Source organism: Erwinia sp. BNK-24-b, assembly GCF_047456155.1.
Classification (GTDB): Bacteria; Pseudomonadota; Gammaproteobacteria; order Enterobacterales; family Enterobacteriaceae; genus Erwinia; species Erwinia phyllosphaerae.
In genome coordinates, this window is the sequence record NZ_CP179901.1 from 2924709 (window position 1) to 2979876 (window position 55168).

Below are 55168 nucleotides of genomic sequence, written 5' to 3' on the forward strand. Positions count from 1 at the left end.
CGTATCAACAGCGCTAAAGACGACGCCGCGGGCGAAGCGATTGCTAACCGCATGAGCTCACAGATCAAAGGTCTGACTCAGGCATCACGTAACGCCAACGACGGTATTTCTCTGACCCAGACCGCTGAAGGTTCACTGGACGAGGTCAACACCAACTTACAGCGTATTCGTGAACTGACCGTGCAGGCGAAAAACGGCACCAACAGCGCCGACGACATCGACTCAATCCAGAAAGAAGTTGACGCACGCCTGTCTGAAATCAACCGTATCGGCGCAGCAAGCACCTTTAACGGCACGGCAATCTTCAACTCTACCGGCAGCGTAAACATTCAGGTTGGTGCTAACGACTCTACCGACGCTAACGTTATCAGCATCGACCTGTCCGGCGCTGGCTTCCAGACTTCTGGCCTGGGCGCAACCTTCGACGTAACCGGCGGCGACCTGTCAGACCTGGATGCGCGCATCAAGGACGTTGACACCGCACGTAGCGGCCTGGGTGCGATTCAGAACCGTTTCGAATCCACCATCAACAACCTGAACACCTCTGTGACCAACCTGACCGCGTCTCAGTCACGTATTCAGGATGCTGATTACGCAACAGAAGTTTCAAACATGTCGAAGGCGCAGATCCTTCAGCAGGCTGGTACCTCCGTGCTGTCAAAAGCCAACCAGGTTCCACAGGGCGTTCTGTCTCTGCTGCAGTAAGTTCTGTCGCTTCAGCAAACCCGGCTCCGGCCGGGTTTTTTATTGCCAGTTTTGTGGTCAGCATGTAAAGGCAAGGCAATTTTTTGCCCGGCATCCTGTCTGGCCCCCATAAAACTTTCCCGTGATAATTCCTGTCCCCGCAATATGTTTTTTTAATCCCACCGCCATTTTTCTTTAGAAGAGAGAAAAATTTCGTTAAGGCTCAAGCCAAAAAAATAATTCGCTAAATACCTGTGAAGTATTTTGAATACCTTGCTTACCAGCAGGGCCGGTGAGAATATTCACATTCAATCTGAACAATAAACAACACTTACTCTATGGAAGACTTTGTCCAGTTTATCGAAAAATATGACTCCTTTTTCAAGTTACTTCTGGCCCTGCTAATTATTATTACCATCTGGCTCTATTTTTATAAAAAAACGGGTTCAAGCTACAGTATGACGGACAAGCTCTGGTCAATATTTGTTGGTCAGAAAGATTTTTACAACAAAAAACTGGATACGTTTCATAAAGAGAGACACGATGTCGATAAATTCAATTCTGTCTACAATTTAAACGCCGCTAATGTTGCCGAACTGGAGAAATTTACCGAGTGGGTCAAGGAAAATGGCCATGATATTCGGAAGATTTCTGGTATAAAGGGCTGGTTTAGTATTGCTAAGCTTAACGTTAGTAAACCTGCCAGGAGTATGACTTTTTTATTGCTGTTAACTTTCTTTTGCCTGGTTCTGTCTGGTCTGTTTGTATCCCTGTGCGGACTAACCCCAAACGCAATTGTCAAACTTAGCAAGCAGGATCCCTGGTTTATTATTAATCATCAAAGAGCAAAACCCCTGTTCAATGAGGCTGCCATTACCGCTGATAACTGTGCAGACACAAGCTATAACAAGGGCGATTATTCAAGGCGCTCCGGTATCACTCTGGGATCGGTTAACGGCATCTGTCAGGCGTTTCAGGATAAAAAAGAATCCATGGCTATCGACAAAATCATTAAAAACCAGAAAATTTTATTTTATGTAGGCCTTTATATTATAGCCTTTGGCGGCCTGGCGTTAAAATATACCTTTCGCAGGATTAACGCGTTAGATTTTATCCATTCTTCTTTGCAGAAACGCCGTAATTAACGATGAGAGAGGATAATGACTGGCGCGAAGCCAGTCGCCTTGTGTAAAACCCGTCAGCAGCCAGGGTATTCTTTGCCACATTACCGATGCTAACCTGACTAACATACTGATAGTTAATCATAAATTATCATTAGTTTTTTTTCCCATTCGGGTTTACCCCAGCCAATCTTCGACTATCCTTCATAAAAACCTGCAACTTTTGTTTTTTGTTATGGAGAAACCCGATGAGCATGTATGCAACGCTGGAAGAGGCTATTGACGCCGCACGCGAAGAGTTCCTGGCCGCCAACCCGGAAATGGAAGAGGACGAAGCGTCAGTCAGCCAGTTTAACCTGCAAAAGTATGTGATGCAGGATGGCGATATTATGTGGCAGGCGGAATTTTTAGCCGATGACGTAGACGAAGGCGAAATCCTGGCTCTGCGCAGCGGTGAAGCGGCACAGGCGATTTTCGACGGCGACTTTGACGAAATCGAGCTGCGTCAGGAGTGGCTGCCGGAAAACACGCTGCACGAATGGGATGAAGGCGAGTTTCAGCTGGAGCCGCCGGGCGATACCGAAGAAGGGAAAGCCGCTGCGGACGAATGGGAAGACGATAACAGCGACTCCGAACGTGCGGATCGCTGGGAGTAAGGCTTAATCGTAAGGGCCGTGGTGCGCGTCCACCGGCAGCAGCAGCGTATCGACCACCAGCGACAGCGGCAGGTCGATAATCGTCAGAAAGCGCCAGGGCGTGTCACGAACGTCCCACTGTACGCCCGGGTAATACTGGTTACCATGCCCCTGTCCGGGCATGGTCCGGCTGATGATACTGCCGCAGCCGGTCAGCAACAGTAGGGAAAGTCCCAGCAGTAAAGTACGAATCAACGTGATCATCTTCTTAGTCTTGAATAAAAAACGCGCCATTGTACAGCAATAGATCAGCTTAATAAGCGTATTGAACGCAAAAAATCTGTAAAACCCCGCCGTACTGGCCCGCTCCTGCCTTATTGCCGCTATCTCATCTGTCCCCTTCTTTTCGGGCCGTGACTTTTACTCGCTGTCCATACAATGCTGTTCCTGTTCTATGCTTTGTGGGCAACTTCCCGTTATCGCAAGAGGTTTCCCCTTTTGCTCATTTACGAACTGGAGCCAGAATATGAAAGCCCTCACCTACCACGGCCCGCACCGGGTCAGCGTCGACAACATGCCCGACCCTACCATTGAAGCGCCTGACGATATTATTCTGCGCGTAACGGCTACGGCTATTTGTGGTTCCGATCTGCATCTGTATCGCGGCAAAATTCCGGGGACAAACCATGGCGATATTTTTGGCCATGAGTTTATGGGCGAAGTGGTGGAAACGGGCAATGCCGTGACAAAAGTCGCCAGAGGCGACCGGGTCGTGATCCCTTTTGTTATCGCCTGCGGCGACTGTTTCTTCTGTCAGCTTCACCAGTATGCGGCCTGCGAAACCACCAACAGCGGCCGTGGCGCTATTCTCAATCGTAAAGGCATTACGCCACCTGCCGCGCTGTTTGGCTATAGCAATCTCTACGGCGGCATCCCGGGCGGACAGGCGGAATATGTTCGCGTACCTAAAGCCAACACCGGCCCGTTTAAAGTGCCGGATACGCTTTCCGATGAAAAGGTGCTGTTCTTATCCGATATTTTGCCCACGGCCTGGCAAGCGGTGCAGAATGCCGGTCTGAAACAGGGTTCCAGCGTGGCGATTTTTGGTGCTGGCCCGGTTGGTCTCCTGAGCGCGGCCTGCGCCAGGCTGGCGGGTGCCGAACAGATCTTTATGATCGATCATCATCCCTACCGGCTGGAATTTGCTCGCGAACGTTACGGGGTGATCCCCATTAATTTCGATGAGAACGATGACCCGGCAGCCTGGATTATAGAAAACACCAAAGGCCATCGCGGCGTGGATGCGGTCATTGACGCCATTGGGTTCGAAGCCAAAGGTAGCCTGACGGAAACCGTGCTGAGCAACCTGAAGCTGGAAGGCAGTAGCGGCAAAGCGCTTCGCCAGTGTATTGCTGCCGTACGCCGTGGCGGCGTGGTCAGCGTGCCGGGCGTTTATGCAGGCTTTATTCACGCCTTTATGTTTGGCGACGCCTTTGATAAAGGCTTGACGTTTAAAATGGGGCAAACCCACGTCCATGCTTTCCTGCCTGACCTGCTGAAGCTGATTGAGCAAGGTCACCTCAAGCCCGAAGAGATTGTTACCCACCACATGCCGCTGGAAGATGCAAAGCGCGCCTACGAAATTTTTGAAAAGCGCCAGGAAGACTGCCGCAAGATTATTCTGGTGCCGGGAATGGCAAGTACTCAGGCCACGCTTTGACCTTAACGCCGTCCGCCGTTGCCTGTAACGGCGGACGCTTTCCACTATTCATCGCGGTTCCCTTTTCCTGAAAGTATCCCATTAGCGGTAAACACAGCATCTCATTTTATGTTGATGCTTTTGACCGCTGCGCCACATTGTAAAGTTAATCAATTATTATAAAGATAATTCCTCTGCCTGTGACGTCGTTCTCGGAATAATCCTTGAATTGGAAATTTCTGGATTTTAGCCGTCACAAACGGTGAGTTCAGACTAACCTTAATGCTGTTGTACGACGACTCGTTGATAAAAATGATTTTTTTCCCGCTTATAAAACGGAGTGAACTATGACCATCAAGACGCTGGAAGACTTATTCATTCATGATTTATCAGACGTTTATAGCGCAGAAAAGCAAATCACCCGCGCCCTACCGAAAATGGCCCGTGCCGCTACTGATGAAAAGCTGGTAGCCGCTTTTAAACAGCACCTTGAAGAGACGCACGGCCAGATAGAGCGCCTGGATCAGCTGGTGGAAAGTACCGATGGCGTACGCATTAAGCGCATGAAGTGCCACGCGCTGGAAGGTCTGGTGGAAGAAGCCCAGGAGATTATCGACTCCGTTGAGGCAGGCCCGGTGCGCGATGCTGGTTTGATCGGCGCGGCGCAGAAAGTCGAACATTACGAAATTGCCACCTACGGTACGCTGCGCGCGCTGGCCTTAAAGCTGGGCTACAAAGAAGCCGCCCGTCTGCTGGGAGAAACGCTTGAAGAAGAGAAAGCTACCGACGACAAGCTGACCGTTATCGCAGAACAACAATAATTTTCTACTGGCCACTCAGAGAAGCCGGACTACAAACTTACGAGGTACACCATGACGCATGAAGAGAACTATCTGGCCTGGGTAAAAGACGCGCATGCAATGGAAAAGCAGGCGGAAAGCATGCTGGAAAAACAGGCTGCGCGCCTGGAACACTATCCGGATCTGAAAGCCCGTATTGAACAGCATATTGATGAAACGCGCCAGCAGCAGGCAATGGTACAGTCGGTTATCGATCGCTATGACACATCGCATTCCGTATTAAAAGATACGGTTGGCAAGCTAACGGCTTTTGGCCAGGCGATGGGCGGCATGCTGGCGGATGATGAAGTAGTTAAAGGCGCGATTAGCAGCTATGCCTTTGAGAATTTTGAAATCGCCAACTACACGGCGCTGATTGCGGCCGCTGAACTGATAGGCGATACCGAAGGCGCAAGAGTGTTTACCGAAATTCGCGAACAGGAAGTGGCAATGGCCGACTGGGCGCTGAACCATTTGCCGGACGTAACCGAACAGTTCCTGACCCGTTCTGCTGCACCGGGTGTTGAAGCGAAGAAATAGCTGTCGCTTCAGGTAAAAAAAACCGGGAACTTTCGTTCCCGGTTTTTTATTGGTCGTAACCTTAGATTTTCGTTGGCTGGATAGCCAGCGGGTTTATCTTCAGCGACTTATAGTAGTCAAACCAGTCATGGTACTTGTCGGCATTCTGCCACAGGCGATAGTGCATGCGCGAAAGCGTAACCGGATCGCTGATTAGCGCAAGGCGACGGTCGCGGTCCAGCTTCGCCGGAGATTCGCTTAACGCCTGCTCGACGCGGCGGTCACGGGCGAACTCCAGGATTTCACTTTGCAGATGGCGCGAGGTTGCCATAGCGCTGGCCAGAGCGTTAAACGACGGATGGAACAGCGCGTGCATAAAGCCATCTTTCAGCGCGCGTTCACGATTCAGTTCGTTATAGCGATCGGTATCAATCAGCTCTCTTGGCGGCTCAAACTCTTCCGGGATCAGGAACAGCTTCGCGCGTTTTGATGCCATACCCGTTGTCGAGCGGCTTGAAAAGACCGAGACAAAAGGCGACAGGATCAGAGAGAAGACGATAGGTGCCAGCCACCACAGGAAGTTCAGGTCGAGCCAGCCCATGCCTGCCGCCCAGACAATGCCCAGCGCCATTTGCGAGCCGTGACGCTTAAAGGCCTCGCTCCACGGCGTCGCGTCATCATCACGCTGCGGTGAATTCCACACCACTTCCCAGCCCAGGAACGCGCTGACCACAAACACCGTGTGGAACAGCATGCGCACCGGTGCCAGCAGCACGGAGAACAGCACTTCCAGGAACAGTGAAACGGTTACGCGCAGTACGCCGCCGTAAGGCTTCGCTCCTTTAAACCAGATCAGAATGATACTGAGCAGTTTTGGCAGGAACAACAGCACCATCGTGGTCGAAAACAGCGCTATCGCCAGCTCCGGACGCCACTGCGGCCAGACCGGGAAGAGCTGCCTTGGCTGCAGGAAGTACTGCGGTTCCATTAGCGTATGCACCACCTGGAGCGCCGTCGAAAGCGCCAGGAACATAAACCATAGCGGGGCCGACAGATAGGACATTACGCCAGTCAGGAACACGGCACGGTGCACAGGGTGCATGCCTTTTACCAGGAACAGGCGGAAGTTCATTAGGTTGCCGTGACACCAGCGGCGGTCGCGTTTCAGTTCGTCCAGCAGGTTTGGCGGCAGCTCCTCATAGGAACCCGGCAGATCGTAAGCAATCCACACGCCCCAGCCTGCACGGCGCATCAGCGCGGCTTCCACAAAGTCATGCGACAAAATAGAACCGGCGAAAGAGCCTTCACCAGGCAACGGCGCAAGGGCGCAGTGCTCAATAAAAGGCTTAACGCGAATGATGGCGTTATGGCCCCAGTAGTGTGATTCGCCCAGCTGCCAGAAGTGCAGGCCGGCCGTAAACAGCGGGCCGTAAACACGGGTGGCAAACTGCTGGCAACGTGCATAGAGCGTATCCATACCGGAAGCTTTTGGCGAAGACTGGATAATCCCGGCGTTCGGGTTAGCCTCCATCATACGCACCAGGCCGGTCAGACATTCGCCGCTCATTACGCTGTCCGCATCCAGCACGACCATGTAGCTGTACTGGCTGCCCCAGCGACGGCAGAAATCATCGATGTTACCGCTTTTACGCTTCACGCGACGACGGCGACGACGATAGAAAATGCGCCCTTCCCCGCCGACGTCACGCACCAGCTCCATCCAGGCCTTTTGCTCGGCCATGGCGATATCCGGGTTGTAGCTGTCGCTCAGGATATAGACGTCAAAGTGCTGCTGCTCGCCCGTTCTGACCACGGACTCCCAGGTGGCGCGCAGGCCGGCAAAAACGCGTTCCACGTCTTCGTTACAGATCGGCATAATCAGCGCGGTACGATGTTCCGGGTTGATCGGATCGTTGTCGTTGCTGTTATAGGAAATACTGTATTTGTCTTTACCGATCAGCAACTGCAGAAAACCCATCAGCGCCGTCCAGAAGCCCGCCGAAACCCAACAGAAGAGAACGGCGAACAGGAACAGAATCCCCGTTTGCAGCACGTAAGGCAGGATTTGCAGCACCGACTGCTGCCAGTTCTGGTTGATCATCTCCATGGGATCGATCAGCGCCCAGCCCTGGTAAGGCAGAATGGTTTTCATATACCAGGTAGCAATCACCGTCTGCGCAATGGTTAGCAGCAGCAGGATGTAGCGGCGAATCGAGCCAACGTGACGCCACTTCTCCTCCGCCCGCTGCTCTTCGGCATTGGCATAACGCGGTTTGGATTTATGACCACGCAGGGAATCCCACGCGCGCGAAACCGGGTTGGTTCGCCATGCTTCCGGGTACATTGAAGAGCGAGTGTGGCGCGGCATCGCTTTCAGCGTGGTGCGATGCAGCGCATCTTCACCAAACTGTTCGCCTTTGCCCACGGAGTCCGGCCACGTCATTTCAATGCGCGATTTGACCGACGCCAGCGGCGCGTCGTCGACGCGATCCGGCACGGGTGCCTCGCTCAGGGTTTGATGAAGCTGGCTCAGCCCTTCAGCAGACGAGCCAAGCAGCGCCTCCTTCCGCTGGGCGGAAAGAGGCAGCGCATCAATGTAATCAGCTTGAGTAGATTTATTCATTGGCAGGCAACTGATAGCTCCAGGTTTCTGTCAGCGTTTTGTCGCCGTTAACCAGCGCAGCACGCATCTCTGTTGGCTGTTTGGTGTCCTTAACGCGTAAGCGGATCACCAGACGCCAGCCTTTGGTCACTGGATTGTAGCGCACGCTGTTTTCTACCAGCTCGCCGTTGTTTCCAATGCTGACCTGTGGCGCAACCGGCGTATCGGCCGGGAGCTTGCTCATATCCTGACCGGCGAAGTCGACGATAAAGGCGACGGTGCCGTCAGGCTGGCGTACCAGGTTAGACTGCTTCACGTCGCCCGTTGAACGCAGCGTATCCTTCACAAAAGCCATATCCGGCGAATGCAGCTGGTTCTCATCGCGGGTGAAGTGCAAACGATACTTAAAGCTCATCTCTTTGCCTGGTTCCGGCAGAGTTTGCGGCGTCCAGAACGCAACGATGTTGTCGTTGGTTTCGTCAGCGGTAGGAATTTCCACCAGCTCTACGCGGCCCTTGCCCCAGTCGCCCTGAGGCTCAATCCAGCCGCTTGGGCGCAGATCGTAACGGTCATCGAGATCCTGGTACTGCGAGAAGTCACGGCCGCGCTGCAGCAGGCCAAAGCCTTTTGGACTCTCAACGGTAAAGGTACTGACCGCCAGATGTTTTGGATTGTTCAGCGGACGCCAGATCCACTCGCCGTTACCGGCATGGATCGACAGGCCGTCGGAATCATGCAGCGATGGACGATAGTTAGTCTGTGGCGAAGGCTGGTTAGCGCCGAACAGGAACATGCTGGTCAGCGGCGCGACGCCCAGTTTGCCCACCTTATCACGCAGGTAAACTTTCGACTCTACGTCAACCGTAGACTCTTTGCCTGGCGTGATCAGGAAGCGATAAGCGCCGGTTGCGCGCGGTGAATCAAGCAGCGCATAAATCACCAGATGCTTGTCGGCAGGTTTTGGACGCTCGACCCAAAACTCTTTAAAGCGAGGGAATTCTTCGCCGGAAGGCAGCGCGGTATCAATCGCCAGCCCGCGAGATGAGAGACCATATACCTGACCCGCCCCGATGACGCGGAAATAGCTGGCACCCAGGAAGCTGGTAATCTCGTCGTCTTTTTTGTTTTTGCTGTTAAGCGGATAAAGAACCTTAAAACCGGCAAAGCCCAGGTTTTTAACGGTTTCAGGATCGTGCTTAACGTTACCGAAATTAAAAAAGTCCGGCGAATATTTAATCTCATGCACGGTTGAAGCCGTAACTTCATTAATTTTAACCGGCGTGTCAAAGTACATACCCTGATGGTAGAACTCCAGCTTGAACGGGGTTTTCAGCTTGCTCCACCAGGCTTTATCGCGATTGAACTGGATCTGCTGATAGTCAGCATACTTCATGTCGCGCAGTTGGGAAGGTAAATTGCTTTTGGGCGCTTCATACCCTTTCCCGGCCAAATCTTTCGCCTGTTTTGCTACATCATCAATGCCAAAAGCCCAGACTGAACTGGCGTACATTGACAGCAAAACCGTTGCGCCAAGCAGACGCAAATTCATCAGTTTTGGCTTATTCTTCATTTTAATCAGCACATCTCCCCCTTTCGTGTGCCTAAAACAATCCCATCCATCTTAATGGATAATTCACATTTCCGACAGCTCAACAACATCTTTGTTCCTCGTGTTTGTTGCTTTTAGCGCCCTGTTCTCAACTGCTTAGCGGATACGGATTCCCCTGATAGTATACCTGCCTTTTCTCAACTAGAGTAAGCGGTAAGCTTTAGCGTGGCTCAGGGTGAGCAAACGCTGTAAAACGTTGAATATGGGATGAATATGATTAAAAAATCCGGACAGCGAGAATATTTTTTTGATTCAATCAGAGCGTATCTGATGCTTTTAGGCGTACCTTTTCACGTCTCCCTGATTTATTCCAGCCAGAGTTGGTCAGTAAATAGTCTGCATTCTTCCGACTGGCTGACTTTACTGAATGATTTTATTCACGCGTTCCGTATGCAGGTTTTCTTTGTTATTTCCGGCTATTTTTCCTATATGCTTTTTTTACGCTATGAGCAAAAGCGCTGGCTGAAAGTTCGTCTGGAACGCGTTGGCATTCCTATGCTGGCGGCGATACCGCTGCTGACCGTTCCGCAGTTCTTTATGCTGAAAGCCTGGACCACTAAAATTGGCGACTGGAGCCAGCTGAGTTTTTACCAAAAGTTTAATGCGCTCAGCTGGGATCTGATATCACACCTCTGGTTTTTACTGGTGCTGGTGGCGCTGACCGTGCTTGGCGTCTGGCTATTTAAGCGGCTGCGCGATGGCAAACAAACAGACTATTCTGAGCTTAACTGGACGCGGCTTAGCCTGGCTATTCTGCTTTGCAGCGTCGTTTGGGGCGCGGTTCGTCGCTTGCTGTTTATTTTTGCACCGGACCTGTTAAGCAATGGCCTGTTTAACTATGCCGTGATGCAGACGCTGTTTTTCCTGCCCTTCTTTATGCTGGGTGCGATGGCGTGGAAATACCCGCAAATTAAGGCACTGCTGATTAAACCCGTACCCTGGACCTTTATCGGCTCCGCGCTGGCTTTTGTCGCCTATGTGGCTAACCAGACCTGGAGCAAAGGTGAAGGCTGGCTGTATGAGATTGATGCGGTGGTTTCCATGATGATGGGGCTGTGGATGGTCAACGTGGTGTTTTCACTGGGTCATCGCCTGCTGAATTCGCACTCGCCACGCGTCACCTATCTGGTTAACGCTTCGCTGTTTATTTACCTGGTTCACCATCCGCTGACCATTCTTTACGGCATCTTCCTCGTGCCGCATATCGGTAATAATACGCTGGGCTTTTTTGTCGGTCTGCTGTTCGTGTTCGGCATCGCTTTTATGCTTTATGAACTGCATCTTCGCGTTCCGTTTCTGCGCTTTCTGTTTTCCGGTAAACCGCAAACGAAATAAAGCTTATGGCCCGGTGATGCCGGGCCATAAGCTTAACTTAAAGGAAGCGGCTACAGCAGCCACTCGATAGGCAGCCGCCAGACCAGCCGAACCAGTAAACGCTGCATAAACCGGGTGCGCGGCTCGCGGCGATGCACGATCTCTCGCTCTTCTCCCGGATATTCTATCCAGTTTACTCTTCCCCACTTGTCCAGCTTCAGCGTCCAGGCGCGATCGCGTATCTGCCTGATAAAACGCTGGTGAATGCTGGTCGCCAGCTGTTCGCTTTCCACTACAAAGCCCATTTCCGTATTCAACATTGCCGAGCGCGGGTCAAAATTAAACGAGCCAATAAAGACTTTCTCGTTATCGACGCTAAAGGTTTTAGCATGCAGGCTGGAGCCAGAATTCCCCGTCAGGCCGCGATCGTGCGGCGCGTCGCGCGTGCCGTTGTTGGGCTTAAGCTCGTAAAGCGTTACGCCGTGCCGCAGCAGCTTTTTACGCCACTTGGCATAGCCAGCATGCACCACCGAAACATCATTCGCCGCCAGCGAGTTAGTGAGGATCGCGATTTTTACCCCTTTCCTGACCAGCCCCAGCAGCTGCGCCACGCCAGCGCGGGTGGGCACAAAATAGGCGGAAATAATATCAAACTGCTGCTGTGGCTTGCCGATGACCTCCAGCATACGCTGCGGCAGCAGGGAAGCCTCCCTGGCGCGTCCCAGTCCTTTGCGCGGGTCGTCGCTTAATAGCCGGGTTTTGGCCCACGTCAGCGGCAGCTTTCCGGCCGCCAGCTGCGTGGCGAAGCTGGAAGCCTCGACCCGTTGCAGATAGCGTTCAACCTGCGGATCGTTGCGCCACGCCTCCGGCAGCGAGGCCGCCGCGCTTTCCGCTTCGTTTTCCACATCCACGACTTTACTGAACGGTTCGACGGCTCCGCTGTGCCAGTAACGCAGGAAATCATCCGTGACCTCTTCCACTACCGGGCCAACGGCCAGCACGTCCAGATCGGAAAAAAGCGGTTCGTCACCTGCACCAAAATATTCATCGCCAACGTTTCGGCCGCCGACGATAGTGACCTCGCCATCCACGGTAAAACTTTTGTTGTGCATACGCCGGTTTAGCCTGGCGAAATCCGTCAGGTAACCCAGCGCGCGCAGCGTACGAAACGAGAAGGGATTAAACAGACGGATCTGGATATTATCGTGACGACAGAGCTCGCTCAGCGTGCTGTCCAGCCCCATCGTATTGTTGTCATCCAGCAGCAGGCGCACCCTGACGCCGCGCTCGGCTGCATCCAGTATCGCACTGAATAACAGCCGGCCCGACATGTCGTTCTGCCAGATATAATATTGAATATCGAGCGTCTGTTCCGCCATCGCTATTAACTGATAGCGAGCGGCAAACGCATCCAGCCCTTCTTCCAACGGATAAATGCCACTGTATCCAGGATGTGTTTCCGCCAGGGGAGAAACGGCGCGCGTCAGCGACGTGGACGCAAACGGTTCTTCTGGCGTAAAAGCTTCAACCACGGTTATTCCTTCTTTTTATCTGACGGCGGATGCAGTCTGCCTTCTATTATTGTCGCTGTTGTGACCAATTGTCATGCGACAGTTCTGATAGCGGGTCGGCTGGCGAGATAATCATAGTTTGCCTGGTGGTCTAAACTTAGCGCATATCGTAAAAGTAACCCTGAGGAAACGTTATGAGAGTTACGCCTACAGCGTCGTCGGAAGGACGCACTCCGCCGCTGTTCAAAAGTTTTTTTCAGGGAAGCTTTGCCTGTTCCACCGCCTGCCGTGGCGAAGGCAAACGCGTGGATCTGGTGATAAATAGCGGCCACGATCTGCTGCTCGAAAAAGATTACGCGCTGCTGGCTGCACATCAACTGCTTACCGCCCGCGACAGCGCACGCTGGTATCTGATAGAAAAAACGCCCGGTAACTATGACTGGTCAACCTTTTTGCCCATGCTGCATGCCGCAGAAAACAACGGGCTGGAGATAATCTGGGAGCTGGCGCATTTTGGCTGGCCCGATCATCTCGATATCTGGCAGCCGCAGTTTGTTGACAGCTTTGCCGCCTTCGCCCGCGCGATGGCCCGCCTGATGCGCGATGAAGGCTATCAGACGCCGTTTTTTACTCCCGTTAACCAAATCTCGTTTTGGGCATGGGCGGGTGCTGAAGTTGCGCTGTTTAACCCTGGCGTGACGGGCCGCGGACGGGCGTTAAAACAGCAGCTGGTAAGAGCCTCCATTGCTGCCATGCGCGCTATTCGCGAAGAACTGCCGGGCGCGCGTTTCGTGCTGACCGATCCGCTGGTGAATATCGTGACTAAAGAAAGTTCGGCGGCCGCGCAGGAAGAAGCCCGGCGCCAGCACGAGGCGCAATATGAGGCCTGGGATATGCTTAGCGGACGACTGCATCCGGAGCTGGGCGGCGACGGCACGCTGCTGGACGTGGTTGGCGTCAACTATTATCCCGATAATCAATGGTATCTCAGCGGCGATCTATTAACGCCTGAACAGGGGGAATACCGCCCGCTTGCCAGCCTGCTGCGGGAGATCTGGCAGCGTTACCAGCGGCCGCTGCTGATAGCCGAAACGGGCGCGGAAGGCGACCAGCGCGCGCCCTGGCTGAGAAGCGTGGTCGAGCAGGTTAATCTGGCACGTGATGGCGGCGTCGCGGTTGAAGGTCTTTCGATTTATCCCGCCGTCGATTACCCTTCATGGGCCGACGACCGCCGTTCGCCGGGTGGCCTGTTCGGTTTACCGGACGCTAATGGCAACCGGACTATCTGCGAGCCTTATGCGCTGGAAATCCGCAGTCAGCATATTAAGATGAGGAATCTTGCCGGGTAACAATCTGAACCGGACAATCCTGTGACGAGGATGCAACAGGTTCAGGCACGCGGCGTACATCGGTAAGCCAGGTCAGAATAAAAATAACCACGACGGCAATCAGGCTCGCGCCCAGCAGCCCGGTCAATGCCAGTAATCGATCTTCACGAGTTTCCATTCTCACCTTTCCTTACGTCAGCATGCCATAAAGTAGATCGGCTTATTAACAAAGTAATAAACAGCGTGAAGGTTATCAGCGTGCGGGCAGAGACTGCAAGTCCGGGAGCGCGTGGCGGGCAGGGTTGCGCCAGTCCGGCACTTATCCGGACTGGCTATGCGGGCTAATATATTCCGATTTTTTTAAAACTGTACAGACGTCTTCTGGCTCGCAATAAGGCGGTAAGCGCGCCCCAGAGCGCCACGACTGCCAGGAAAACACCCAGTCCAAACATCGCCACAAAGCCGAAAGCTTTGAACAAGAGCAGGCCTGCGATACACCCGCTCAGAAAAGAGAAAACGGTCGTTAAATGCGTATACAGCTGCTTTTGCTGGAAACGTCGGTCGGCATAGGAGACATGGCTGATAAAAGAAGAGATAAAGGAACCCAGAGCAATGCCCGCATCGGTGAGCGTCCCGGTAATATGCGTGGCTCTGACGCGCCCATTGGAAAGCTGGGTCGAGGTCGAATTATGAATTCCCATTAAAAAGCCAAGCAGCACCGAAACTTCTCGATTGTTGCCGGGCGAGAAAAAGTTTAGCTCAAACAATGATATAAACGTTAATGCGATACCTTCCGCCAGAATAATCAGACAGTAAATCGTTCTGAGCTTTTTTTTCAGGCCGGCCAACACCATAAAGCGTGCGCTTACCGAGCCAATCACAAAGGCGATAATCAACACGGCCAGAAAGATTAAATCGTGAAAATCCGCGCTAAACACCTCTGAGGAGATTTGCGAAGTGTTCCCCGTCATATGTGAAGGGAAAAAACCAAAAGCGCCCAGCGCCATCGCGTTCAGTACGCCTGCCGTGGTCGCCAGTACCAGAGCCAGGTAGCGATCTTCCGTATGGGACCTGACCTTCTTTTTCTTAATCAGCACATTATTCACCATTGAGTTGCGTAGAAAGCGGGTCCGGATTAAAGATCTCGTAGCTATTGCTGGCGCTAAAATAACGCTCTTGTTCATCTTAGCTGTGAACATCAATAAGTTATTAAAGCTTATCTTACTTTTGTTATATTAATGTAAACACAATGCAAGGAAGATGCAGTTTTGCTGCAATAACAAGGGGCTGGCGCGCTGCCCCTTCGCTATAGGGATTAATTATGATAAGGATAAGATGAGGGTTATCTGCGGTTCAGAACATTTTAGCATGCGTACGGTAGCCTTCCTGGCCGTACAGGGTGGTTTGTTTCACGCGTCCATGCGTAAAAGCAGGCCTACGCCATTGGTCTATCATCGGCCTGACCGCAATGATATGTGTGACGAGATTATCCCGTTTTGTCGCTGGCTTCAGCATGCCAGCCGCCGCCCAGCGCACGATAAAGATCTATCTGCGCCTGCAGTAAATTGTTTTTCACCTGAACCAGATTTAACTGCGTGCTGAACAAGGTGCGCTGTGCATCCAGCTCATCCAGATAAGAAGCGTAGCCATTCTGATAGCGATTATGCGCTATGCGCAGCGCTTCGCTGACCACCTGCTCCTGCTGTTGCAGCTCCCGAAGCTGTTCTTTGTAGCGCGTTATCGCGTCCAGGTCGTTATTCACTTCGCTAAAGGCATTGCGTACTACCTTTTCATAGTTAAACAACGCCTGATTGCGGGCCGCCATTGAAACATCAACCTGAGCCGTGAGCGCCTCGCGGTTAAGAATCGGAGCCAGCACGCTGACGCCGATGCTCCAGAGCCGGAAAGGATTTTCCGTTAGCTCGTGCAGCACGGAGCTCTGCAGCGTACCGCTCGCCGTCAGATTTAATGAGGGAAGCAGACGCGCTTTTGATGAAGCCAGCGTGGCGTCCGCAGCCAGCAGCAACCGCTGTGCCTGGGCAATATCCGGGCGGCGCTGCAGCAGCTCTGAAGGCAGTAGCGCAGGTAACTGCTGCGGCATGACCTGCGTAAAACGGCTGCGCCGCGCAATTTCTCTGGGGTTCATACCGACCAGAATACTGAGCGCGTTTTCCTGCTGGGCAATCTGATGCTGTAACACCGGAATTTGCGCTTTAGCCGTCTGGTATTCCGACCGGGACTGTACCCACTCCAGCTTTGAGGTATAGCCGGTTTCAAACTGCCGCTGGGCCAGCCGCAGGGAATTTTCACGTGTCGCGAGCGTAGCCCGGGTAACCCGTAGCTGTTCGTCCAGCGCCAGCAACGTCATATAGCCCGAGGCGACAGAACTGGCAACGGTAAGCTCGGCGGCGGAAGAGGCGGCCTGGATTGCCGCCAGCGAAGATCGGGCTGCCGCAATATTGCTGCTGCGCGCTCCCCAGAGATCCACCTCATAGTTGGCCTGCAATAATCCCTGAAACACCGCGTATTCATAAGGCTGGCCGGTGACCGACGAAAGCGCTCTGGCATGCGTGGCGGAAACGCCGGCATCCAGCGTCGGATAACTGTCGCCTTCGGCCGCACGTAATTCTGCACGATACTGATCGATACGGGAGCGAGCGGTTAGAATATCAAGGTTATTTTTTAAGGCCCGATCGACCAGCGTATTCAGAGCCTGGTCGTCAAAGGCACGCCACCACCCTGCCTCAACAGGCGAGGAAGGCCCCGCCTGGTTGCGCCACTGCGTGGGCACGGGCAGTGAACCAGGCGCCTTTTCAACTTTAGTGGCGCAGCCGCCAAGCGTTGCTGCCAGCACCAGAGCCAGCAGCGGCAAAGTCTGACGCATTATTTCGCCTCCTGCACGGCGGCGGAAGTATCAATATTGACTTCAACCGACATGCCGGGCCGCAGACGGGCCGCGTTATCCCCGGTAATCTTAATACGCACCGGGATGCGCTGGGCTATTTTGACAAAGTTGCCGGTCGCATTGTCGGGAGAGATAGCGCTGAACTCCGAGCCAGCCGCAGGAGAAATATACTCCACCTCGCCCTGAAATTTCTCGCCCGCCAGCGCGTCAACGGTGAAAGTAACCGGCAATCCTGGCCTGACGTGCGCCATCTGCGTCTCTTTCATATTGGCAACGACCCACATCTGCTGCGGGACCAGCGACGTCAAACGGGTACCGGCCGCAACATAAGCGCCCTGCCTGACCGAAATCTGTCCAAGCTGGCCGTCGCGCGGCGCGATAATCCGGGTATTTCCAAGGTCGATCTGCGCCAGCTCCAGCGCGGCCTGGGCGTTAGCCACATCCGCTTCCAGCGAGGCGTGATTGATAATGACGGTGCGTAAATCCTGGCGGGAAACCTCCAGCGTCGCTTTCGCCTGCTCCACTTCCGCCATCGTCTGGCTGTTGCTAGCGCGGGAAGCATCGCGTTCGCGAATTGACAGCGAACCATCTGCCACCAGATTGTCGACGCGTTTTAAATCCAGCCCGCTTTTCACCGCCTGCGCTTTAGCATTGCTCAGCGCGGCCTGATTACGCTCGATGACCGCCTGCGCGCTGCGCCGTTGCTGGACGTTATTGTCCAGCGCCGCTTTCTTCATTGCCAGTTGCGCCTGTGCCTGATGGACGTGCTGACGATAAATGCGGTCGTCAATGGTCATCATAACTTCGCCTTTGTGCACCGGCTGGTAATCCAGCACGTTTACGGCGGTGACATAGCCGCTGACCTGCGGACTGATAAAGGTCACCTGACCGCGTACATAGGCGTTTTCCGTAGACTCAATCTGACTGGTAAAGGGCGGCAGTTGCCAGGCATAAAGAATGACCAGTACGCCGACAATCGCAATGCCCGCCCCCATCGCTATCGATAAAATCCGTAATTTATTGTTGCGTTCACGCTCAGCGAGCTGGCTCTGTTCCTGCTGACTCATTGGTTCCCCGTACTTGTTGTTGCTGCATTCGCCGTTCCGCTTCCGCTTCGCGCTTCGCCTGCTGCCAGTTGAGATAGCGCAGACGCGATAAACGCCACAGCACCCAGATTAACGTTACAAAAGCCATCGCGGCGGTAAGAAGATAGGTATCGTTATAAGCCAGCACGTTGGCCTGCAGAGTAGCGACCGACTGCAGCTGCGTCGTGCTTTGCGCGCTGAGCAGCGCAGGATCGCCGATATAGCTGCTATACAGGCTGGAATATTGCGCCAGCCGGTCAGTAACGTTGCTGTCGAGATAAGAGAGCTGATCGCCCAACAGGCTGGAGTGATATTTTTCCCGCCAGGTCTGGAAGGTGCCCAGCAGCGCAGAGCCGATCAGGCCGCCCAGGTTCTGACTCATACCAAACAACACTACCAGGCTGACCAGATTTTTCGGCTGCGTTACCACGCTGCCAATATTCAGCAACAGCGCTGGCGCGATAAAAAAGGTGCTGCTGAAGCCCAGCAGAAACTGGCTAATATACATATTATTGCCGCGGGTGACGGGGCTGGAGTGCGCATCCATTAACGACGCCACCATGATTAACAGCAGCGATATCACTATCGGCCAGCTAAGGTGTTTGACGTTGATGGTCAGCGCACTGACGGTAATCCCGGCGATGACCCCAAGCAGAATAGCCAGCGCCAGCCCCTGCATCTGATCGTTTAGCAAACCGATCTGCTGTAGATAACCGATAGCCCCGGTATTCTGTTCGGCCAGCGTGACGCGCAGCATAATCATGACGATCCCCAGACGGAAAATCGACCCCGTTCGCAACCAGCGCGTATTGATAAGCGGATTACTGCGGTTATGCTCCAGTACCACGGCGGCAATCACCAGTACCAGCCCCAGCGCCAGACAGATGCCTAACCATGGCGTACTGGTCCACCACTCAATCCTGCCAAGGGAAAGCACGCCGCAAAACAGCGCCATACCCGGTGCCATCAGCATAAAGGTCAGAAAATCCTTCTTTTCGAATACCTTTATTCGGTCGCCCGGCGGCAGCTTCAGAATAAGCACCGCGCCCAGGCAAATCATCGCCAGCCCCAGCTCAAACAGATAGAGACCGCGCCACTCGTCCAGCTGTAATAGCTCGCTGGAAAAAAGCCGCGCCAGCGGGATAGCCAGCTGCGAAGCGCCCAAACCGATAGTCAAAGCCTTTAACCGGTGCTTCGCAGGCCAGGCCTGGGTCTGATAATAGATGCCCAGCGAGCTTAGCGCCGCGCCAACCATACCGTGTGCAGCGCGCACGATTATAGCGGAGCTGAGATCGTTAACCAGCAGATGGAAAAAGGAAACCAGTGCATAGAGCACCAGAAAGGCTTCGGTAAAAGCACGCAGGCCAAACTGCTGACGGAATTTAACCAACAGCAGGTTGATAGAGATATTGCCCATCACATAGACCGCAGGCAGCCAGGCAATTTCATTGCTGTATGCGCCAAATACTCCCTGAAGATTGCTTAAGTTCGCCGTGACCAGCGCATTACTTAACGCACCGGTAATAGAAATAAGCAGCCCAATGATGCCAAAAGCGATACGTTTATGGGTCGGATGCAGCGGCGTCGAAGGTGAACCGGGCAACATGGGCTTTTCGCCCGGTGCCCATTCGCGCGGCGCGAAAGGATCGGGACGGTTACTGCGCATACTATTTCGTCCCGGTCGCTTGCAGAATTTTTTGTAAGACCCTCTGCGCAACAATGAGTTCGTCCCGGCTTACCGTCGTTAACATTTCGTTGCGTAGCTTATCCATCTCTACGGCGAGCCGCTGGTGCAGCTCTCTGCCTTTCTCAGTAATATGCACCAGCCGCTTACGGCGATCTTCCGCTATTTGCGTCCGCTCAATAAGCTGCTGCCTGACCAGGCGATCGATTAAAGGTACCAGCGTGGCCTCTTCCAGCCCGAGCGCTACGGCCAGCTCTTTCTGACTGACAGGCGAACTCTGCGCCGCCAGCGTGGCTATCGCCATCCAGCTGCTGGTCGTGAGTCCGTCCTCTTTCATGCGACGGTCGATCGCCTGGCGCCAGGCCTGCGCGGTCAGGTGAAGCAATCGTGAGAAAGTGAGATCTTGTAGATTCAATGTATAGGGGCCTGATTATTAGGTTGCTAACTAAAAAGCACGGGCGATTATAATCAAGAATACTAGTCGACGGGAAGGGTTTTAGTGGCCCTGACGACAGAATTATCTGCACCCTGTGCGCTGACGCGGTTCTTTACGCTTTGAGTGCAGGCTGTCGATTGATTTTTATAGAGGATGGCCGCACAGGAAAGCCTTGTCGCTGCCGGTTCTGGCACTAAAACAGGAAGACGCAGCGAAATGAGTCTGGTGCTGAGAGCACAAAGCAGAGAGCAGAGAGCAGAGAGCAGAGAGCAGAGAGCAGAGAGCAGAGAGCAGAGAGCAGAGAGCAGAGAGCAGAGAGCAGAGAGCAGAGAGCAGAGAGCAGAGAAATATTGAGGAAAGTAAGCAAAACAGTCAATACAAAAAAGCCCTGTCAGGAAGCGAATTTCAGGCACAAAAAAACCGCCTTGCGGCGGCTTCACGACATTGCACAACGTGCTTGTTTTTATTCGTTTTAATCGGTAGTCGAAGATGGTGCCCGGGGCGGGACTTGAACCCGCACAGCCATAAGCCGAGGGATTTTAAATCCCTTGTGTCTACCGATTTCACCACCCGGGCATGGGTGTAAAGTGGAGGCGCGTCCCGGAGTCGAACCGAGGTAGGCGGATTTGCAATCCGCTGCATGGCCACTCTGCCAACGCGCCTTTATTCTGCTTTGCTGCCAGCCACGGCTGACGGCTAAATCTGGAGCGGGAAACGAGACTCGAACTCGCGACCCCGACCTTGGCAAGGTCGTGCTCTACCAACTGAGCTATTCCCGCATTTTTCAGCGTTCTCAACAGAACTTGCTGATTTACTTTATCTTCTGGCGACTCAGCTGCCTTTCGATGCGTTGCATTCTACTGACTGAGCGAAATGAGTCAACACAAATATCCGCTCTTTCTGCTCGTTTGCTGATTTTTAAATCGTATCGATCACCGTTCGAACAGATCGCCGCGCGCCGCGCTCAAATACTGATACATTGACCAGAAAGTCAGCACCGCCGCGATATACAAAGCCACCACGCCCACACCTTCTACCATGCGGTCCGGACGCCAGAGAAGCGCGAACAGCGCCAGCATCTGCGCCGTAGTTTTTACTTTGCCGATCCATGAAACGGCAACGCTGCTGCGCTTGCCAATTTCGGCCATCCATTCACGCAGCGCAGAGATAATAATTTCCCGGGCAATCATCGTGGCCGCCGGTAGCGTAATCCACCACGCGTGAAAATGGCCCGCCACCAGCACCAGAGCAATAGCAACCATCACCTTGTCCGCCACCGGGTCAAGAAAAGCGCCAAACCGCGTGGTTTGCTTCCAGCGACGCGCCAGCCAGCCGTCGAACCAGTCGGTTATAGCGGCAACGATAAAGATTAGCGCGCAGACCAGCGGTGCCCATTCAAACGGCAGATAGAATGCCAGTACGAAGAAAGGAATTAATACGACACGAAGCAGAGTAAGTAAGGTCGGAATATTAAAAGGCATAGGTACGCTAACTGTCTGGGCAGAGTAGAATTTGTCCCTATGTTCCTACAATGCCGTAATCAACGCAATGCTTAGTGTTTCAGCGAATAGAAGATTTTCTCCGCGAGCGCCTGCGAAATACCAGGAACGCTGGCAATTTCTTCTACCGAAGCATTTTTTAACGGTTGCAGACCGCCCATATATTTCAGCAACATCTGCCGACGCTTCGGTCCTATGCCTTCAATACTCTCCAGCGCGCTGGTGTTTTTAACTTTGGCGCGCTTATTACGGTGGCCGGTAATAGCGTGATTGTGAGAATCATCACGAATATGCTGGATCACATGCAGCGCAGGCGAATCCGGCGGCAGCGAAAAGCCCTCCCCTTCCGGTTCGAAGAACAGCGTTTCCAGTCCCGCTTTACGATCGCTCCCTTTGGCCACGCCCAAAAGAATGGGCCGATCTTTATCCCAGCTCACGTTCAGTTCGGCAAACACGTTTTTCGCCTGAGCGAGCTGTCCTTTGCCGCCATCAATCAAAATGACGTCAGGAATTTTGCTCTCTTCCAGCTCTTTGCCATAACGGCGGCGCAGCACCTGGTTCATTGCGGCGTAATCATCGCCCGGCGTAATATCGGTAATGTTATAGCGACGATATTCAGAACGCAGCGGCCCGTTAGCGTCGAAAACCACGCAGGAGGCTACCGTTTGCTCACCCATCGTATGGCTGATATCAAAACACTCCATCCGCGTGATTTCCGGCAGCTCCAGCACTTCGCTTAACGCCTGCAGACGCTGATGAATAGTGGACTGCTGCGATAAACGACTCACCAGCGCTGTGCTGGCGTTAGTGCGTGCCAGCTTGAGATAGCGTGCGCGATCGCCGCGTGGATTGCTCTGAATGGTGACTTTTCTGCCTGCCATCTCGGTAAGCGAGGCAGCCAGCAGATCTTTTTCCGGTAGCGCAAAGTCCAGCAGGATGTCGGAAGGTAGCGTACGCGCCTGGCTACCCTGCAAATAGAACTGGCCGACGAATGTCTGCACCACTTCCGCCATTTCCGTGCCGCCCGGCACTTTTGGAAAATAGCTACGGCTGCCCAGTACTTTCCCCTGACGGATGAACAGCACGTGCAGGCAGGCCAGCCCGGCGTCGAAAGCCACGCCAATCACGTCCAGGTCGTCGCCGTTATTGGAAACGAACTGCCGCTCGGTCACGCGCCGCACGGCCTGAATCTGGTCGCGCAGACGTCCGGCTTCTTCAAACTTCAATGACTGGCTGGCCTGCTCCATACGGCCCACGAGCTGATTAAGCACCTGGTCATCTTTGCCGGATAAGAACAGCCGCACGTAATTAATTTGCTGTGCGTACTCTTCTTCACTGACCAGACCCGCTACGCAGGGGCCAAGACAGCGGCCAATCTGATACTGCAAACAGGGACGCGAGCGGTTGCGGTAAACGCTGTTTTCACACTGGCGCACCGGAAAGATTTTTTGCAGTAGCGAAAGCGTTTCGCGAACCGCGTAACCATTGGGGAACGGGCCAAAATATTCGCCTTTGGCATGCTTCGCGCCACGATGGCTGGCCAGCCGTGGATGCTCGTCCGCGCTGAGGAAAATATAAGGGTAGGATTTATCATCACGCAGCAGCACGTTATAGCGCGGCTGATAAAGCTTAATGTAGTTGTGTTCAAGCAGCAGCGCTTCCGTTTCGGTGTGGGTAACCGTCACGTCTATCTGGCGGATGCTGTCCACCAGCGCTTCCGTTTTCCGGCTGCCCAGATTGCCACGAAAGTAGCTGGACAGGCGCTTTTTAAGATCTTTGGCTTTACCGACGTAAATAACCGTCCCGCCAGCATCGTACATACGATAAACGCCCGGCTGGCTGGTAACCGATTTCAGGAAAGATTTGGCATCAAAAACATCATTCACTACTGATCAACGACTCCGCATTGAACAGCCCGTGCCGGATAGCCAGATGCGTTAACTCAACGTCGCCGCTGATGTTTAATTTGCTAAACATCCGGTAGCGGTAGCTGTTAACGGTTTTTGGACTCAGGCTGAGCTGTTCGGAAATATCTGCCACTTTCTGGCCCCTGGTGATCATCAGCATAATCTGTAATTCGCGTTCCGACAAACAATCGAAGGGGGAATCCGCTTTTTGCGGTTCAATCTGGCTTAGCGCCATCTGTTGAGCGATATCGGAGGCGATATAGCGTTGACCGGCGTTGACCTGACGGATGGCGTTAACCACCTCCTGCGGGGCAGCGCCTTTGCTGAGGTAGCCTGCGGCACCTGCCTGCATTACCCTGGCAGGGAGCGGATTTTCAGTATGAATGGTCAGCATAATAATTTTAATATCCGGACTATAGCGAACAATTTTGCGTGTCGCTTCCAGTCCACCGATGCCGGGCATATTCATATCCATAAGCACTACATCGGTATCATTACTGCGGCACCATTTCACCGCTTCTTCGCCGCAGCTGGCTTCTCCGACAACCTGAAAACCCTTGATGTCTTCCAGTATGCGTCGAATACCCGCACGCACCAGTTCATGATCGTCGACAAGAAGAACACGTATCAAAAGCTCTCTCCAGATAGCGGTAATTGAAGTATTCAGGCTGTTTAGCAGACCAGCGATTTTACTCCTTTTTGCCGGTTGTTAGAACAGAAATAAACGGCGGAATCAATGCCAACGGCAAAGGCTGTTAAGGCTGCCAGCCTGTATGACCCGGCGAGATATGATATACTCGTTGCGTATTTGTATTATCGGCAATCAAAATCAACGCCGCTGATTGAGTCATAAAAACAAGGAGAAACTATGAGCGACACTGATTTTTCAACCAGTAAAGAATCGCAAACCTTAGCCGAAGAGATGGCCTGCATGAAGGCATTAGTTACATTTATGTTGAAAGGTATGGGCCAGGCGGATGCCGGCAAGGTCATTATCAATATGGAAAAATATATTGCCCAGCTGACTGATCGTCAGCAGGCGGACGTCTTCAGCAGCACAATTAATCAAATAAAACAGGCATATCGTCAGTAACTTTAGGCCTTACTACGCCCATTGCTTACCATTGCGTCAGCACGGGAGATCGTTTCTTCTCTGGTTATGGAACAATGGGCTTAATTCTTAAAGCAGCACTGGGCGCGCTGGTCGTCGTGTTAATCAGCCTCCTGTCCAAAACGCGCAGTTATTACCTGGCTGGTCTGCTACCGCTTTTCCCTACTTTTGCCCTGATCGCGCATTATATTGTCGCCAGCGAGCGCGGAACGGAAGCGCTACGCGCCACCATCATTTTCGGCATGTGGGCCATTATTCCCTATTTTATCTATCTGCTTACGCTGTGGTATTTTGTCGGCATGATGAAGCTGCCTTTGGCGCTGGGAAGCGCCGTGGGATGCTGGTGCATAGCAGCATGGCTGCTGATTACGCTCTGGTCGAGATGGCAGGCTTAGCGCCCTCTGCCGCTCCAGCTGGCGGAAACGCCCAGCGTTGGCAGCACCTCTTCAGGACTAAAGCGACGCTCGCCGCGGAATTTTTCCGCAAGCCCCGGCTGATTAACCGGAATGCGCACGGCAAAAAGGTTATCTTCCGACTGGATAACGCCCGCCGTTAGCGGCTCATAAACGACCAGATGCTGCTCAAACATCTGTTCAAGCATGGGCGTTGCAGCGCTATAAAGATAGGCAATGCCTGATTGTTCAGCCAGCTGCACGCTGTGCCAGAGAATGCTCAGCGGCAGATCCGCGTTCACATCAAGCCGTGCCGAAAAACGCGACATTTCCCATATCGCCTGCGGATTTTTGGACGCCTCCGGACCGGCTTCCACATCCTGCCATTCCATCAGCCGGGCGCAGCCACAAATGCCTTGCTGCGCGGTCCACGCAATTAGCCAGATTACATCAGAGCGGTCAAAACGGTCATATTCCTGGCCTGGCGTACTTAAACGAGACGGAATGGACCACCCTTCGCCACGGGCAAAAACGCTGTAGCGATAACTTCCTAACTCTGCCAGCAAAGAGGAGGGCATATCCCTTAACCTGGTCTGGATAATCTTCATTATTAATCCTCTGTCGCATTCGCCGGTGAATGCCTTTCCATGCAGCGCAGATCTGCTCCCCGGCGAGAGTAGACAACCGACTGGTAATACGTAACTACTAAATATGGTAGTTGTAACTTATTCATAACAGGCCCAGCGCCGCAGCGTAGGAGGCGACCTGCGTCTTGTTTGGTGCATTAAATTTTTTCTGCATATTTTTCTGGTGAAAATTGACCGTGTGCTCCGAAATTGACAGGATCAGCGAAATTTCCGCCGCGGTTTTGCCTTCTGCTGTCCATTTGAGCACTTCCCTTTCGCGCAGGCTTAACGAGACTTGCCTGACGTACATAGAGCGATCTTTAATAAACAGTAGCGCATCCATTGCCAGTTCCGACAAATACTGGAGCTTAAGCTGTTTTTCGTGCGTTAACGCAATCTTTTCAAAAGATTTACCTGACGCCATTGAAAGTATGCCTACGGCGCGGTTTTTGGCTATTCGCGAGAAGGAAAACCCGGAACGAATACCAAATTCCTTTGCCGCCTCAAACACTTGTCTCCCTTCCTTAACAACAGGATCGTCCCACAGTAAAAAGGTTCCTGGTATCAGACAGTAGCGGATAATCGGATCGATTTCGGCAAAGTTCTCGTGCGTCCATTTCTGTACCCATTTTTCAGGATAGTTTGTCAGGACAAATATTTCAGGTCGGGTAAAAGGCACGGGATGGCGGATATAGAGCGCGTAAAAAGTTAGCCCAAGCTCAAGCGTTTGCTGCTCCAGCAGCCGCGATATATCAGCAGCTTGTGACACCCCATGAAACGCCGCATCAGCTTTGCTACACCAACTGAAATAGTTATCAGAAGTCATTAATGCCCCGGATGGATGAACGCGAGTACTGCACATCCTGCTTATAATTTTATTGTTAATTTCACAAAATGAATAACGCGGGTAAAAATTAATAACCTTCAGGGATTTTCACGCCTGCATATAATAACAAAAAATTCATATTTAAAATGCTAAAAAACCGCTTCTGGCGCACAATCAGAAGAAATTTTCAGCAATTGCTGCAAAAATGTCCGCATCGCCGTTCTTCACCAGAGACGCCCTCCATAAATAAATGGCTTTTTGCTCCGGAATTTTTATTCCATTAGAATAAGATTTTTCCTGGAAATGTTCAATGACGGTGTTTCCAGGTTTGCCTTTAGTTACGCCTAAAGTATTACTGTAAAACGGATGAGGCAGCTAATTTCATGCCCTTCAACGCCTGGAAGGCATCTCTTAACCCCCTGAATTTTAATGAGCATTAATACAAAAATTAAAATTTGGCTTTATAGCGACAGTTAAATTACCTGATGTTTTTAGCACAGCCAATCAGAGGATGGATAAAGAGCGTTTTATTCAGGGTCCGCGTCAGGTTATTAAATGCAAAATTGCCTGTTTTAACGGCAAATACCAAATCCCTGCATACCCAGATGAAAATGTCCGGCATGGGCACGGTTATAATCCGGGCCGAGCGAATTACCATAATAAGCACAGCTCTGCTGAAAAATGTGTTTTAGCCATGCTGATTCACCCTGCTTCTGCGGCCACGTTTTTAATATGGTCATCTGCCTGCCGTTTTTCAATCTGAACCCGGCTATATCCAGCGCGTCAGCCGTAGCATGCTCGCTTAATCTTCCCTGAGTACGATGATAAATATTTCGGCAGGCGTAGCTTCCCACGTGGTCGAGACGCACCAGGGGCGATCCCAGTTCTGCCGCCGCCAGCGGTCTGACCGCTTGGGTCATAAACATGGTGGTCGCCAGGGCCAGCGGGCAGCTTGCCAGAAAAGAGGCGCTAAGGCTGACATCGCCAAAACCCTGTACGCGCACCGGATCGGACAAAGGACAGTTTCCTTTCACCGGCTGAGCACGGCTGAAGCGTATGTAGCCGCTTTGCCTGGCACGCTGTAGCACCTCCATGCACGCTTGCGGGTCTGCCCGTAAACGCTTCAGCTTATACCGGGTAATCAAGCCAGGCGTATCGGTGACGTTTAGTGGAGTAAAAGGGTTCCAGGCTGGCGGCAGATTTTTCTCCAGCCAGGGAGTTACCAACAAGATGATTAGCAGCAGCGCCCCGAGCGTGATTAATTCTTTCATTTATTCTCCCGTCACACTCTTTTGATGAAGGAATAACCAAAAGATCAACAATATATTAAGATGATGCGGTTTGCCGCTGAATAAAAAGCGTCGCGGCGTTTTTGCGCAATCGAACCGGCAGCCGTTAACTTTACCTGTCAGTTCCCCGCTTTTACGTTAATATTTGCGCCCCAGAGCGGGAATCGACAGGATGGCGATAAAGGGCCACCCCCGTTCCCTGACTACATAACAGCCTTCAGAGCTGACACAACATCCACAGGATTTCTGCAACGTTATGGTTGACCAAACAAAAACGACTTCTCAAGAGGAAGCGCCAGGCGAGCTCCGGCGCAATTTACACAACCGGCATATTCAGTTAATCGCCATCGGCGGCGCTATCGGCACCGGGCTGTTTATGGGCTCGGGCAAGACGATTAGCCTGGCAGGCCCTTCAATCATCTTCGTCTATATGATTATCGGCTTTATGCTGTTTTTCGTGATGCGCGCGATGGGCGAGCTGCTGCTGTCAAACCTCGAGTATAAATCCTTCGGCGATTTTGCCGCCGATCTGCTTGGCCCCTGGGCGGGCTATTTTACCGGCTGGACCTACTGGTTTTGTTGGGTAGTTACCGGCATTGCCGATGTGGTGGCGATCAGCTCCTATTTCCAGCTGTGGTTCCCCCATTTTTCGGTCGGGATGAGCGCCCTGCTCTGCATCGCCGTTTTTCTTACGCTGAATATTGCGACGGTAAAACTCTTTGGCGAAATGGAGTTCTGGTTCGCCATTATTAAAATCGTCGCCATCGTGGCGCTGATCGTGACCGGTATTGTTCTGGTGGCCATGCACTACCCCTCACCGGGCGGCGGCACGGCTGCGTTGAGCAATATCTGGGACCACGGCGGCATGTTTCCAAAAGGCCTGAGCGGCTTTTTCGCCGGTTTCCAGATTGCGGTCTTTGCCTTTGTAGGGATTGAACTGGTCGGGACTGCGGCGGCAGAAACACACGATCCCACCAAAGTTCTCCCGCGCGCGATCAACGCTATTCCGCTGCGTATCATTATGTTTTACGTGTTCGCGCTACTGGTCATTATGGCCGTAACCCCGTGGAACCATGTCGTTGCCGATCGCAGCCCGTTTGTTGAAATGTTTATGCTGATTGGCTTACCGGCCGCGGCCAGCATCGTCAATTTTGTGGTGCTGACCTCCGCCGCATCTTCCGCTAACAGCGGAATTTTCTCCACCAGCCGCATGCTGTTCGGCCTGGCGCAGCAGGGCGTAGCGCATCCTCGTTTTGGCAAGCTTTCCCGCCGCGCGGTGCCTACTACCGGCCTCTTTTTCTCCTGTTTCTGCCTGCTGGGCGGCGTGGCGCTGATTTACCTGATCCCAAACGTGATGAAGGTGTTTACGCTGGTGACAACGGTATCCGCCATCCTGTTTATGTTTGTCTGGTCAATTATCCTTTGCTCTTATCTGGCTTACCGCAAGCAGCGTCCACAGCTGCATGCGGCATCCATCTATAAGATGCCGATGGGTAAAATCATGTGCTGGATCTGCCTGGCATTTTTTGCCTTTGTGCTGGTGCTGCTTGCACTGCAGGAAGATACCCGCCAGGCGCTGATGGTCACGCCGCTGTGGTTCATTATGCTGGGCTGCGGCTGGTGGCTACGCCAGAGAAAAAAGCGTTAGCCTGAGCGGGCCGGGGATGCTGGCCCGTAAGCAAAGCGTGCCGCACTATTTATAGCGCGGCACGCTGGCTACCCTGCTACGATTTCTGCGGCTATATCTCGTTAACGGGCCGTACGCGGATCCCTTCAATTACCATCCGCTGAACGTTTTCTACCGTCTCATTAAAGAAGGCTTCGTCATTTAACGTGCGTCCGGTTACCGCTTCGACCTGACTGGCGAAATCCGCGTAGTGCTGCGTCGTGGCCCACAGCATAAAAATTAAATGATGTGGCTCAACGGCTGCCAGCCTCCCTTCGCGGATCCACCCTTCAATGACCGCAGACTTGTCATCCACCAGCTGTTTCAGATCCCCTTCCAGCTCGCCTTTTAACAGCGGCGCCCCCTGAAGCATTTCCATGCAGAACAGTCTTGAGGCCTGCGGATGATCTCTTGAGACCTCCAGCTTCAGGCGAATATAGTCACGAATCGCCGTTAGCGGCTGCTGATCGTTACGCAAGGCGCGCAGCGGAGCCAGCCAGACGTCCAGTATTTCTTTCAGGACGGCAATGTACAGCGCTTCCTTCGACGGGAAATAGTAAAGAAGGTTGGTTTTGGAAACGTCGGCGCTTTCGGCCACTTTATCCAGGCTGGTGCCGTGTATGCCGTAAAGCGAAAACAGCTCAAGCGCTGCCGTAAGAATTGCCGACTGCTTTGCCGCAACGGCACGAGAACGCCGGGTAGGCGCTTTAGGGTTTGCTGACTTCACCGTGACTCCATCCTGATAGTTAGCACCGCTATGCACTTATATTGACCACGCCTGCCTGCTTTTTGTGCATGTTATTTTGACCAAACGGTCTGTTTCAGACCGTCTGCTCCGGACTATTTTAGCATATTTATCTCAACCAACTGAATATTAAATACTTTTCTATTGTGGCACAGCGATTGCAATCTTTCCCTTATGCGGCGCCAGGGAACAGCAGCGCTTAAACACCACTATTAATGATGAGGTATTTCCATGAAAGTTGGCGTGTTTATTCCTATCGGTAACAACGGCTGGCTGATCTCTACGACGGCACCCCAGTACAAGCCAACCTTTGAACTGAATAAAGCCATCGTGCTGAAAGCCGAGCATTATCAGTTCGACTTCGCGTTATCTATGATCAAGCTGCGTGGCTTTGGCGGTAAAACAGAGTTTTGGGATCACAATCTGGAATCTTTTACGCTGATGGCCGGTCTGGCTGCCGTGACGTCGCGCATTGAGATTTACGCCACGGCCGCTACGCTCACGCTGCCGCCCGCCATAGTAGCAAGAATGGCGGCAACGGTAGACTCCATTTCCGGCGGCCGCTTTGGCGTTAACCTGGTGACCGGCTGGCAGAAACCCGAATATGACCAGATGGGGATCTGGCCTGGCGATGACTATTTCTCTCGCCGTTATGACTACCTGACCGAATACGTCACCGTCCTGCGCGACCTGTGGGGCACGGGGAAATCTGACCTGAAAGGTGAATTCTTCACCATGAACGACTGCCGCGTCAGCCCCCAGCCGCAAAAGCCGATGAAGGTTATCTGCGCGGGCCAGAGCGATGCCGGTATGGCCTTTTCAGCAAAATATGCCGATTACAACTTCTGCTTCGGCAAAGGCGTGAATACGCCAACGGCATTCTCCCCTACCGCTGCCCGCATGAAGCTGGCCGCTGATGAGGCGGGACGCGACGTGGGTTCCTACGTGCTGTTTATGATTATTGCCGATGAAAGCGACGAGGCGGCGCGCGAGAAATGGGAACGTTATAAGGAAGGCGCGGATGAAGAGGCATTAGCCTGGCTCACCACCCAAAGTCAGCAGGATAAACGTTCCGGCAGCGATACCAACGTTCGTCAGATGGCCGATCCAACTTCCGCAGTCAATATCAATATGGGTACGCTGGTTGGTTCTTACGCCAGCGTCGCCCGCATGCTGGACGAGGTGGCAACCGTTGCAGGTACAGAAGGCGTGCTGCTGACTTTCGATGATTTCCTGCAAGGAATTGAAAACTTCGGCGAACGCATCCAGCCCCTGATGACCTGCCGTAGCCATATTGCCCAACCCGCTAAAGAGGTAGCCTGATGAGCACACCAGAGTCCGTTGTCTGCACCACTGCCGCAACAAAAAATAGCGTTACCCTGAAAGCGCGCCCGGAATCTGTTGTTTTTCCGCCGGAGCAAACCGCCCTTATCGTGGTGGATATGCAGAATGCCTACGCCACTATCGGTGGCTATCTGGATTTGGCCGGATTTGACGTTTCCGCCACCGGGCCGGTTATCGAGAAGATTAACGTTGCCGTTAAGGCAGCCAGAGAAGCCGGTATCCAGGTTATCTGGTTCCAGAACGGCTGGGACGACCAGTACGTGGAAGCCGGTGGCCCGGGTTCACCAAACTGGCACAAGTCGAATGCGCTGAAAACCATGCGTAACCAACCTGAGCTGCAAGGAAAACTGCTGGCAAAAGGCGGCTGGGATTATGAGCTGGTTGACCAGCTTAAGCCTGCGCCCGGCGATATCGTGCTGCCCAAGCCTCGCTATAGCGGCTTCTTTAATACGCCGCTGGACAGCATGCTGCGCAGCCGCGGTATTCGACATCTGATTTTTACCGGCATTGCGACCAACGTCTGCGTGGAGTCAACGCTGCGCGACGGCTTTTTTCTGGAATATTTTGGCGTGGTCTTGCAGGACGCCACTTACCAGGCAGGGCCGCTCTTTGCCCAGCAGGCCGCGATTTTCAATATCGAAACCTTTTTTGGCTGGGTCTCAGACGTTGACTCCTTCTGCTCGGCGCTGCAAACCACCAGCGCTACCCTGACGCCAGTTGTGTAAGCCTGGAGAAAAACGATGCCAAAATCGATTATTACGCCGCCCGGCACCAGCGTGCCGATTGCGCCTTTTGTCCCCGGCACGCTTGCTGACGGCGTGGTCTATGTCTCCGGCACGCTGCCTTTTGACAAAGACAACAACGTGGTTCACGTCGGCGATGCCGCGGCCCAGACGCGCCACGTGCTGGAAACGATCAAAAGCGTGATTGAAACCGCTGGCGGCACGATGGATGACGTGACCTTTAACTCCATCTTTATCACCGACTGGGCCAACTACGCCGATGTAAACAGCGTTTACGCCGACTATTTTCCGGGCGAAAAACCCGCGCGTTTCTGTATCCAGTGCGGTTTAGTCAAGCCGGATGCGCTGGTAGAGATCGCTTCCATCGCCCATATTGGCCAGTAACGAACGGAGCCGCTATGCATCTTGAAATCTCTGCTGCGCCGCGGGCTTCTGCCCCCACGCTGGTGCTCTCGGCTGGCCTGGGCGGATTGGGAAGTTTCTGGCAGCCGCAGCTTGCTGAATTGCGAAAAGCGTACCGCGTAGTGACTTACGATCAGCTCGGTACGGGACGCAGCCCGGCTAAGCTGCCGGAAGGCTACAGCATGCGTGATATGGCAGCCGAACTGGCCAGCGCGCTGGAAAAACATGGCGTCACGGAATATGCCGTTATCGGCCATGCGCTGGGGGGCGCTATCGGTATGCAGCTGGCGCTGGACTATCCCGATCGCGTAACCGGGCTGGTTATCGTCAACGGCTGGCTGCGCCTTAACGCCCACACGCGCCGCTGTTTTCAGGTTCGTCAGAATCTGTTGCTCAACGTTGGCGTTGAGGCCTATGTCCGGGCGCAGCCGCTGTTTCTCTATCCGGCAGACTGGCTGGCGGAAAATGAAGCCCGTATCGAAGCGGAAGATGCCCTGCACTGTGCCCATTTTCAGGGTACAGAGAACCTGCTGCATCGACTGCACGCGCTGATGAGCTGCGACTTCACCGATCGAGCACGGCTGATTACCCAACCGACGTTAGTAATTTGTTCGCAGGACGACCTGTTAGTGCCTTCCCTCTGCTCGCAAACGCTTAATGCAGCCTTGCCAAACGCCACGCTAAAAACCATGCCCCGTGGCGGACATGCAATGAGCGTAACGGAGAGCGGCCTTTTTAATCAGCTGTTGCTTAACTGGCTGGGCGAAACCGCGCCTGCCCTGGAACTTTTGGAGCCCCTATGGCAGAAGCCCTGAACGCCACGGCGTTAGAAACGCTGTTTACCGCCGCCCGTACGCATAACGGCTGGCAGGATCGCGCCGTCAGCGATTCTCTGCTTAACGAACTTTATGACCTGGTGAAAATGGGGCCGACCTCGGCAAACTGTAGCCCAGCGCGCTTCTGCTTTATCAGAAGTGCGGAAGGTAAAGCAAAGCTTCGCCCCACGCTCTCCAGCGGCAACGTGGAAAAAACGCTGACCGCGCCGGTCACGGCAATCGTGGCCTGGGACCCGCTCTTTTACGATCGGCTGCCGGAGCTGTTTCCCCATGCGGATGCAAAAGCCTGGTTTACCAGCAGCCCCCAGCTCGCAGAGGAAACCGCCTTTCGCAACAGCTCCTTGCAGGCGGCCTGGCTGATTAGCGCCTGCCGCGCGCTGGGGCTGGACACTGGCGCGATGTCCGGCTTTGACCGTGCTGCGGTTGACGCCGCATTTTTTGCCGACAGCGGCTGGAAAAGTAATCTGCTGATCAATATTGGCTATGGCGACGCCGGTAAGGTTTACGCCCGCCTGCCGCGCCTGGCTTTTGCCGACGCCTGTACGCTTGCTTAAGGAGCGAACCATGTCTGAAACGTTACTGCCTGAGGCGGCTACGGTCGTAGAGAAGCAGGATTTCCGCAATGCGATGGCGCGCCTGGCCGCCGCCGTCAATATCATCACCACTGACGGTCCGGCAGGATGCGCCGGGTTTACCGCTTCGGCTGTCTGTAGCGTCACCGATTCGCCGCCGATGCTGCTGGTCTGCCTGAATCGCTCCGCTTCCGTTTATGACGTTTTTAACGCCAACCGTCAGCTGTGCGTCAATACGCTGGCCGCCGGACAAGAAACGCTTTCTGGCCTGTTTGGCGGTAAGACGCCCATGACCGAACGTTTTAATGCTGCCGAATGGTCGGTGCTGACGACTGGTTCGCCCGTACTGGCTGGCGCCATCGCCTCTTTTGACTGCCATGTTACGCAGATTACTCGCGCAGGTACGCACGACGTGTTGTTCTGCGAAGTTAAAGCGCTGCTTTGCAATGAGGAGGCTCACGGTCTGATGTGGTTCGATCGCCATTATCACCCTTTGCTGCGGCAGGAGTAATCCCGCCGTCCCGACAGTCGACCTGGTTCTCTGGAGAAAACGATGGCTGCTTCCTGGTTTCCACAATGGCGTAAACAATCAGCATCCGCGACCGGTCTGGTCGCGCCCGATGAAATATTACCGCCGGGACAAACGATCATTATGGGCTTGCAGCATGCGGTCGCCATGTTTGGCGCGACCGTCCTGATGCCGCTGTTAATGGGGCTGGATCCCAATCTTTCCGTTCTGATGTCCGGCGTAGGGACGCTGCTGTTTTTTTTGATTACCGGCGGGCGCATCCCCAGCTATCTGGGCTCCAGCGCGGCCTTTGTAGGCGTGGTGATTACGGTGACCGGCTTTAACGGCCAGGGTATCAATCACAATCTTGGCGTGGCGTTGGGTGGTATCATCGCCTGCGGCCTGCTTTATACGTTGATTGGCCTGGTTGTGATGAAGGTAGGGACGCGCTGGATTGAGAAACTGATGCCGCCAGTGGTAACCGGCGCGGTGGTGATGGCGATTGGGCTGAATTTAGCCCCGATTGCGGTACGCAGCGTCTCTTCTTCCATGTTTGACAGCTGGGTTGCCGTCATGACCGTAGTTTGTATTGGCCTGACGGCTGTCTTCACCCGTGGCATGATCCAGCGCCTGTTAATCCTGGTCGGTTTGATTGCGGCATGGGCGATCTACGCCGTGCTGACCAACGGTTTTGGGCTGGGGAAACCCGTAGATTTTGGCCTGATAGCCAGCGCGCCGTGGTTCGGTTTTCCCGCCACGACCGCGCCGGTTTTTAACGGTCAGGCAATGTTTATGATTGCCCCGGTGGCCATCATCCTGATTGCAGAAAACCTTGGCCATATTAAAGCGGTGGCCGGGATGACCGGCCGCAATCTTGATCCCTGGATGGGGCGCGCTTTCGTGGGCGATGGCCTGGCGACGATGCTGTCAGGCTCCGTCGGCGGCAGCGGCGTCACCACCTATGCGGAAAATATTGGCGTGATGGCGGTGACCAAAGTCTATTCCACGCTGGTGTTTGTTGCCGCCGCGGCAATTGCCGTTTTGCTGGGTTTTTCGCCTAAATTTGGCGCACTAATCCATACCATTCCAGCCCCGGTTATCGGCGGTGCTTCCATCGTGGTGTTTGGCCTCATCGCCGTGGCTGGCGCTCGTATCTGGGTGCAAAATAACGTTGATTTGGGCCAGAACAGCAACCTGATTATGGTCGCCGTGACGCTGGTGTTGGGCGCGGGAGATTTCGCGCTAAAGCTCGGCAGCTTTACGATGGGCGGAATAGGTACGGCAACCTTTGGTGCCATTATTCTTAACGCCATCCTTAGTCGCCGTCAGGCTGCGGCGCTTAACGATATCGCACGCCAGCAAAACTAACCCTCCGGCGAAGCTTGCTTCGCCCTTTTCTTCAGCTTTAGCTCGCTAATCAGTACCCCTGCAACAATCAGCGCGCCACCAGCCAGCGCCACGCCCGGCAGCCTTTCTCCGGCCATTCGTCCAACGATCCCTGCCCAGACGGGTTCACCGGCATAGATTACCGTCGCCCTTGTCGGTGAAACGCTGCGCTGTGCCCAGTTCATGGTGACCTGAATAATCGCGCTGGCGGCACCCAAACCAACTGCGCTAAGCAACAGATAAGAGGAGTAACCGGGCACCGCTTCACCATTAGGCACCATAAATATAAATGAGCAAAGCGAAGCCACCGCGAGCTGGACAACCGTGACTCTTTTTACATCAACCTTTCCGGCGCTGGCGCTAATCAGAATAATTTCCCCCGCGATAGCCAGCGTACTGAGCAGCGTGGCCGTTTCACCAGCGCTAAAGACCAGGGTACCGCTTTCAGGTCCGGCAAGCAGCAATAGCCCGGTAAAGGCCAGGACAATACCGATCCAGGCCATTAAACCCGGTAAACGCTTCAGAAAAACCCACTGTAACAGCGGCACCAGCGGCACATACATGGCGGTAATAAAGGCAGACTGGCTGCTGGATATCGTTTGCATACCCCAGGTTTGCAGACCGTAGCCAAAGCTGATAGCCACGCCGATAGTCGTTCCGGCTTTACATTCGCTCCATGTCAGGGCGCATAAGGATTTTCGCGTGATCAAGGCCAGCAGTAACGCAGCGGTGGCAAAACGCGCGCCAACAAAGAAAAAAGGACCGCTGACGGTCATCGCAAAGTGGACGGCCAGAAAGGTACCGCCCCACACCATGGTGATCAGCATCAACACCAGTTCTTGTGGACTCAAAGCAAACTTATAGCGGGAAAGAAAAGACATAGCAGGCTCTTGAAAATTTTTGCCGCCAGTGTGTCAGGGGATGAGAAGGGAAGCAATAAAATGTCAGAAAATGTTAATAAAATCATGCCGCCGGAGCGATTCCGGCGGCATCAGGCGCTGTTAAATCAGGTCTTGTCGCGACTGCCCCGACTGTTGCGCCCTCCTTTCTCACCGGCCTGTGAAGCGCGCTGAGGGTCGTTTTTAAAATTCCCTCCGCTGGCTTTGCCGCCTTTACGGCCTGCTTCTGATGCTCTCTTACGGTCTTCAGCGAAATTTCCAGATCCACCACGATGTTCTGCCATTTCTTACCTCCGAATAGTTAAGCCATCATGCTGCATTTTTACAGCGAGTCAGGTAATTCACCGCCACGGCGCTATTGCGAACCCAAACTTACCGCCGCGTTATTAAGCATAGATTACCTGCGAAAAGCGCGTATTTTTTTATCATCTCGCCGTTTCGCAGCGTCGGCTCAAGCCTAAAAATGGCCTAAAATCATATTATTAAAATTAATGCTTAACCGGTTTTTTGCAGAAAGTGTAGACGTTTTAAACAGTCGACTTTCATCATCCGGCACGCTTAGCCAGCCTCATCTATACTTTTTTCAGACGATAGGCTCTTAACCCAATCAAGGAGTGACTGATGGCGAAAATTTTAGTGCTGTATTATTCAATGTATGGTCATGTAGAAACGATGGCCAATGCCGTAGCGGAAGGCGCTCGTCGCGTCAGCGGTGCAGAAGTTACCATCAAGCGCGTGCCGGAAACCATGGACGCCGATCGCTTTGCCCAGGTCGGCGGCAAAACGCAGCAGGCCGCGGCCGAAGCAACGCCTGACGAACTGCCCCAGTACGATGCCATTCTGTTTGGTACGCCAACCCGTTTCGGCAATATGTCAGGACAAATGCGTACCTTCCTCGATCGTACCGGCGGCCTGTGGGCATCGGGCGCGCTCTACGGCAAGCTGGCCAGCGTTTTCTCCTCTACCGGTACCGGCGGCGGCCAGGAACAGACGATTACTTCAACCTGGACTACACTTGCCCATCACGGCATGGTTATCGTGCCGATTGGCTACGGCACCAAAGAGCTGTTTGATATCTCGCAGGTTCGCGGCGGCACGCCGTATGGCGCTACCACGCTTGCGGGCGGTGACGGATCGCGCCAGCCAACCGAAGACGAACTTAATATCGCCCGTTTCCAGGGTGAACATGTCGCTGGACTGGCGGTAAAACTACACGGATAAACTCAACTCACAGGAGAGTATTATGGCAACGCAACAATCGAAAGAACATCGCGTGGGTGAATGGGCAAGTATTCGTTCCACCTCACCGGAAATTGCTGAAGCCATTTTTGAAGTGGCCAATTATGATGAAAAGCTTGCTGAAGGCATCTGGGAACAGCAAGGCAATGACGAAGTGCTGCTGCGCGCTTTTGAAAAAACCGACCAGGACGTGCTGACCTGGGACAACAAAACGGTTGAGCGCAAAAACGTCTAGCGTTTAAGCGATTGAATGGGCGGACTATCCCGCCCGTTCATACTCCCGTCTCTTTTCTGTCAAATCCCCAAATTGTCTACTACGCTTATTCTCACCATTTCGCCTGACGGCCCAGAGAAGGAGCTAACATGTCATATAAGACAATTAATCCCGCAAATAATGAAACCATTAAATCCTGGCCAGATCATAACGATCAGCAGGTAGAAGCGGCGCTTAAAACCGCTGACGATCTTTATCACTCTTCATGGTCCAAAGGCCCAATTCAGCCACGCCTGCAGGTGTTAAAAAAGCTGGCCGAGCTGATCGAAGGCCGGGTCGATGAACTGGCGAAGGTTGCCAGCATTGAAATGGGTAAGCTAATCAACCAAAGCCGCGGCGAAGTAAAGCTTTGCGCGCAGATAGCCCGCTACTACGCAGAGAATGCAGAGCGTTTTCTGGCACCTAAATCTTATCCCAGCGAGCTTGGCGAAGCCTGGGTAGAAAACCATCCGATTGGCGTGCTGGTTGCGGTTGAGCCCTGGAACTTTCCTTACTATCAGCTGATGCGCGTGCTGGCACCGAACCTGGCTGCCGGTAACCCGGTACTGGCGAAGCATGCGGCCAACGTTCCCCACTGCGCTACGCTGTTTGAAGAGCTGGTTACCGAAGCGGGCGCGCCAAAAGGTGCCTGGACCAATCTTTTCGTCAGCAACGAGCAGATCGCCACGCTGATTGCCGACGACCGCGTGCAGGGCGCAGCACTGACCGGCTCAGAACGCGCCGGTAGCGCTGTTGCGCAGCAGGCCGGCAAATACCTGAAAAAGACCACGCTTGAACTGGGTGGTAATGACGTCTTTGTGGTACTGGACGACTGCGACCTGGAAAAAGCGGTTAAGGCTGGCGTCGGCGCACGTCTGAGCAACTGTGGTCAGGTTTGTACGGCGGCAAAACGCTTTATCGTGCAGGAAAAAGTGGCCGATGCCTTTATTGAAAAATTCACTCAGGCCTTCCGTGAAGTGAAAATTGGCGATCCGCTGGATGAAAGCACCACGCTTGGCCCGCTCTCTTCCGCTAACGCACGCGATACGCTGGTTAAACAGGTTGAAAACGCGGTGGCTAAAGGTGCCAGACTGCATCTTGGCGGTAAAGCAATTGCCGGCGAAGGTTGTTTTTATGAGCCGACCATTCTTTCCGGTATTACGCGTGATAATCCCGCTTATTTTGAAGAGTTCTTTGGCCCGGTAGCGCAAATCTACGTGGTAAAAGATGATGATGAAGTGGTGAAGCTGGCCAACGATTCACATTATGGCCTTGGCGGTTCGGTCTTTACCGGCGATATTGCCCGCGGCAAAACGCTGGCATCACGAATCGAAACCGGTATGGTCTATATCAATTCCGCGAGCGATACGGCACCAGAACTGCCGTTCGGCGGCGTGAAGCGTTCTGGCTACGGTCGCGAGCTTTCGGACCTGGGAATCAAAGAGTTTGTGAACCAGAAGCTGGTGGTTGTCAGTAAAGGCTAAGCGCATAGTCAGCCGTTGCGATGGCGGCCCCGCCGGGCCGCCTGAACGGCAAGCTTAAAAACCAGAGACCGACAATGTCGGTCTCTTTTTTTGCGCTATGAGGAAGGTTGGTTCGCCTGCTGCGCTGGCTCAGGCTGCTTTTCTTTGTTTGGCTTGTCGGTGCCTTGATCTGCTTCAGCCGCTGGCTTATCGGCAGCAGCGCTGTCGGCAGGCTGATCGGTAGCAGCTTTGTCAGTCGCATTATTGGCAGACTTATCGGTAGCAGCTTTGTCAGCCGTATTGTTGGCAGACTTATCGGTGGCAGCTTTTTCAGCCGCATTGTTGGCAGACTTATCGGTAGCAGCTTTGTCAGCCGCATTGTTGGCAGACTTATCGGTAGCAGCCTTATCTTTGGCTGCTTTATCGGCGGCGGCCTTCGCTTTTTCTGCCTTAGCTTTATCGGCGGCGGCCTTGTCAGCAACAGCTTTCGCTTTTTCCGCCCTCTCTTTGTCAGCCGCGGCCTTATCAGCGGCCGCTTTGTCCGCAGCTGCCTTATCGGCAGACGCTTTCGCTTTATCTGCTTTGCCTTTATCGGCAGCCGCTTTATCAGCAGCAGCCTTGTCTGCGGCAGCTTTATCCGCACTGGCTTTTGCCTGCGCGGCCTTATCGGCGGCTGCTTTATCCGCAGCGGCCTTATCACTGTTGGCCGTCGCCTGCGCCGCCGCCATTGGCGTGCCGGCAATGGCTTTATTCAGCACCTGCGTAAACTGATCCCACGGGCAGAAACCGTTGGCGTCCGTCTGGCAGCCGTTCATCTGCAGGGTTACGCGTTTTGGCGGCGTATCCAACGACAGCGGCGTAGCGTTTCGTAGTTGCTCGCTGCTCTGGTAAACGTATTCCACTTTTACCAGTTCCTGGTTGTTTTTCTTGTCGTGCCAGCGCTGGAACTGAATCATCCCGCCAATTGGCGTTTGTTCGTTCTGGTCAGGCAGCGTATAGGCTTTAAAATCAAGCGCGGTCAGCAGCGAGGCGATATTGGAATCATGGCCGACCATCAGCGTGACTTTTGGCGCGCTGGCTTTATCTTCATCCACCAGCATGCTGCGGATGTAGTCGACCAGCGGCGCAGCAACATCGCGTGCCACTTCCGGAGAAGTAAACAGCGTATTCTGATAGGCATTTTTAATTGCCGACAGTTCTTGCCACTGCTCCGGGGTTTTGATTTGTCCCCAGGCTACCTGGTCAGCCGGCATCCCTTCGTAATATTGCAGGGTAAACGCATCAACCAGCGAGTTACCGATTTTCAGCGGACCGGACACCGTTGGCTCTTTACCATTTTCCGCAAAAAACTTGTTCTGGTTATTGCTGCTAAGATCGCACTGTTTTTTGCCGTCGCAGGCCGGTGAATTTTTGTAATCGATGATTTTTTCCAGGCGCTGGAAGGCAGGCTTTAACGCCAGCTTTTCGGCCGTGCTGTTCATCGCCGTCAGCGCCTGTTTATTAAAGGCTTCGCTGCCGTCGGTAATGACCGGGTTGAACACCGGATCCATCGTGCCCATTTCATCCTGATGGGAAACCGGCACGTCACAGCCAGGGAAAGCGCCAGTAATAAAGAACTGGGCGGTGGCTACGGTGCGTTGCAGGCTGTTGGCATAGGCATAAACTTCATCGCTGCCCGGACATTCGTTATCTTTTATTAATCCCTGCTGCGCCAGCCATTCGCGAGTGTAGCGCCCCATATAGACTTCCAGCACGCCGCCTTTCGTCGTCAGCTGACCACCCGGCACGTCCCACTGCGGCCATTTTTTCTTCGTGGACTGTGCCAGAACGCTGCCGTTGTCAGCGAGCGGTGCCCGAAGATTGTGACGACTCATCATTAACACTTGTTCAAGCTGATAATTGTCATCGGCGGCATAAGCAGACAGGCCAGAAAGCGTCGAACAGACTGCCAGTGTGCAGAGACTATACTTTTTAATCATGTGTTTTTTCCATTGATTCAAGGGGTAAATCACCCGATCAGAAAGACGATGCGCCTGGTAAAGGCTGGCGACAAGGAAGCGGTTCGCCGCAGCGCGGCAGGAATAAATGGGCCGAATCCGGGCATCAGTCAGTTGTGTTGAGAATATAGCAGACTATCGCTTTTGCCGTTATGGCGCATCAGGAGATTGAAAAGAAAAGGGATGTTTTTTGCAAGGACGCTGGTTTTATCGCCGGACGCCGCGTCAGATCGTAGAAAGCAAAACGGGCCAGCAATCGCTGACCCGTTGAATTTGATGGCGGAGGAGGAGAGATTCGAACTCTCGAACGGTTTCCCGTCGCCGGTTTTCAAGACCGGTGCCTTCAGCCACTCGGCCACCCCTCCGCACTTTTATCCTTTGCACTTGCTGTGCAACTGATGGCGCGCAGTATAGGGGAAAGGGTTCAGGCTGCCAAGCATTATTTTCGCTATTTTGTTGAATTTATATGCTTTTAATCACTTTCTTCTTTGCCGGACGAAAAACAAACTGAATACGATGAAAAAGGAAACAGGATTTTATAGCGAGGGGGAAAATCACGCAAAAGGTACAAGCAGAACACGGAACACGGAACACAGAAAGCAGAAAGCAGAAAGCAGAAAGCAGAAAGCAGAAAGCAGAACACGGAACACGGAACACGGAACACGGAAAGCAAAAAGCAAAAAGCAAAAAGCAAAAAGCAAAAAGCAAAAAGCAAAAAGCAAAAAGCAAAAAGCATGAGCCAGGAAGCAGGAAGCAGGAAGCAGGAAGCAGGAAGCAGGAAGCAGGAAGCAGGAAGCAGGAAGCAGGAAGCAGGAAGCAGGAAGCAGGAAGCAGGAAGCAGGAAGCAGCTTAAATCTTATAAGGCAGAAAGCAAAACGGGCCAGCTTTCGCTGACCCGTTAAATTTGATGGCGGAGGAGGAGAGATTCGAACTCTCGAACGGTTTCCCGTCGCCGGTTTTCAAGACCGGTGCCTTCAGCCACTCGGCCACCCCTCCGCAATGAGCCGAACTATAAACATCCTCCGTGCCGTTGTAAAGCAGGGTCTGGTTCAACTGCCGCAAAAACAGCCAAACCCGGTTTTTTTGTCGTAATAAACGCCAGTTCGCTCACATAATCTCCATGACCACGAGTAAAGAAGGGTAAAACGCCTTCCCGCAATACGAAGCGCTGCTTATTCTCACTGCCATCTGATGACCTTAAGAGGCATTTTTATGGATCGCATCATCTCTACTACCCGGCAAAGCTCGCTGCTTGCCACGCACAAAGTTTTGCGAAATACCTATTTTCTGCTGGGGCTGACGCTGGCGTTCTCGGCCGTTACCGCCACGCTAAGCACCGTGTTCGCCCTGCCCGCGCCGGGCCTGATTATTATGCTGGTCGGTTTTTACGGCCTGATGTTTTTGACCTACCGGCTGGCGGATAGCCCTGCCGGCATTCTGGCCGCCTTCGCTTTCACCGGTTTCCTCGGATATTGCCTTGGCCCCATCTTAAACTCGCTGCTGTCGGCGGGAATGGGTGACGTTATCGGTCTGGCTCTGGGCGGCACCGCGCTGGTGTTCTTTTGCTGCTCCGCTTACGTACTTACTACCCGTAAGGATATGTCTTTTCTTGGCGGCATGATGATGGCTGGCTTTGTCGTACTGCTGGTAGCAGTGCTGGCCAATCTCTTTTTGCACATCCCGGCGCTGCACCTGGCGATTAGCGTGATGTTTGTCCTGTTCTCATCCGGTGCCATCCTTTGGGAAACCAGCAACATCATTCACGGCGGCGAAACGAACTATATTCGCGCCACGGTAAGCCTGTATGTTTCTGTCTATAACATCTTTGTTAGCCTGTTAAGTATTCTGGGTATGTCGCGTAACAACTAACAAAATGGTTATTGCTTATCCGGCCCCGCGACGCGGGGCTTTTTTATAGCGAGATTGCCAGACTGCATGCCGACGATGTTTTTTGCTAAACTGGCGGCCAACAACAGATAAGAGGCAAAACAGTGTTTTTTGACGGCAAAGAAATTGAACGCGACGCGCAGGGATATCTGCTCAACACTACCGACTGGAGCGAAGCACTGGCTCCGCAACTGGCCGAGGAAGAAAATATCGTACTGAGCGAAGCCCACTGGGAAGTCGTCCATTTTGTGCGGAACTTCTATCTGGAATTCAATACCTCGCCCGCCGTACGGATGCTGGTTAAGGCGATGGCGAAAAAATATGGCGAGGAGAAAGGTAACAGCCGCTACCTGTTCCGGCTTTTCCCTGAAGGCCCGGCGAAACAGGCCACCAAAATCGCAGGCCTGCCCAAACCGGCAAAATGCCTCTGACCTGCCCTGCCTTTCGGGATAAACAGGGAGCGCTATCGCGTGGTAAAGCCCGTCGGTTCATCGTGAGGCTGAAAAGGCTCCGCTAATACCTTATCAACCCTGGCCGCTTTTGGTCCACCCGCTTTTAGCCAGGCGATAAGCGCTTCTACTTCCTGCTCTTCGCCACAGGCCAGCACTTCGACGCTGCCATCATCCAGGTTGCGGGCATAGCCTTTTAAGCCGCGCGCCCTGGCTTCCTGCTGCGTGGTATAGCGAAAGCCTACGCCCTGCACTACGCCATGTACCCAGGCTCTTTTACAGATTACCGTCATGTTACCTCCACAGAGACAGATTGCATTTTGCTGCCAGGCACCGGACAATAGCGCCTGATTTTCTGACTGTAAGCATAGCAAATATGACTGTTCGTTTAATTCTTGCCAAAGGACGTGAAAAGTCCTTACTTCGTCGTCACCCGTGGGTATTTTCAGGTGCCGTAGCCCGCATGGAAGGGAAAGCCCAACCGGGTGAAACGCTGGACGTTTGTGACAGCCAGGGAAAATGGCTGGCTCGCGCCGCCTGGTCGCCTGCTTCACAAATCCGCGCTCGCGTCTGGAGCTGGGAACAGGATGAGGCAATCGATATCGCCTTCTTTATTAAACGTCTACAGGCGGCGCAGCAGCTGCGTGACTGGCTGGCGGTGCGTGACGATCTGGACAGCTACCGGCTGATTGCCGGCGAGTCCGATGGCCTGCCCGGCGTGACCATCGACCGCTTTGGCAACTTCCTGGTGCTGCAGCTGCTTTCCGCAGGTGCCGAATACCAGCGTGCGGCCCTGATTAGCGCACTGCAAAGCTGCTATCCGGACTGCGCTATCTACGACCGTTCAGATGTGTCGGTACGTAAAAAAGAGGGTCTGGAACTGACGCAGGGCGTGGTTGTGGGCGAAACGCCACCAGAACTTCTGCCTATCACCGAGCACGGGATGAAGCTGCTGGTGGATATTCAGACCGGCCACAAAACGGGCTATTACCTCGATCAGCGCGACAGCCGTCTGGCGACCCGACGCTATGCAAAAGAGGGGCGCGTGCTGAACTGCTTTTCCTATACCGGCGGTTTTGCTGTTTCCGCATTAATGGGCGGCTGCCAGCAGGTAATCAGCGTGGATACCTCTCAGGCTGCGCTGGACGTTGCGCGTCAGAACGTAGAGCTGAACGGGCTGGATCTCTCCAGAGCAGAGTTTCTGCGCGATGACGTATTTAAACTGCTGCGTCGCTATCGCGACAGCGGAGAAAAATTCGATCTGATCGTGATGGACCCGCCAAAATTTGTCGAGAATAAAAATCAGCTGGCCGGTGCCTGCCGTGGCTATAAAGATATCAATATGCTGGCGATGCAGTTGCTGAATCCTGGCGGTACGCTGCTAACCTTCTCCTGCTCCGGACTGATGCCTACGGAATTATTCCAGAAAATCATCGCGGATGCCGCGTTGGATGCGCAGCGTGATGTACAATTTATAGAGCAGTTCCGTCAGGCGGCCGATCACCCGGTGATCGCCAGCTATCCGGAAGGACTTTACCTGAAAGGTTTTGCCTGCCGCGTACTGTGACTTGAAAACGCTTACCCTGCCCCCATCTCTTTGGCAGGGCTATGTTTCTCAGGAGGTCACAATGATTGCCAGCAAATTTGGGCCTGGCCAGCAGGTGCGGCATAAGCTGCTTGGTTTTTTAGGTGTTGTTGTTGATGTGGATCCGGAGTATTCGTTAGAGGATCCGAAAATAGATGATATTGCCGACAGCGCTTCGCTACGTAATGCTCCCTGGTATCACGTGGTGATGGAAGATGATAACGGCGAAACGGTACATACCTATCTGGCAGAAGCCCAGCTGGGCTGGGAGATCCCGGGTGAACATCCCGAGCATCCCTCCATGGATGAGCTTGCCGCTTCAATCCGCGAGCAGCTTCAGGCGCCGCGCCTCAGAAACTGACAAAGACCCCGCAACGCGGGGTTTTTTTTATTTTTCCAGACCAAGCCGCGGGATCTCTATTTTCGGGCAGCGATCCATTACCACCGTCAAACCTGCATCCGCCGCCAGTACCGCGGCCTGTTCATTGATCACGCCCTGCTGTAGCCACAGCGATTTCGCACCAATAGCGATGGCCTCCTGCGCCACGCCATAGGCCGCTTCCGCATTACGGAAAACATCGACCATATCGACAGGCTCGGGAATCTCTTCCAGCGTTGCATATACTTGCTGGCCCAGCAGCGTTTGTCCGGCAAGCTTAGGGCTAACGGGCGTGACTTTGTACCCTTGCTCCAGCAAATAAGCCATCACGTAATAACTTGCCCTGCCAGGATTGTCGCTGGCCCCTACCAGGGCAATATGCCGGGTAGTAGTTAACACATCTGCAATAACTTTGTTATCCATTATTTTCTCCAGAAAAGTTTGCGTGTCCGGAACACCCGAGATGAACATAACTGATATTTTTGTCCATTACCGCGGAAGATTTAACATGAATAAATATGTAAAAATGTTAATATGCTGTCATACTGAAAGACTTTGATACATTCGCTCTTTTTTAAGTTCCTGCACATCTGGAGAAATAATGAAGCTGGATCTGCTCCTGACAGGGTTGTTGACGATGTGGGTTGCGACAGCGGCTCAGGCAACTACGTTAAAACTTGCACCTGATATGGATTTGCTGGTGCTTGATGGCCATAAAATCTCCGGTTCTTTATTAAAAGGCGCTGACGGCATTGAACTTGAGCGCGGTCAGCATCAGGTTCTTTTCCGGGTGGACAAAAATATTGATGCCTCACCCTGGGTCTCTCCACCACTGATCGTAACCTTTACGGCGTCGACAAAAACTATCGCTATTACGCTGCCTGCCCTGCATACGCTTCAGCAGGCCCGGGCCTTTGCTCGCCATCCTGATTTCAGGCTGCACGATGAACAGGGCAACCAGGTAGAAAGCCAGCACGATCGGCTGGCGACTAACGTCAGCATAAACTTTGAGCAGGCGATGGCTGCCTATAATATGCAGGGCCACCCGGCTTCCGTTCCCCGCTTTGCACAGCCTCACACTACCGGCAATATGGCAGACCATAGCGCACTTGATTTTGCCGACAATGCGTATCCGGCAAGCCGCATTCTGCAATTGTGGTATCAGCAGGTTGATTCCGCTACCCGCCAGCGTCTGGTTTTGATCATCAAGGCATTGCGCACCGGCTAATCGCCAGCCTCTGGTTTTGATCATGAAGGCGTTGCGCACCGGCTACCCGCCAGCGTCTGGTTTTGATCATCAAGGCGTTGCGCACCGGCTAATCGCCAGCCTCTGGCATCCTGTAACTGGAAACCGTATAGTTGTTTTTTCAATGCGGAACAGGATGTTGTCATGGAACAAACTACCCGAACCCTACGGGATAAAAAACATATTGCGCTGGTCGCACACGATCACTGTAAAGCTTCGATGATGGAGTGGGTCGACAGCCATAAAGCGCTGTTGCAGCATCATCTGCTTTACGCCACCGGCACGACCGGTAACCTGATTCAGCGCGCGACCGGCCTGAGTGTAACTGCCATGCTGAGCGGCCCGATGGGCGGCGACCAGCAGGTAGGTGCAATGATTGCCGAAGGTAAAATCGACGTACTGATCTTCTTTTGGGATCCCCTGAACGCGGTGCCGCACGATCCTGATGTCAAAGCACTGTTGCGCCTGGCCACGGTGTGGAACATCCCCGTTGCGACCAATCGCTCAACCGCCGATTTTATTATCCATTCTCCGCTGTTTGCTCAGCAGCTTGCCGTTTCCGTTCCCGACTATGAGCGCTATTTGCAGGAGCGTCTACAGTAAGCAATCGGGCGTGCTGAGTCAGGGTTTACGTAATACCGGTACGCCCAGGCGTTTAAACTCTGCAACAAAAGCAGAAGGTGAAACGCTGTCGAACAGCAGCCAGACCTGCTGCCTGGCACGCGTTATCGCTACGTAAGCCAGACGACGCTCTTCGGCGTCGGGAAAACGTTCCGGTGGGGGCAGTAAGGCCTGTTCAATAACTGACTCTCTTGCCGCCGCCGGAAAACCGTCCTCTCCGCTACGCAAGCCCGTTAATAATACGTAATCCGCCTGCTGCCCTTTGCTGGCATGGATGGTGGCAAAATCGATATTCAGTCCGGGCCAGCGCGTTTTTGCTTTATTCAACAGGTCAGGCCGTAAATGATGATAGCGCGCCAGTATCAGCACCCGTTCTTCCGGCGTGGCATAACCGCTGATTTTATCCAGTAACGTTTCCAGCTGCGCTTCAGGAAGCAGTGAGATGGTTTTTTTGTTGCCTTTGCTCAGGCTATTCAGGGGTTTTCTTAACTGTTGCGGATTACTCTGCACGAAAGCGTTAGCGATCTCGCCAATCCGCGCGTTAAAACGATACGTAGTATCCAGCACGCAGCGGTCGCCTTCCCCAAAGTAGTGATGAAACGCGGTCGTTAGCGCCATATCGGCACCGTTAAAATGGTAAATAGCCTGCCAGTCGTCACCCACGGCAAAGAGCGAGGTTTGACTATTTTGCTTACGCAGCGCCGTGAGTAATGCGGCCTGCTGTGGAGAGATATCCTGAAACTCATCAACCAGAATATGCTTCCACGGGCTGATAAAACGTCCCTTTTCCAGAATGGCAATGGCCTGATGGATCAGGCCGCTGAAATCGACAGCGCCCTCTTCTTTTAACGCGCTCTTCCAGGTTTTCAGCAGCGGTGCCATGAGTTTGACCCGCTTGCCAAACAGCTCACGAACCTCTTCCGGCGCGGATTCAATCATGGCCGCCTGCGCGCCACCATGCATACGCATCAGTCCCAGCCAGCGATCCAGTCGGCTACCCAGGCGTTTGACCAGCTCGCTATCCTGCCAGTAAACGCCTTCCGCCAGCTCCCAGCCCAGCTCTTCCTGTAACCATTGCCGCCAGCCGTTGGCCTGGGCTTTTTTCTCATTGCACTGCTGTTGCCAGGCTTCGATTAACAGCTGCTGTCTTTGTACGGCATCATTTTCCAGTTGGCTAATCACCGGCATTTTATTGCTGCCTTCGCGAATAATATGCAGCGCCAGCGAGTGAAAGGTGCGCGCAACAACATCGTCATGATTCAGACACTGTTTAAGGCGGTTATTCATCTCTTCAGCCGCTAACCGGCCAAAAGCCAGTGGCAGAATTTGTTCTGCGGTAGCTTGTTTGCGTAACAGCAGCCAGGCTGCGCGGGCCACCAGCACGGCGGTTTTACCGCTACCGGCACCGGCCAGCACCAGCAACGCTTCTTCGCCGTTGATAACCGCCCGGGTTTGCGCCGCGTTCAGAGGCGAGCTTTCTAAGCGGTTAAAAAAATCCGCATACTGCGCCAGCATCTTTTCTGACCACTTTTCATTGCGTTTTTGCCGCTCTGTTTCGCTGTTTTCCAGCCAACGCTGGCAGAAATACCAGGCTTCACGACAGTTATCAAAGGTTTCCAGCCGGGCAAGCGGCAGAGGTTGTGATGCGTAAGCGGTCAGGATAGCCTTACGCCAGTCAACGACCTCATTACGTTTTAGCCATTTATCCTGCTGTTCGGCCTCGCGCAGTTTATCTACCTGCTGCTGTAAAACTGCGGCCGCGATCGGGCTCATACTCTGGCTCCAGTTTTGCCAGGCCTGATTGAGGTAGTGATAAAAACGCTGCGTTTCCTGCCATTCGGTACCGTGTAGCCGCACGACCTTTTCATCCGGCAGAGAAAACTCCAGCTCGCCCCAGACCAGCCCACGCTTACAGCGGATTGCTATTAGCTGGTTGAAAGGAATCAGGTATTCGTGTTTTTCACCGCTGACTTCCACGCCTGCCGCGAGCAGGCGAACCCGATTATAGGGGTGCTGTGCCAGATGCTTACCCAGCGATGTTGCTTTCAGTTCCATTAATGGCCTCGGGCTGCGGATAGCTTAATCGCGACAGTTTACCCGGCAAGGGAGTACCGCTCCAGCGCTAAAACACGGTATAATCAACGCATTGACCCTTCTCTTTTTTCGCACCAGGAGGACACTATCTGATGCGTACCGTTTTAAACATTCTGAATTTTTTCATGGGCGGCTTTTTGACCACTATTGGCTGGCTGGTCGCTACGCTGTTAAGCATTATCTTTATTATTACCCTGCCGCTAACCCGTTCCTGTTGGGAAATCACTAAACTTTCTCTATTCCCTTTCGGTAACGAAGCGGTGCACGTTGACGAACTCAATCCCGGCCGGAAAAATATTTTCCTGAATTCTGGCGGCACCTTGCTGAACATTGTCTGGCTGGTTTTTTGCGGCTGGTGGCTCTGCGTGACGCATATTCTGGTTGGTATCGCACAATGCATTACGATTATCGGCATTCCTACCGGCATCGCTCATTTCAAAATTGCTGCCATCGCGCTGTGGCCTGTGGGACGCCGTGTGGTAAGCGTTGAAGTTGCAAAGGCCGCCCGCGAAGCTAACGCCCGTAGCCGGTTTAACTAACTATGCTCTTAACGCTGACGCCACGCCTGCGCCGCTATGCTTATAACAGCGCGCTGCTCTATAACCTGCGGATCTTTTTTGCCCTGGCCGGTACTACAGCCGTGCCGCTATGGCTGGGCCAGATTACCTGGACTATTCCGCTAACGCTGGGTGTGGTGGCCGCAGCGCTGACCGATCTTGACGATCGGCTCAGCGGTCGTTTGCGCAATTTATTGATCACGCTGATCTGTTTTTGCGTGGCGTCAGTGTCTATTGAGCTCCTGTCGCCTTATCCCTGGCTGTTTATTATTGGCCTCGCGCTCTCAACATGGGGATTCATCCTGCTGGGCGCGCTGGGTCAGCGTTATGCCACTATCGCTTTTGGCGCGCTGCTGATTGCCGTTTACACTTTGCTTGGGCTTGGCCTGTTTCAGCAGTGGTACATGCAGCCTGCGCTCCTGCTGTTGGGCGCTGTCTGGTACAACCTGCTGACGCTTATTGGCCACACCCTTTTTCCGGTACGGCCGCTGCAGGAAAATATTGCCCGCTGCTTTGAGGGGCTGGCGCGTTATCTGGAAGCCAAAGCAGGCCTGTTCGATCCCGATATTGAAGAAAACGATGATGGCTCGCTGATTGAAGCCGCGATGACCAACAGCCAGCTGGTTGCCACGCTGAACCAGACAAAAATTTCCATTCAGTCGCGGCTGCGTGGCGACAGGGGGCAGCGAAGCACCCGACGTACGCTGCACTATTACTTTGTGGCGCAGGATATTCACGAGCGCGCCAGCTCTTCCCATGCGCAATACCATGCGCTGCGCAAAGCGTACCGCTACAGCGATATTTTATTCCGTTTTCAGCGGCTGCTAACCATGCAGGCTAAGGCCTGCCAGCAGTTGGCTAACTGCATTTTACTGCGTGAACCCTGGCAGCATGATGCGCGTTTTGAACGTGCATTTGTTCATTTACAGGCCGCACTGGATCGAATCACTAAGGCGCAGCCAGCCAGCGGTGAAATCAAAGCAATGCACTATTTGCTGCACAACCTGAAGGCAATAGACGCGCAGCTGGCGACGATTGAGTCCGAGCAGGTATTACAGGATAACAGCGATGGCCGCCTTTCCAGCGAAGGCCTGACTGGCTGGGCCGATATTCGCCTGCGCCTGAGCCGCCATTTATCACCGCAGTCGCCACTTTTTCGCCACGCCGTACGCATGTCGTTACTGCTGTGTACCGGTTACGCTTTTATCAAGCTGACCGGGCTTGAACATGGCTACTGGATATTGTTGACCAGCCTGTTTGTCTGCCAGCCCAACTACAACGCCACAAAGCGCAGGCTGGCCTTGCGTATTGCCGGTACGGTCGTCGGCATTATGATCGGCTTGCCGCTGCTCTGGCTGGTGCCTTCCGTGGAAGGCCAGCTTGTGCTGATTGTGCTGAGCGGCGTACTGTTTTTTGCTTTCCGTCAGTCGCAATATGCTACCGCCACGCTGTTTATTACCTTGCTGGTGCTGTGCTGCTTTAACCTGCTCGGTGAAGGTTTTGAGGTCGCGCTGCCGCGTATTATCGATACGCTGTTGGGCTGCGGCATCGCCTGGCTGGCCGTGGCTTTTATCTGGCCCGACTGGCGCTTCCGCCGTCTTTCTGCCGTGGCGGAGCGTACGCTGAACGCTAACTGTCGCTACCTGGACGCTATCCTTGTGCAGTATCACCAGGGTAAAGATAACCGGCTGGATTACCGCGTAGCACGCCGCGATGCCCATAATGGCGATGCGGAACTTGCCTCCGTGGTTTCAAATATTTCAGCAGAGAAAAATACCGGGACCAGCCTGCGAGAAGATGCTTTTCGCCTGCTGTGCCTTAACCACTCCTTTCTCAGCTACATCTCGGCCCTGGGCGCGCACCGTGAAAAAATGACCAGCCAGCCAATTCTGCAGTTGATGGACGACGCGGTCTGCTACGTTGATGACGTACTGCACGTTGATATCGTAGACGACAGTAAGGCTGCCAGACTGCTGGATAATCTGTCTGTGCGTCTGGCCGAGGCCGAGGCCGCGCCGGAAACGAAAGAACCGCTGGTATTGCAGCAGGTTGGCCTGCTGGTCGCGCTGCTGCCGGAAATAGCCCGGCTTAAGAAAAAACTCTCTGCGGCTTAAGGTTTTTGCTGCCTGGCCACCTGACGCCGCATCGTTTCTTTGTACCACCGCCGAAGTTCTGTTTTGATATGTTCCGGCAGCGCTTCATGATGATGCCCTGTAATAGCGCCTTCGAGCGCAAACAGAATATTAATGCCGACATTTTTATTACTGGCGTACAGCTTAAGCCAGCAGCGTCTGGCCCCCTCTTGCTTGAGCCTGGCAATGGTGCTGATGCCTACCTGCCTTAGCAACATTTCCAGCTTCCCGGTCAGGTTAGGCAAATCTTTTAAACGCTGATTTTGTTGCTGCCGGGCTTTCTGCTCACGTGCGCCCTGCAGGCAAAGCCTGGAAAGTGCCAGAAGCTGTTCGTTCTCTTTCCATAAAGGCTCGTCAACGCGATAGTAGTCCAGCGCGACCGGCACGCCTCTTTTATTGAAGTGCAAAGGTTTCATTTTCCGCTCGGTCAGATAGGGCTTCACCTGCTCGCAAGCGCGCAGATAGAGCTCTCCTTCTGCCACCAGGGCAAAAACAACGTTATCGACAGACAGACTGTAGCCGCCGAACTGGCTACGACTGTCAATATCGCCCAGTTCAGCAAGCTGACATTTGGCTTTGGCAATCTGCGTTTTTGAGTCACACATAGTTCTCTCCTTCCAGATAAATGATGCCTTCCCGTGGCGTTTGCTATGGAAAAGAAAGGTATGCAATCACCGTTACAGGTTCAATTAATAATTGCTGTGTGGGTCGACTGGATTGTCATTTTGCGAGGCGTTTTCAAAAAATAAGGTTGATCTTTATGCATTACCCTTATACTGTATATCCATACAGTGACCTGCGAGCAAAGCCAATATGCATACTCATTCCATGAAATCTCTTTTTGCTAATCGCCGTTTTCAACAGGCTTCAGCCTGTGCCGCATCGACAACAAACGAAGCTACTGGCCTTATCAGCGAACTGATTTACAGTGAGAATCAGCCAGGCATGACGCAAATGCTGCTTTTACCTCTACTGCAACAGCTCGGCACCCAGTCACGCTGGCAGCTTTGGCTGACGCCACAGCAAAAACTAAGTCGTAGCTGGCTTGCGCAATCCGGCCTGCCGCTGGATAAAGTTATGCAAGTTCAGGGAACAGCGGCCATTAATACGCTGGAAGCGATGATAAAGGCCCTGCAAACAGGAAACTACAGCGTAGTGCTCGGCTGGCTGCCGGAAGAATTGTCATCAGACGATCGGCAACGACTGCATAATGCTGCTCTTTGTGGCCAGGCCCTGGGGTTAATTATGCGCCCGGATCCGATCGAAATGGCGACCTCCAGACCCTTTAATGGCTTAAAGATTCACTCAAGTTTGTATCATTAAGTAAAAATAAGAGTTTTCCCATCATAAACTTCTTCGCCGGGCCTGATAAGCGTCTGATTATGCTATGACCCGGCGTGACAATGGTTTAGCCCTCTTTTCCCCCTCCTTTATTTCGTCCCTCACATAAGTTAAATATGTAAATTTGTGTCTAAACCTCCGTTTTTTTTCAGGCCTCCTTCACATCTTACTTGTAACTTTGCTGGTACGTTGTAGACTTTACGTCGCCAGGGTGCTCAATAATCTCCCTTTTTTGGATGAGTCATAATCGAGCGTCATAACCCGGCGAAGGATTAATCAAAGAGCTAATGAAAGCTCATTGCCTATTTGGATGATAACGAGGCGCAAAAATGAAAAAGACAGCTATCGCAATTGCAGTGGCACTGGCTGGCTTCGCTACCGTAGCGCAGGCCGCCCCTAAAGATGACACCTGGTACGCCGGTGCGAAACTGGGCTGGTCTCAGTACCACGACACTGGTTACTACGGTAACGGTTATGCAAACAACGACGGTCCAACTCACGAAAGCCAGCTGGGCGCTGGTGCGTTCGGTGGTTACCAGGCTAACCAATACCTGGGCTTCGAACTGGGTTATGACTGGCTGGGCCGTATGCCTTACAAAGGCAATGTAGTAAATGGCGCATTTAAAGCACAGGGCGTTCAGCTGGCTGCTAAACTGAGCTACCCAATCTATGACGATCTGGACGTGTACACCCGTCTGGGCGGCATGGTATGGCGCGCAGACTCTAAGCAGAACAACAACGGCAACCGCATCAGCGACCACGACACCGGCGTTTCTCCGCTGGCAGCAGTGGGCCTTGAGTATGCTGTGACCAAAAACTGGGCTACCCGCCTGGATTACCAGTGGGTGAACAACATCGGTGATGCAAACACCGTTGGTACTCGTCCAGACAACGCCATGCTGAGCGTAGGTGTTTCCTACCGCTTCGGTCAGGATGAAGCAGCTCCAGCACCGGCTCCGGCTCCAGCGCCAGCGCCAGTTGTTGAAACCAAGCGTTTCACCCTGAAATCAGACGTTCTGTTCACCTTCAACAAGGCGACTCTGAAGCCTGAAGGCCAGCAGGCTCTGGATCAGCTGTACACCCAGCTGAGCTCTCTGGATCCGAAAGACGGCAGCGTTGTTGTTCTGGGCTTCACCGACCGTATCGGTTCTGACCAGTACAACCAGAAACTGTCCGAGAAACGTGCTCAGTCCGTTGTTGACT

The 55168-nt window shown here is 53.3% G+C and carries 56 protein-coding genes and 5 tRNA genes (2 of these 61 only partly in view); 32 read left to right on the plus strand and 29 right to left on the minus strand.

Annotated features, from left to right (window positions below):
• From ACMGGR_RS13295 to ACMGGR_RS13305, 3 genes are all read left to right on the plus strand, one after another.
• Window positions 1-705 carry the 3' portion of a flagellin gene (locus tag ACMGGR_RS13295; protein ID WP_281434518.1) on the plus strand. 105 nt of this gene lie to the left of the window's left edge, so the window shows 705 of its 810 coding nt (coding positions 106-810); its start codon lies beyond the left edge, outside the window; its stop codon occupies window positions 703-705.
• 317 nt (window positions 706-1022) lie between these two features.
• Window positions 1023-1829: a DUF6216 family protein gene (locus tag ACMGGR_RS13300; RefSeq protein ID WP_414147076.1), complete on the plus strand. Its 807-nt coding sequence runs from the start codon at window positions 1023-1025 to the stop codon at window positions 1827-1829.
• 224 nt (window positions 1830-2053) lie between these two features.
• Window positions 2054-2461 carry a MysB family protein gene (locus ACMGGR_RS13305; RefSeq protein WP_246758705.1) on the plus strand — a complete coding sequence of 136 codons (408 nt, stop codon included), beginning with the start codon at window positions 2054-2056 and terminating at the stop codon, window positions 2459-2461.
• A 3-nt stretch (window positions 2462-2464) separates the two neighbouring features.
• Here the strand turns inward: ACMGGR_RS13305 and ACMGGR_RS13310 are convergent, their stop codons facing one another.
• Complete coding sequence (locus ACMGGR_RS13310) at window positions 2465-2704, minus strand: YceK/YidQ family lipoprotein (RefSeq protein WP_246758704.1); 240 nt, start codon at window positions 2702-2704, stop codon at window positions 2465-2467.
• Between the two features lie 262 nt (window positions 2705-2966).
• Between ACMGGR_RS13310 and ACMGGR_RS13315 the strand changes: the two genes are divergently transcribed.
• The 3 genes from ACMGGR_RS13315 to ACMGGR_RS13325 all read left to right on the plus strand — a co-directional run bounded on the left by ACMGGR_RS13315 (window position 2967) and on the right by ACMGGR_RS13325 (window position 5518).
• Window positions 2967-4160: a zinc-dependent alcohol dehydrogenase gene (locus tag ACMGGR_RS13315; protein ID WP_246758703.1), complete on the plus strand. Its 1194-nt coding sequence runs from the start codon at window positions 2967-2969 to the stop codon at window positions 4158-4160.
• A gap of 326 nt (window positions 4161-4486) precedes the next feature.
• Complete coding sequence (locus ACMGGR_RS13320; RefSeq protein ID WP_246758702.1) at window positions 4487-4960, plus strand: ferritin-like domain-containing protein; 474 nt, start codon at window positions 4487-4489, stop codon at window positions 4958-4960.
• 51 nt (window positions 4961-5011) lie between these two features.
• Window positions 5012-5518, plus strand: a complete 507-nt coding sequence (locus tag ACMGGR_RS13325; RefSeq protein ID WP_246758699.1) for a ferritin-like domain-containing protein — start codon at window positions 5012-5014, stop codon at window positions 5516-5518.
• Window positions 5519-5579: 61 nt separating this feature from the next.
• On the opposite strand, the gene mdoH is transcribed toward ACMGGR_RS13325, so the two are convergent.
• Entirely contained in the window at window positions 5580-8120 is a 2541-nt protein-coding gene (gene mdoH / locus ACMGGR_RS13330) for a glucans biosynthesis glucosyltransferase MdoH (RefSeq protein WP_414147077.1), read from the minus strand.
• Window positions 8113-9651 carry a glucan biosynthesis protein G gene (locus ACMGGR_RS13335; protein WP_414148963.1) on the minus strand — a complete coding sequence of 513 codons (1539 nt, stop codon included), beginning with the start codon at window positions 9649-9651 and terminating at the stop codon, window positions 8113-8115. Before ACMGGR_RS13335 ends, mdoH begins: the two co-directional genes overlap by 8 nt.
• Window positions 9652-9921: 270 nt before the next feature.
• On the opposite strand from ACMGGR_RS13335, the gene mdoC reads away from it, so the two are divergent.
• The gene (gene mdoC, locus ACMGGR_RS13340; protein ID WP_246758696.1) at window positions 9922-11043 is read left to right on the plus strand and encodes a glucans biosynthesis protein MdoC; all 1122 of its coding nucleotides are present in this window, start codon (window positions 9922-9924) and stop codon (window positions 11041-11043) included.
• Between the two features lie 50 nt (window positions 11044-11093).
• On the opposite strand, the gene ACMGGR_RS13345 is transcribed toward mdoC, so the two are convergent.
• On the minus strand, window positions 11094-12554 hold the full coding sequence (locus ACMGGR_RS13345) for a phospholipase D family protein (RefSeq protein WP_414147078.1): 1461 nt from the start codon (window positions 12552-12554) through the stop codon (window positions 11094-11096).
• Window positions 12555-12727: 173 nt separating this feature from the next.
• On the opposite strand from ACMGGR_RS13345, the gene ACMGGR_RS13350 reads away from it, so the two are divergent.
• Entirely contained in the window at window positions 12728-13882 is a 1155-nt protein-coding gene (locus ACMGGR_RS13350) for a beta-glucosidase (RefSeq protein ID WP_414147079.1), read from the plus strand.
• Here the strand turns inward: ACMGGR_RS13350 and ACMGGR_RS13355 are convergent.
• The 12 genes from ACMGGR_RS13355 to uvrY form a co-directional block, all read right to left on the minus strand.
• Entirely contained in the window at window positions 13857-14039 is a 183-nt protein-coding gene (locus tag ACMGGR_RS13355) for a hypothetical protein (RefSeq protein ID WP_246758691.1), read from the minus strand. The genes ACMGGR_RS13350 and ACMGGR_RS13355 overlap by 26 nt on opposite strands.
• A 163-nt stretch (window positions 14040-14202) precedes the next feature.
• The gene (locus ACMGGR_RS13360) at window positions 14203-14958 is read right to left on the minus strand and encodes a YoaK family protein (RefSeq protein WP_246758690.1); all 756 of its coding nucleotides are present in this window, start codon (window positions 14956-14958) and stop codon (window positions 14203-14205) included.
• Window positions 14959-15347: 389 nt separating this feature from the next.
• Window positions 15348-16745 (minus strand): efflux transporter outer membrane subunit, encoded by a 1398-nt coding sequence (locus ACMGGR_RS13365; protein WP_414147080.1) that lies wholly within the window; start codon window positions 16743-16745, stop codon window positions 15348-15350.
• On the minus strand, window positions 16745-17833 hold the full coding sequence (locus ACMGGR_RS13370) for an HlyD family secretion protein (RefSeq protein WP_414147081.1): 1089 nt from the start codon (window positions 17831-17833) through the stop codon (window positions 16745-16747). Before ACMGGR_RS13370 ends, ACMGGR_RS13365 begins: the two co-directional genes overlap by 1 nt.
• Entirely contained in the window at window positions 17802-19517 is a 1716-nt protein-coding gene (locus ACMGGR_RS13375; protein WP_246758687.1) for an MFS transporter, read from the minus strand. Before ACMGGR_RS13375 ends, ACMGGR_RS13370 begins: the two co-directional genes overlap by 32 nt.
• Before the next feature lies 1 nt (window position 19518).
• Window positions 19519-19950, minus strand: coding sequence for a MarR family winged helix-turn-helix transcriptional regulator (locus ACMGGR_RS13380; RefSeq protein ID WP_246758686.1), 432 nt, complete (start codon window positions 19948-19950; stop codon window positions 19519-19521).
• A gap of 511 nt (window positions 19951-20461) precedes the next feature.
• Window positions 20462-20547, minus strand: a tRNA-Leu gene (locus tag ACMGGR_RS13385).
• Between the two features lie 12 nt (window positions 20548-20559).
• Window positions 20560-20633: transfer RNA gene (locus tag ACMGGR_RS13390), tRNA-Cys, on the minus strand.
• Window positions 20634-20674: 41 nt separating this feature from the next.
• Window positions 20675-20750, minus strand: a tRNA-Gly gene (locus ACMGGR_RS13395).
• Window positions 20751-20903: 153 nt separating this feature from the next.
• The gene (pgsA, locus tag ACMGGR_RS13400; RefSeq protein WP_246762618.1) at window positions 20904-21452 is read right to left on the minus strand and encodes a CDP-diacylglycerol--glycerol-3-phosphate 3-phosphatidyltransferase; all 549 of its coding nucleotides are present in this window, start codon (window positions 21450-21452) and stop codon (window positions 20904-20906) included.
• Window positions 21453-21523: 71 nt separating this feature from the next.
• Window positions 21524-23356, minus strand: a complete 1833-nt coding sequence (gene uvrC, locus ACMGGR_RS13405; protein ID WP_246762617.1) for an excinuclease ABC subunit UvrC — start codon at window positions 23354-23356, stop codon at window positions 21524-21526.
• Complete coding sequence (uvrY, locus tag ACMGGR_RS13410) at window positions 23349-24008, minus strand: UvrY/SirA/GacA family response regulator transcription factor (protein ID WP_246762610.1); 660 nt, start codon at window positions 24006-24008, stop codon at window positions 23349-23351. Before uvrY ends, uvrC begins: the two co-directional genes overlap by 8 nt.
• A 237-nt stretch (window positions 24009-24245) precedes the next feature.
• Between uvrY and ACMGGR_RS13415 the strand changes: the two genes are divergently transcribed.
• Together ACMGGR_RS13415 and ACMGGR_RS13420 are read left to right on the plus strand one after the other, a co-directional pair.
• Window positions 24246-24470: a DUF2594 family protein gene (locus tag ACMGGR_RS13415; RefSeq protein WP_246762579.1), complete on the plus strand. Its 225-nt coding sequence runs from the start codon at window positions 24246-24248 to the stop codon at window positions 24468-24470.
• 74 nt (window positions 24471-24544) lie between these two features.
• Entirely contained in the window at window positions 24545-24883 is a 339-nt protein-coding gene (locus tag ACMGGR_RS13420; protein WP_414147082.1) for a GlpM family protein, read from the plus strand.
• Here the strand turns inward: ACMGGR_RS13420 and ACMGGR_RS13425 are convergent.
• From ACMGGR_RS13425 to ACMGGR_RS13435, 3 genes are all read right to left on the minus strand, one after another.
• Complete coding sequence (locus ACMGGR_RS13425) at window positions 24880-25488, minus strand: autoinducer synthase (RefSeq protein ID WP_246762576.1); 609 nt, start codon at window positions 25486-25488, stop codon at window positions 24880-24882. The two genes, ACMGGR_RS13420 and ACMGGR_RS13425, sit on opposite strands and share 4 nt — an antisense overlap.
• Window positions 25489-25609: 121 nt before the next feature.
• Window positions 25610-26332, minus strand: a complete 723-nt coding sequence (gene sdiA / locus ACMGGR_RS13430) for a transcriptional regulator SdiA (RefSeq protein ID WP_281434725.1) — start codon at window positions 26330-26332, stop codon at window positions 25610-25612.
• Window positions 26333-26904: 572 nt separating this feature from the next.
• On the minus strand, window positions 26905-27603 hold the full coding sequence (locus ACMGGR_RS13435; protein ID WP_414147083.1) for an extensin family protein: 699 nt from the start codon (window positions 27601-27603) through the stop codon (window positions 26905-26907).
• Window positions 27604-27877: 274 nt separating this feature from the next.
• Here ACMGGR_RS13435 and cycA point away from each other — a divergent pair, with 274 nt between their 5' ends.
• Window positions 27878-29269 (plus strand): D-serine/D-alanine/glycine transporter, encoded by a 1392-nt coding sequence (gene cycA, locus ACMGGR_RS13440; RefSeq protein ID WP_246762571.1) that lies wholly within the window; start codon window positions 27878-27880, stop codon window positions 29267-29269.
• A gap of 91 nt (window positions 29270-29360) precedes the next feature.
• On the opposite strand, the gene rutR is transcribed toward cycA, so the two are convergent.
• Window positions 29361-30014 carry an HTH-type transcriptional regulator RutR gene (rutR, locus tag ACMGGR_RS13445; protein ID WP_414147084.1) on the minus strand — a complete coding sequence of 218 codons (654 nt, stop codon included), beginning with the start codon at window positions 30012-30014 and terminating at the stop codon, window positions 29361-29363.
• A gap of 249 nt (window positions 30015-30263) precedes the next feature.
• Here rutR and rutA point away from each other — a divergent pair, with 249 nt between their 5' ends.
• From rutA to rutG, 7 genes are read left to right on the plus strand one after another with little or no spacing between them, the layout of a single operon-like run.
• Window positions 30264-31355: a pyrimidine utilization protein A gene (rutA, locus tag ACMGGR_RS13450; protein ID WP_414147085.1), complete on the plus strand. Its 1092-nt coding sequence runs from the start codon at window positions 30264-30266 to the stop codon at window positions 31353-31355.
• Complete coding sequence (gene rutB / locus ACMGGR_RS13455; protein ID WP_414147086.1) at window positions 31355-32101, plus strand: pyrimidine utilization protein B; 747 nt, start codon at window positions 31355-31357, stop codon at window positions 32099-32101. The genes rutA and rutB overlap by 1 nt, the downstream gene beginning before the upstream one ends.
• Before the next feature lie 15 nt (window positions 32102-32116).
• Window positions 32117-32503, plus strand: coding sequence for a pyrimidine utilization protein C (gene rutC / locus ACMGGR_RS13460; RefSeq protein WP_414147087.1), 387 nt, complete (start codon window positions 32117-32119; stop codon window positions 32501-32503).
• Between the two features lie 14 nt (window positions 32504-32517).
• Entirely contained in the window at window positions 32518-33336 is an 819-nt protein-coding gene (gene rutD / locus ACMGGR_RS13465; RefSeq protein WP_414147088.1) for a pyrimidine utilization protein D, read from the plus strand.
• On the plus strand, window positions 33321-33911 hold the full coding sequence (locus ACMGGR_RS13470; protein WP_414147089.1) for a malonic semialdehyde reductase: 591 nt from the start codon (window positions 33321-33323) through the stop codon (window positions 33909-33911). The genes rutD and ACMGGR_RS13470 overlap by 16 nt, the downstream gene beginning before the upstream one ends.
• A gap of 10 nt (window positions 33912-33921) precedes the next feature.
• The gene (rutF, locus tag ACMGGR_RS13475; RefSeq protein ID WP_246762559.1) at window positions 33922-34440 is read left to right on the plus strand and encodes an NADH-dependent FMN reductase RutF; all 519 of its coding nucleotides are present in this window, start codon (window positions 33922-33924) and stop codon (window positions 34438-34440) included.
• Window positions 34441-34482: 42 nt separating this feature from the next.
• Window positions 34483-35805 (plus strand): pyrimidine utilization transport protein G, encoded by a 1323-nt coding sequence (gene rutG, locus ACMGGR_RS13480; protein ID WP_414147090.1) that lies wholly within the window; start codon window positions 34483-34485, stop codon window positions 35803-35805.
• Here rutG and ACMGGR_RS13485 read toward each other — a convergent pair.
• Together ACMGGR_RS13485 and ACMGGR_RS13490 are read right to left on the minus strand one after the other, a co-directional pair.
• A complete protein-coding gene (locus ACMGGR_RS13485; RefSeq protein WP_414147091.1) occupies window positions 35802-36704 on the minus strand; it encodes a DMT family transporter in 903 nt (300 codons plus the stop codon). The genes rutG and ACMGGR_RS13485 overlap by 4 nt on opposite strands.
• A gap of 125 nt (window positions 36705-36829) precedes the next feature.
• Window positions 36830-37006 (minus strand): general stress protein, encoded by a 177-nt coding sequence (locus ACMGGR_RS13490; RefSeq protein ID WP_246762553.1) that lies wholly within the window; start codon window positions 37004-37006, stop codon window positions 36830-36832.
• A 337-nt stretch (window positions 37007-37343) separates the two neighbouring features.
• Here ACMGGR_RS13490 and wrbA point away from each other — a divergent pair, with 337 nt between their 5' ends.
• The 3 genes from wrbA (at window position 37344) to ACMGGR_RS13505 (ending at window position 39698) form a co-directional block, all read left to right on the plus strand.
• Window positions 37344-37943 (plus strand): NAD(P)H:quinone oxidoreductase, encoded by a 600-nt coding sequence (gene wrbA, locus ACMGGR_RS13495; protein ID WP_246762551.1) that lies wholly within the window; start codon window positions 37344-37346, stop codon window positions 37941-37943.
• A 22-nt stretch (window positions 37944-37965) separates the two neighbouring features.
• On the plus strand, window positions 37966-38196 hold the full coding sequence (locus tag ACMGGR_RS13500) for a YccJ family protein (RefSeq protein WP_246762544.1): 231 nt from the start codon (window positions 37966-37968) through the stop codon (window positions 38194-38196).
• A gap of 128 nt (window positions 38197-38324) precedes the next feature.
• The gene (locus ACMGGR_RS13505; RefSeq protein WP_246762538.1) at window positions 38325-39698 is read left to right on the plus strand and encodes an NAD-dependent succinate-semialdehyde dehydrogenase; all 1374 of its coding nucleotides are present in this window, start codon (window positions 38325-38327) and stop codon (window positions 39696-39698) included.
• A 95-nt stretch (window positions 39699-39793) separates the two neighbouring features.
• Here ACMGGR_RS13505 and agp read toward each other — a convergent pair whose 3' ends face one another.
• A complete protein-coding gene (agp, locus tag ACMGGR_RS13510) occupies window positions 39794-41656 on the minus strand; it encodes a bifunctional glucose-1-phosphatase/inositol phosphatase (RefSeq protein ID WP_414147092.1) in 1863 nt (620 codons plus the stop codon).
• Between the two features lie 295 nt (window positions 41657-41951).
• Window positions 41952-42039 (minus strand) — tRNA-Ser (locus tag ACMGGR_RS13515).
• Window positions 42040-42190: 151 nt separating this feature from the next.
• Here ACMGGR_RS13515 and ACMGGR_RS13520 point away from each other — a divergent pair.
• Entirely contained in the window at window positions 42191-42412 is a 222-nt protein-coding gene (locus tag ACMGGR_RS13520) for a hypothetical protein (RefSeq protein WP_414147093.1), read from the plus strand.
• 170 nt (window positions 42413-42582) lie between these two features.
• Here the strand turns inward: ACMGGR_RS13520 and ACMGGR_RS13525 are convergent.
• A tRNA-Ser gene (locus ACMGGR_RS13525) sits at window positions 42583-42670 on the minus strand.
• Window positions 42671-42886: 216 nt separating this feature from the next.
• Here ACMGGR_RS13525 and yccA point away from each other — a divergent pair.
• Window positions 42887-43543 (plus strand): FtsH protease modulator YccA, encoded by a 657-nt coding sequence (gene yccA, locus ACMGGR_RS13530; RefSeq protein WP_246760590.1) that lies wholly within the window; start codon window positions 42887-42889, stop codon window positions 43541-43543.
• 122 nt (window positions 43544-43665) lie between these two features.
• On the plus strand, window positions 43666-43992 hold the full coding sequence (locus ACMGGR_RS13535) for a TusE/DsrC/DsvC family sulfur relay protein (protein WP_414147094.1): 327 nt from the start codon (window positions 43666-43668) through the stop codon (window positions 43990-43992).
• A 32-nt stretch (window positions 43993-44024) separates the two neighbouring features.
• Here ACMGGR_RS13535 and yccX read toward each other — a convergent pair whose 3' ends face one another.
• Entirely contained in the window at window positions 44025-44303 is a 279-nt protein-coding gene (gene yccX, locus ACMGGR_RS13540) for an acylphosphatase (protein ID WP_246760588.1), read from the minus strand.
• A gap of 83 nt (window positions 44304-44386) precedes the next feature.
• On the opposite strand from yccX, the gene rlmI reads away from it, so the two are divergent.
• Together rlmI and hspQ are read left to right on the plus strand one after the other, a co-directional pair.
• Window positions 44387-45577, plus strand: a complete 1191-nt coding sequence (rlmI, locus tag ACMGGR_RS13545) for a 23S rRNA (cytosine(1962)-C(5))-methyltransferase RlmI (RefSeq protein ID WP_246760587.1) — start codon at window positions 44387-44389, stop codon at window positions 45575-45577.
• Window positions 45578-45638: 61 nt separating this feature from the next.
• Window positions 45639-45956 (plus strand): heat shock protein HspQ, encoded by a 318-nt coding sequence (gene hspQ / locus ACMGGR_RS13550; protein WP_414147095.1) that lies wholly within the window; start codon window positions 45639-45641, stop codon window positions 45954-45956.
• Window positions 45957-45983: 27 nt separating this feature from the next.
• Here hspQ and ACMGGR_RS13555 read toward each other — a convergent pair whose 3' ends face one another.
• On the minus strand, window positions 45984-46397 hold the full coding sequence (locus tag ACMGGR_RS13555) for a CoA-binding protein (protein ID WP_414147096.1): 414 nt from the start codon (window positions 46395-46397) through the stop codon (window positions 45984-45986).
• 178 nt (window positions 46398-46575) lie between these two features.
• Here ACMGGR_RS13555 and ACMGGR_RS13560 point away from each other — a divergent pair, with 178 nt between their 5' ends.
• Together ACMGGR_RS13560 and ACMGGR_RS13565 are read left to right on the plus strand one after the other, a co-directional pair.
• Window positions 46576-47202, plus strand: coding sequence for a DUF2057 family protein (locus ACMGGR_RS13560; protein ID WP_414147097.1), 627 nt, complete (start codon window positions 46576-46578; stop codon window positions 47200-47202).
• Window positions 47203-47364: 162 nt separating this feature from the next.
• Window positions 47365-47823, plus strand: a complete 459-nt coding sequence (locus ACMGGR_RS13565; protein WP_414147098.1) for a methylglyoxal synthase — start codon at window positions 47365-47367, stop codon at window positions 47821-47823.
• 18 nt (window positions 47824-47841) lie between these two features.
• On the opposite strand, the gene helD is transcribed toward ACMGGR_RS13565, so the two are convergent.
• On the minus strand, window positions 47842-49896 hold the full coding sequence (helD, locus tag ACMGGR_RS13570) for a DNA helicase IV (RefSeq protein ID WP_414147099.1): 2055 nt from the start codon (window positions 49894-49896) through the stop codon (window positions 47842-47844).
• 131 nt (window positions 49897-50027) lie between these two features.
• Here helD and ACMGGR_RS13575 point away from each other — a divergent pair, with 131 nt between their 5' ends.
• Both ACMGGR_RS13575 and yccS read left to right on the plus strand, forming a co-directional pair.
• Entirely contained in the window at window positions 50028-50474 is a 447-nt protein-coding gene (locus tag ACMGGR_RS13575) for a YccF domain-containing protein (RefSeq protein ID WP_414147100.1), read from the plus strand.
• A 2-nt stretch (window positions 50475-50476) separates the two neighbouring features.
• Window positions 50477-52606, plus strand: a complete 2130-nt coding sequence (yccS, locus tag ACMGGR_RS13580; RefSeq protein ID WP_414147101.1) for a YccS family putative transporter — start codon at window positions 50477-50479, stop codon at window positions 52604-52606.
• Here the strand turns inward: yccS and ACMGGR_RS13585 are convergent.
• A complete protein-coding gene (locus ACMGGR_RS13585; protein WP_414147102.1) occupies window positions 52603-53229 on the minus strand; it encodes a TfoX/Sxy family DNA transformation protein in 627 nt (208 codons plus the stop codon). The genes yccS and ACMGGR_RS13585 overlap by 4 nt on opposite strands.
• Window positions 53230-53437: 208 nt before the next feature.
• Here ACMGGR_RS13585 and sulA point away from each other — a divergent pair, with 208 nt between their 5' ends.
• Both sulA and ompA read left to right on the plus strand, forming a co-directional pair.
• Window positions 53438-53947, plus strand: coding sequence for an SOS-induced cell division inhibitor SulA (sulA, locus tag ACMGGR_RS13590; RefSeq protein WP_414147103.1), 510 nt, complete (start codon window positions 53438-53440; stop codon window positions 53945-53947).
• A 347-nt stretch (window positions 53948-54294) separates the two neighbouring features.
• Window positions 54295-55168: the 5' portion of a porin OmpA gene (ompA, locus tag ACMGGR_RS13595; RefSeq protein WP_414147104.1), read on the plus strand. Its footprint extends 191 nt past the window's final position; only the first 874 of its 1065 coding nucleotides appear in the window; its start codon is at window positions 54295-54297; the stop codon falls past the right edge of the window.

What these genes read in the sequence shown, in the direction of transcription:
- ACMGGR_RS13300 (WP_414147076.1), top strand. Translation starts at nt 1,023, where the DNA reads ATGGAAGACTTTGTCCAGTTTATCGAAAAATATGACTCCTTTTTCAAG.
- ACMGGR_RS13305 (WP_246758705.1), top strand. Translation starts at nt 2,054, where the DNA reads ATGAGCATGTATGCAACGCTGGAAGAGGCTATTGACGCCGCACGCGAA.
- ACMGGR_RS13310 (WP_246758704.1), bottom strand. Translation starts at nt 2,704, where the DNA reads ATGATCACGTTGATTCGTACTTTACTGCTGGGACTTTCCCTACTGTTG.
- ACMGGR_RS13315 (WP_246758703.1), top strand. Translation starts at nt 2,967, where the DNA reads ATGAAAGCCCTCACCTACCACGGCCCGCACCGGGTCAGCGTCGACAAC.
- ACMGGR_RS13320 (WP_246758702.1), top strand. Translation starts at nt 4,487, where the DNA reads ATGACCATCAAGACGCTGGAAGACTTATTCATTCATGATTTATCAGAC.
- ACMGGR_RS13325 (WP_246758699.1), top strand. Translation starts at nt 5,012, where the DNA reads ATGACGCATGAAGAGAACTATCTGGCCTGGGTAAAAGACGCGCATGCA.
- mdoH (WP_414147077.1), bottom strand. Translation starts at nt 8,120, where the DNA reads ATGAATAAATCTACTCAAGCTGATTACATTGATGCGCTGCCTCTTTCC.
- mdoC (WP_246758696.1), top strand. Translation starts at nt 9,922, where the DNA reads ATGATTAAAAAATCCGGACAGCGAGAATATTTTTTTGATTCAATCAGA.
- ACMGGR_RS13350 (WP_414147079.1), top strand. Translation starts at nt 12,728, where the DNA reads ATGAGAGTTACGCCTACAGCGTCGTCGGAAGGACGCACTCCGCCGCTG.
- ACMGGR_RS13355 (WP_246758691.1), bottom strand. Translation starts at nt 14,039, where the DNA reads ATGGAAACTCGTGAAGATCGATTACTGGCATTGACCGGGCTGCTGGGC.
- ACMGGR_RS13365 (WP_414147080.1), bottom strand. Translation starts at nt 16,745, where the DNA reads ATGCGTCAGACTTTGCCGCTGCTGGCTCTGGTGCTGGCAGCAACGCTT.
- ACMGGR_RS13370 (WP_414147081.1), bottom strand. Translation starts at nt 17,833, where the DNA reads ATGAGTCAGCAGGAACAGAGCCAGCTCGCTGAGCGTGAACGCAACAAT.
- ACMGGR_RS13375 (WP_246758687.1), bottom strand. Translation starts at nt 19,517, where the DNA reads ATGCGCAGTAACCGTCCCGATCCTTTCGCGCCGCGCGAATGGGCACCG.
- pgsA (WP_246762618.1), bottom strand. Translation starts at nt 21,452, where the DNA reads ATGCCTTTTAATATTCCGACCTTACTTACTCTGCTTCGTGTCGTATTA.
- ACMGGR_RS13415 (WP_246762579.1), top strand. Translation starts at nt 24,246, where the DNA reads ATGAGCGACACTGATTTTTCAACCAGTAAAGAATCGCAAACCTTAGCC.
- ACMGGR_RS13420 (WP_414147082.1), top strand. Translation starts at nt 24,545, where the DNA reads ATGGGCTTAATTCTTAAAGCAGCACTGGGCGCGCTGGTCGTCGTGTTA.
- ACMGGR_RS13425 (WP_246762576.1), bottom strand. Translation starts at nt 25,488, where the DNA reads ATGAAGATTATCCAGACCAGGTTAAGGGATATGCCCTCCTCTTTGCTG.
- sdiA (WP_281434725.1), bottom strand. Translation starts at nt 26,332, where the DNA reads ATGACTTCTGATAACTATTTCAGTTGGTGTAGCAAAGCTGATGCGGCG.
- ACMGGR_RS13435 (WP_414147083.1), bottom strand. Translation starts at nt 27,603, where the DNA reads ATGAAAGAATTAATCACGCTCGGGGCGCTGCTGCTAATCATCTTGTTG.
- cycA (WP_246762571.1), top strand. Translation starts at nt 27,878, where the DNA reads ATGGTTGACCAAACAAAAACGACTTCTCAAGAGGAAGCGCCAGGCGAG.
- rutA (WP_414147085.1), top strand. Translation starts at nt 30,264, where the DNA reads ATGAAAGTTGGCGTGTTTATTCCTATCGGTAACAACGGCTGGCTGATC.
- rutB (WP_414147086.1), top strand. Translation starts at nt 31,355, where the DNA reads ATGAGCACACCAGAGTCCGTTGTCTGCACCACTGCCGCAACAAAAAAT.
- rutC (WP_414147087.1), top strand. Translation starts at nt 32,117, where the DNA reads ATGCCAAAATCGATTATTACGCCGCCCGGCACCAGCGTGCCGATTGCG.
- rutD (WP_414147088.1), top strand. Translation starts at nt 32,518, where the DNA reads ATGCATCTTGAAATCTCTGCTGCGCCGCGGGCTTCTGCCCCCACGCTG.
- ACMGGR_RS13470 (WP_414147089.1), top strand. Translation starts at nt 33,321, where the DNA reads ATGGCAGAAGCCCTGAACGCCACGGCGTTAGAAACGCTGTTTACCGCC.
- rutF (WP_246762559.1), top strand. Translation starts at nt 33,922, where the DNA reads ATGTCTGAAACGTTACTGCCTGAGGCGGCTACGGTCGTAGAGAAGCAG.
- rutG (WP_414147090.1), top strand. Translation starts at nt 34,483, where the DNA reads ATGGCTGCTTCCTGGTTTCCACAATGGCGTAAACAATCAGCATCCGCG.
- ACMGGR_RS13485 (WP_414147091.1), bottom strand. Translation starts at nt 36,704, where the DNA reads ATGTCTTTTCTTTCCCGCTATAAGTTTGCTTTGAGTCCACAAGAACTG.
- ACMGGR_RS13490 (WP_246762553.1), bottom strand. Translation starts at nt 37,006, where the DNA reads ATGGCAGAACATCGTGGTGGATCTGGAAATTTCGCTGAAGACCGTAAG.
- wrbA (WP_246762551.1), top strand. Translation starts at nt 37,344, where the DNA reads ATGGCGAAAATTTTAGTGCTGTATTATTCAATGTATGGTCATGTAGAA.
- ACMGGR_RS13500 (WP_246762544.1), top strand. Translation starts at nt 37,966, where the DNA reads ATGGCAACGCAACAATCGAAAGAACATCGCGTGGGTGAATGGGCAAGT.
- ACMGGR_RS13505 (WP_246762538.1), top strand. Translation starts at nt 38,325, where the DNA reads ATGTCATATAAGACAATTAATCCCGCAAATAATGAAACCATTAAATCC.
- agp (WP_414147092.1), bottom strand. Translation starts at nt 41,656, where the DNA reads ATGATTAAAAAGTATAGTCTCTGCACACTGGCAGTCTGTTCGACGCTT.
- ACMGGR_RS13520 (WP_414147093.1), top strand. Translation starts at nt 42,191, where the DNA reads ATGAAAAAGGAAACAGGATTTTATAGCGAGGGGGAAAATCACGCAAAA.
- yccA (WP_246760590.1), top strand. Translation starts at nt 42,887, where the DNA reads ATGGATCGCATCATCTCTACTACCCGGCAAAGCTCGCTGCTTGCCACG.
- yccX (WP_246760588.1), bottom strand. Translation starts at nt 44,303, where the DNA reads ATGACGGTAATCTGTAAAAGAGCCTGGGTACATGGCGTAGTGCAGGGC.
- rlmI (WP_246760587.1), top strand. Translation starts at nt 44,387, where the DNA reads ATGACTGTTCGTTTAATTCTTGCCAAAGGACGTGAAAAGTCCTTACTT.
- hspQ (WP_414147095.1), top strand. Translation starts at nt 45,639, where the DNA reads ATGATTGCCAGCAAATTTGGGCCTGGCCAGCAGGTGCGGCATAAGCTG.
- ACMGGR_RS13555 (WP_414147096.1), bottom strand. Translation starts at nt 46,397, where the DNA reads ATGGATAACAAAGTTATTGCAGATGTGTTAACTACTACCCGGCATATT.
- ACMGGR_RS13560 (WP_414147097.1), top strand. Translation starts at nt 46,576, where the DNA reads ATGAAGCTGGATCTGCTCCTGACAGGGTTGTTGACGATGTGGGTTGCG.
- ACMGGR_RS13565 (WP_414147098.1), top strand. Translation starts at nt 47,365, where the DNA reads ATGGAACAAACTACCCGAACCCTACGGGATAAAAAACATATTGCGCTG.
- helD (WP_414147099.1), bottom strand. Translation starts at nt 49,896, where the DNA reads ATGGAACTGAAAGCAACATCGCTGGGTAAGCATCTGGCACAGCACCCC.
- ACMGGR_RS13575 (WP_414147100.1), top strand. Translation starts at nt 50,028, where the DNA reads ATGCGTACCGTTTTAAACATTCTGAATTTTTTCATGGGCGGCTTTTTG.
- yccS (WP_414147101.1), top strand. Translation starts at nt 50,477, where the DNA reads ATGCTCTTAACGCTGACGCCACGCCTGCGCCGCTATGCTTATAACAGC.
- ACMGGR_RS13585 (WP_414147102.1), bottom strand. Translation starts at nt 53,229, where the DNA reads ATGTGTGACTCAAAAACGCAGATTGCCAAAGCCAAATGTCAGCTTGCT.
- sulA (WP_414147103.1), top strand. Translation starts at nt 53,438, where the DNA reads ATGCATACTCATTCCATGAAATCTCTTTTTGCTAATCGCCGTTTTCAA.